We start from the raw sequence: 50,701 nt of genomic DNA on the forward strand, positions 1-50,701 counted from the left end.
TGCCAGTGCCAGTGCCAGTGCCAGTGCCAGTGCCAGTGCCAGTGCCAGTGCCAGTGCCAGTTAATTCATCTGGAATGAGTGGTTTTGGCTCTTGGGGAGGGACAAAGGCTGGGTTGTGAATACGTTGACTGCTTAAGTCGATGCTAAAATGCTGATTTTCCGAATGTTCAGCAAGTGAAATTTTCGCAGTTTTAAACTGACTTATATCCTGTGTCGCGGTATGCCCACCTCGAAACTGACCTGAGTGGTCTATGCCTGTTGTTTCAGTTGAACCGGTCTCTTTAACTAGCGCTTGTTGGGTTTTCACCGTTGAGTCAGAATTATTTTCAGCGGTTTCAGATGCTGCATTTAATGTGACTTGTTGTTCAAGATTGCTAATGCGTTCACTTGGTGCTGTGGGAGTAGTATTATCAGCTTTTGAGGCTATCTTTTCGCTTGTTGAAGGTTGAGTTTGATGGGCGGATAAACTATGCGACGTTTTGTCTGCCACTAAATCTTGATTCAAAGCTCCTTTAACCGGTGCCGTATCTCTCAATTCTTTGGCTTTTAGTTTCTGCGCTTGCGTATCAATTTTTTTTACTGCTTGTTTCGCTTTGTTATCCCGTTTTTTCTGCTCTGCAGCATTCACGTCAACGGTTTTATCATTCTCTTTTTGAATTTCATTATCAGAATGTATTTGGTCGGAGCCCGAAGATTGATGACCCTTATTATCCTTTGTCATGTTGGACTCCTACCTTTCGCCAAATGCTTCATTAATGTTGGTAAAAACCGGTTTCCATAAGTATTGGAAAACACTTTTTTCGCCTGTAACAATGTCTGCTTCACCTGTCATGCCAGGGATCAGTTCGTATTGTCCAGGGTTGTCGAGGAAGTAAGGTTTATCAATTGATAGTTGTACTTTATAAAATACGCCGCCTTTCTCGTCGGAGTCTGTACTAGGAGATATGCGCTTAACAATGCCATCGAGTGCGCCATAGCGGCTGTAATCAAAGGCATCAATTTTTATTCGAGCATTTTGACCAACATGAACAAAGCCAATGTCACGAGGTGAGAGTTTAATTTCCATTAGGCCTGTCTTAGTCATTGGAACAATGACGGCGACAGTCCCACCTGGTTGAATTACACTGCCAGTAGAACTAGTCGGGATGGATTGAATAATTCCGTCAACAGGCGCTGTTACTGTGTTTTGAGACACCAAAGAATCAGAAGATTTAAGCCTAGCAATAACACCTAACAATTCAGCTTGAGTATCGGTACGCTTTTCACCAACCTCTTTAAATAACGAGGCTTGTTTTTGCTTAAGTTGTCGTTCTAAATTAACTAAGTTTTTTGATAGAACCTGTTGCTTACTTTCCATCGATTTCAGTTCACGGATATAAGAATCCAGTTTCTGTTGCGACTCTAAAATGCGAAGTTTAGATACCGCTTGCTCTGCTGTGACAGATAACATCATATTTAGGGTTTGTTCTGCGGTTTGTATCTGATCGCTTAACGGAGGTATCTCAGCTTTTAGACCTTCAAGTTCCGCTTGAGTTTTATCAATATCAGATTCAGACAGTTGCTCCATTGCAAAGCGTTCTTCATTCATACGTTGCAATGATGATTTATGCAGCCTGAGGAGTTGAGGGTACTCAACTGCAAATTCGCTAAAGTTAGCTTCTCTTTGTTCGGTAAAGGCATCGTAGCGTTCTATTCTCATAATGAGGTTAGCCCGTTTGCTGGTGAGTTCTTCTTCAGCGGATAGACTATCGATAGACACAAAACTCGCTAGAATATCTCCCTTTTTAACAACGTCACCTTCCTCAACAACAACGGATGCAATCGTTCCTCCTGAACGACTTTGAATAACTTGGCGGTGGCCCAGAGGCACCACTTGACCTTTCGATTTAGAAATTTCTTCCACGCTGGTAAAAATTGACCATATCAGCATGATTAATATTGAACCTGTAATAATTAAAATAATATTACGAATGATTTTACGCTCTGCGGGCGCTTCTATTGCTTCAGCAAATTCGTGTTCTGGCCATACTCGGTTAGCTAGTTGACGATTATCCATTGGTTGGAGACTCCTGCATGGCGACGGTCGAAGGGGATTCAGTTGTATCTGATTTTTTTGATGCTTCAGTAGCCTTGTCTGGTATTGGGCCTGCATAAACCACAGCACCTTTATCTAGAACAATGACCTTGTCAGCGTGTTGGATTAACTCTTGATCGTGACTCGTAAACAGTACGGTGGATTTACCTTTAAGGTTTAATAATGTCTCTATCAACGTTGCTTTTGAAAGTGGGTTTCGGTGGGGCAGTGGTTCATCTAATAACATTAATGGTGATTGCTTTATTATGGCGCGTGCTAAGTTGATATAGCTGCCCTCTATTGCTGATAGCATGGCATTATTCTCACCTAGTAAGTCGACGCTAAGGTCATTATTAATGCTGTTAAAGAAGCTCTCACCTCCCGCTTTTATCAGTGCATCAATAATTTCTTTATCGCTGGCTTTGGGTTTTGCTATTCTGATATTTTCAGCTAATGTACCAGGGAAAATATCCGGCTGCGATGGACTATATGCAGCCCAATGACGAAAGATTTCAGTGTCATACTGCTTAAGGTTTTTACCATTCAATGTGACAAAGCCAGCTTGAGCTTCTAATACGCCTAATGCGCTCAGTAAAAGTGTCGATTTACCACAAGCATTTGGACCGATAATTGCCACTAATTCGCCAGGTTCTACATCAAATGTCACGCCAGACAATGCAGCCTCTCCCTCAGCTTTGTAGCGTAATGTAAGGTGTTGGAAAGCTAATGATGGCGCTTTGGTATTATCTGGCGTGTCTAGCCTTAATTCTGATTGTTCGGTGCTAGCTTGCATGAAACGATCAAATTGTTTGACCGCAATATCCATCATGGTGAATTTTTGTTTCGATGAGAAAGCTAACTGAGCTGGGCCTGTAATTCGCCATATCATCATCACACAAGCAATGAGTGCTCCTGGCGATATCGTTTGATCTAAGACTAAAAAAATACCGGTAAAAACAGTAATGAGTGCAGTAAATAAACTGAGGGAATGTGCAACAGCAGCGTTAAGACCATTACGCTTTGCATAGAGAAAATTTTGGCGACTGTTTTCACGGCTTTGACGAATAAACTTGGTTTGCCAAGCTTCGGTATCACCAGCAGCTTTTAATTGAAGTAAGTTTTTTGATAACTCACTCATCGCATTTTGATATTCACCGCTGATTGTGGGTGAAGCAGCTTGGACATATTTATTGAGTACTTGCATCACGAGGTAATAAAGCATCAACATACCAATTGGCACGAGGACTAACCAACCGCTTAAAAACATGATGGCGAACAAGGCTATGAGGGTAAAAGGCAAATCAACAAGCCCCCCACCGCCAGGGCCAGATAATAACATGCGAACTTTTTCCGCATTGCGCATTCGAGCGATATGATTTGAGATTCCTACCCTAGATAACACCATTAAAGGCATATGTAATAAGCGATAAAAAGTGATTTCAGAGAGATCTCTAGAAAAACGATTACTGGTTGTTGATAAGATTTGTGCGCGAGCAAGTCGAGTGCTAATCAATATTCCGACCGCTAATAAACCACCCAATGCAATGCTAGGCAAAATAGCAGGGCTTTGGCCTCCTATTACGCGATCGTATACAGCCATGGTAAAAAATGGCACTGCAAGTCCGGTGATACTTGAGAGTAAACTTAGCCAAAAAACCGGTCTGTACCATTTGGTTCTTTTACTCATATGAGCGGCAAACGCATTCACATTTTTTCTGGTGGTTGGTAACGACTCGATTAAGAAAATATAAGCCGTATCATTGAGTTGAGTTAAGTCGATTGATTGCCATTGGTTTCCTGTTAATGCTTCAAAAACATGGCCCTGCCTTCTGACAATAAACCCTGGTTCATTTTGCGGAATAACAAGGAAAGGGTGTATCGATAAATGCAGATTTTTTGCCGTATTATTTGTCACTGAAAAGCCTATTTGATGCTTTTTCAATAACCGTGATAACCCGAGTGTATTCAGATCAGTGTTATTATGATCGTTAGCAATATTACTGGCTTGTGTATACAGTCCAAGTTGCTGGAATAAGTCAACTACAAGTGGTTTTAGCTCCAATTCAGTCGTGCTCATGAGCTTACCTCCTGTGCCGCTTTCGTTGTTGTAGATTTGTCCATCTCGCGGTGCGCAACGCCATTTATTTCAATACATTCATCACTTAAACTTGCAAGCTCGGTAAAATGAGAGGCAGCAACTATTGTCATTTGTTGTTTTAATTGTTGCAGTAAGGCGAGTAAACGGCCTTGTGCATCAGCATCAAGCGATATCATTGGTTCATCTAGTAATAAAATTGAAGGTTTTTGCACAATTGCTCGCACAATCGCAATCAGCTTAATTGCGCCCTTATTCAACATTTGGCAGTCACTATCACCGACCATTGTTTGATAACCATTGGGTAGTTCAGCTATTTTACTTGTGAGTCCTAAACTGTCTGCAATAGCCATGGCTTGAGGTTCAAATTCGGCTCGAAACATCGTCATGTTTTCTAATAAACTGCCAGCAAACAATGTTGGCCAAGGTGCTACATAAGTGATTGACTGTCTGAACTCTTTAGAATCATGTTGGTGGATGGCAATATTATCAATCGTCACTTGACCAGCTGATACTTGTTGAAACCCTGCGATAATACTTAACAGATGGCTTGCATGACTTAATGGATTTGATTGCAACGTGACCAAACTATTCGCTTGAATGTGATGGCTGAAATGAGTGATAGCTGTGCCAAGGTTTTTACTGCTGATATTGTCGAAGTGGATAGGACCTAAAGGCAATTTTTGTTGATAGATTTTAGTTCCTTGAAAAGACTCCTCCGGAAGTTGGGTTAAGTCATTAACATGGGACATTGCCGTTTGCGCACTCACCAAGCGTGACCGTAAGCTAATAATCGCACTTAAAGGCGCAACCGCTCGACCCGCTAATATAGAGCAGGCGGCTAATCCACCTGTTGTCAAAGAGCCGTTGAGCACTTCAAGACAACCTAACATCACTAATATCAGCGTGGTCCCTTGTGCAGCACCTTGAATGACTTCTTGAAGCTTGGCCGAAAGCCAATCGACTTGCTGTTGATTCTCAAGCCGTTGGTGATTGATGTTGTTATAAATGCCAGATAAACGATCTTCTAAAGATAGTGCTTTAGCAGTCGTTAAGCCTGAAAGGACTAAAATCAACATTCTAGTTCGTTCTGCATCAGATAAAGCTAACGCGTGAGTCGCAGTTGCTAACTTTTTTCCAATATAGAAAACCAGTGCACCAACAACAAGCCAGACAGCAATCGGTATGAAGACTAACGGGCCGCCAATATAGGCAACTAATGCTAAAAAAATCAGTACAAAAGGAAAATCCATCAATGCGACAATGGCTTGGCCTGAATAGAGTTCTCGCATACTGGCGATACTAGCAAGCCCATTTGCTATTCGGCCTGTACCCATGGCCTCAACATGATTGTAGTCAGCTTTCATTAACTTGCTGACCACATCTGTGGTGGTTTCTAATTCAAAATTTGCAGCAGAAGCGGCTAACAGCCAACTTCGGCCATACCTTAAAACCAGTTCAAGCAATATGGCGATAGCAACCCCAGACACTAAGATAGTGGCGGTGCCATAACCTTGATTTGGCAAAATTCGGTCGTAAATCTGTAGCATGGTGAAAGGAAGCGCTAACGACAATAAATTGATAAAAGTCGAAGACAACAGTAACTCTGGAAATGCTTTATTTCTTGAAAATAATCGAAAGTTCTCTCGCATGCTACAGTCATCCTATTAGTTAACATGGCTAGTCAATGACTTAATAAAAAGCTTAGATTAAAGCGTAGACTATTTTTTAGTATGTTCATGGTTAACTTAAGGATGAACGCTCTTAATTTCAACAGTTTATTTTCTGTTCAGATGACTTGGTATTCCAATTGAAAGGTAGTCAGGTTGGTTGGGATAGCATTATTTTAATGAAGTAAAAAGAAGAACTTTTATTAGTAAGGGTATTCATTACTTGAATCGTTAACTCATCTTTCAAAATATCGTGCAGCTTTGAAAGTGAGCATAAAAAAACTGCCCGTTTTCTACAGGGCAGTTTTTATGAAGTAAAATTATTGATTATTCTTGGGTTGCCGCATGTTTTTTTATTGCTTTATTTTTCATTGGGTCGCCTTGGTAACCAAGTGCTTTCCAATCCATTCTTGTGCCTTTATTGTGGCAATCATTACAGTTTAAAGCTTGCTCGGTTGGCGCCACCATATGATTGATGCGCCACCACATTTCTGTTTCTGCAAAGCCATATTCACCACTGTATTTAATGCCTTTATCTAGCATGGCTTGATTAGCTTCCATACCCAGTTTAGCGGCTTTATCCCAGTCAAATGTTTTCCAGTAACCACCTTTACCAAAGACTTTAGCGGTAATGAAGATGTTTTGTTTACTGTCGTAAATTTGCTTACCAGTATGAACCTTAAATGGATATATCTTTGCCGCTGCATCATTAATATCACCTAAAGGATAAGTCAGCTTGGTGATGGCGTTAGGATCCATCTTATCACCAGCCATATAAGCATCGGCTTTGCCGTTATACCAAGCATATTGAGGTTTCACATTTTTTGCCCACACAAAACTGCCTTTCTTTTTCATGTAAGTATGTTTGCCATATTGATCTTTAGTTTGCTCAATGTCTTGTCCTGCGGTTGACCAATCCCAGCTCATTTTGGTGGGTTCATTTTTAGCAAACTCAGGAATATGGCAGGTTTGACAGGCAATACTGCTGCTGTGGGTATTAAGACGTTTATTGGTATGTGGTGCAGCTTCATGGCAGTTTTCACAGCCAATATCACTCATGCCACCAGGTGAAACGCCCATGGCATTGCCTGCTATCTGGTGACTCTCGGTTGTATGGCAGGTTTGGCATTGGAAATCATTACCGTCGGTGTCCATATGTACGTCAGTGACTTTGTCTGGATAAGACATTGAAGAGTCTAAATCGCCGTGTTTTACACCATCACCACCGCCACCATAGAAATGGCAACTGCCGCAATTATCTCGCACTGGCGCCCCTACATTTTGTGCCACTCGTTCTAGATTTACCTTAGCGAGAACTTCTCCTGCTCCAGCGGGATCTTTTACGTAAGTGCCTGTAGTGTCATGACAAATTAAACAGTCGACTTTGGTCATATCAGTAAAGTCAAAACTGTCGTCCTTCCAACCATAACCGGCATGGCAGCTGGTGCATCGTGGCTCGTTACCTGATACTGCGATACAAAAATTGTTAATAGCGTTTTTCTTTCCGCGGGTCACGGTGCGCTCAGGTAACTCTTGTTCAAGCTCCCATGTCCAATGAGATGATTTCATGACATCTTTAGCGTGATCTTCATGACATTCAATACACTGAGTAGTGACCTCGCTGCCTTGAGTAAAAGGGCCTTCAATAAACTCTTTGTGTGGATTCGCCGCGTTGGCAAATAAACTAAAGCAACATAATCCACCGGTCATTAAGCTGGCGATGAGTATTTTCATAATAAGACTCCTGCCCTCGGTAAAAACCGAGGGAAGTAATTAAGGTTAGAAATTAACAGTAAGCGATGCATTGATGTCATAAGCGGTATCAACTACAGGGAGCATTGAATAAGCTGTACCTGCGACAACATCATCGACTTTTTGTGGTTTACCAACCGGTGTTCCACTGCCTGTGTATTCAAAGTCGTAATAAAGTCCTGCGAGTTTAATGAACATTTTTGGATTAATATCAAACATATAATAGGCTTCAGCAACATGGCCTCTAGTAGCGAGTTTGCTGCCAATCGGGTCATCCTGAGCTTGAGTGAAAGGTGTCCAGTATTCAGAGCCATAGTTATATTCGAGGCCGACTTTTCCGTAAGGCGCTGGGATTTGAACGCCCACATAAATTCCGTAACCATCTTTAGCGCCACTGTCTTCAGCAGCTGAAGGCAACATGATAATTTCACTGGCATCAGCGTTAAGCTGCGCTTCAAAAACAGCATCAGATAACATGCCGCCAAACATACCTGCGTTGCCATTACCATCAGCTCGGGTCCAGCCTCCTGATAAGAACCATTTAACGTCGTTATCTTCTTCGCGGGCAAAACCAATACCACCTAAGAACATATCGCCAATCACATCACTTGGCTGAACGCGAGTGACAAAGTTGAAGTTTTCAAACTTTTGCATGTCTTGATACATAGTTGGTGCAAATATACCTGCAAGCTGAGTTGGAAAAGCCATGGTGCCTTTAAAGCCATCATTGACATCTTTAGCGCCGAATAAGGTAAATTGAAGGAAGTTTTTACCATCGTTTATCGCGTCGATATTAAAGCCGCCAAGGTGAGTATCTTTGGTGACGATATCACCAAACATTTCGCCGTTACCCCACTGTGATTCAAAGCCTTGTCCGTAACAGAAGCGAACAACTTGGCCTTCGACACCAGTAATATCACTGAGGTGATAACCCATAGTTGCGCCATCAAAGTTAAAGTTAACTAAATGGCCAGAAGGAGTGCCGCCACGTTTTTCATTTTCACGGTATTGGGTTGGTGGGCCGTAAGTTGATGGACGACGTCCAATAGATAAGTAAAGTGGTGAACCGTTAATATTTTTCCAGTCAAAATAAGCGCGTTCGACTCGTAACCAGTCGCCACTTGGATTACCGCTATTGGTGCCATCCATGGTAAATGAACGCCAAGAATCAAATACTTGCACGCCAGTTGAATCGCCCCAGTTTTTAAACATACTCAGGCGGCCTGCAAAGCTGACGTTATCCCACACTTTTGCTTTGAGGTTGAGTCTCAAACGTGTGGTGTAGTAAAGGTCATTATCAATATCTTGAGCAGTTTTAGGGGCTAATACATAAGGCATTACCCCTTGTAACTGACCGCTTTGAAATGCAGATGCTAGATTAGGGTTAGCGGCCATCATTTGGGCTAGTGGTGAGCTTGCATCGTCAGGCATACCAAATTCGCCGCCCATCGCTTTAGCGCCAAAATCATTAAAATCGACATTAATGGCAGGATTCCAAGTGACATCCTGATAATGAAGTGAATGGACTTTGGTTCTAAAGTCGCCAGTGATTTCTATTCTATCAAGTGCAGTATGACGTTCATTTTTATCAACTCGATCATTGATGTCATCAATTTCATCATTAATGTCGGCTAGCTGTTGTTTAAGGTCTGCCATTTTTTGAGCATCAGTTTTACTTAGACTATCTCGTTGAATATCAGCATCGTTTGCATAAACACTCGCTGATAATATCAACGCGTTTGCAACAAGCAGTGAAATAAGAGTACGCATAACATCTCTCCTTTCGAATCAGCAGGTTAATTTATATTTCTGCCTTCGATTGATGTTGGGAATCCTAGGGGGATTGCTGAATTTTGGTAGCATTAATCCCTGAGGCATTCCCCATATTTTTATTAATTAGGTGGTTTAAATGTGTTTTACAGTCGAGCCAGGTTAGTTAACCGCAAGTTTGTGGTTGATCTGAATCGGCTGCATGGTCATATAAGAATTGCTGAATATCTAATAAGTCTTGTTCACTTAAAGCTTCAAAGACTTCAGCTTTCGCTTTGTGCTTATTACGTCTAAAAAATCTATCCCACTGGCTCATGGTTTTACTCATTGGGGTAATCTCACCGCCTTCATCTCCCATGCTATGACAGGCTTTGCATTCTTTTTTATACAGGTGTTTACCTTTTTTAGGATTACCGCCATCAGCAGCTTGAACCTGAGCTCCTAAACAGAGTGCGAGAGATACGCATATAAATATCTTATTCATGGTTTTCATCATCAGTCCCTTACTTTAAATAATTTTTATTGTTAATGGTTTTTGTCTAAATGGGTGTTTCTTGTTACTTAATTTAACACTTGTGATAAAGGATATTGTTGAGGAGGATCAAGTAAATTATAAAAATCTAATTGAATAAAATATAATTGAAAAAAATCTAATGAATGTGTGAGGTTTTTCTTTAGCTGCTGATTTTTATGGTAATTAATGTTATTTCTAACTAGTAGCTATTATGTAAGGTGGTTTTTTAGTGATTTTGAAACAAGATTGAGATCACAATTTTGATATTTGACTATATCTAAAGTGATAGATGAAGGTTGCATAGGGGTAAATTGTTAGGGTGTGTTTAATATGCACTGCAGTAAATACAGTGCATATTGAGTGCGATGATGAAGTATCGCCTAAATCTAAATAACGTAGATGAGCTAATCGCCTATTATGGCTGTTGACGAGTTGGTGCTAACACAATTTCTCGCACACAAACATTTTGTGGCATTTCATAAGCAAAGACGGCTGTTTCTGCAATATGTTCAGCAGCTAATACACCGCCCATCACTTCTTTCCAGTCTGCGTAGCCATCTTTAATGTCTTGGCTAGTGGTATGGCTAAGCAATTCAGTTTCAACTGCGCCTGGTGCAATCGTCACCATACGCACATCGTCCATTGCCACTTCTTCACGGATGTTTTCAGTGAGGGCATGAACAGCGAATTTAGTCGCACAATAAGCTGCGTGATTAGGGAAAGTTTTACGACCCGCAACTGAGCTAACGTTAATGATAGTGCCTGTTTTGCGTGCCTTCATATCTGCAAGGACGCAGTGGATACCATTTAAAACACCCATTACGTTAACGTTGAGCATTTGGCTCCACTCTGCTGGATTGTGCACATCGGCTTGACCTAATAACATCACGCCAGCGTTATTAATCAAGCAACCTACAGGGCCATATTGTGCTTCTGCACTAGCAATAGCAGCCTTCATTGCTGTCGCATCGGTCACATCGGCACTGATGCTTAAGCTATTTTCAAGTTTAAGCGCTTTCATTTTTTCTACACGACGAGCAAGTAATAAAAGTGGGTGGCCTTTTGCGCTAAATGCTTTAGCCATCGCTGCGCCAATACCTGAAGATGCACCAGTAATTACGATAAGTTGTTTCATGATTTTGACCTCTGTTTGTAAGTTGTGAGAATTATAGAGAAAGACTTATTGGTGATATATAATCAACAAAGAACATAATTGTTTACATACGACCTCTAATGGAGGGTGGGTTGAATAGTGATATAAATTTAGTCGATATCCGCGCGTTTGTTGTTATTGCTGAGTTGGGTAACTTTACTCAAGCTGCTGAAGCCTTGGGCTGTTCTCGATCCCATATATCTAAGCAATTACTTAGTTTGGAGACGTTTTTAGGGGTGACCTTAATTGTCAGAACGACACGCACTCAACGTTTAACTGACCAAGGTGAGAGTTTTTTACTGCAATGTCAGCAAGCGTTACATCAAATAGAGCAAGCTGTCAGTATGACGGTGGATAGTGCTGAACGTCTCAAGGGGAATATTTATATTAACTGTGTGGGGGGCTTTTTAGGCGAAGAAATCGTTGTTGCATTAGTGAATGACTTTATTCAATTATATCCTGATATCACCATAGATTTAGATTTCAGCAGTCAGCGAGTCGATCTGATTGAAGATCATTTTGACGTGGTGTTTAGAATGGGGGAGTTGGCAGATTCTGGGCTTATTGCACGTAAGTTAATGGATATTAAAAATTGCACGTTAGCATCTCCGAATTATTTAGCTCAGCATGCGATACCTGCGCATCCTACCTTGCTTAATCGACATACTTGTATTGTGGGATCAATAAACCATTGGCGCTTCGCCCATAAAACCAATACTCACGAAAGTGCAGAAGTGGCGATAAAAGGAAGTTTCAGGTGTAAAAATGGTAGAGCAATGAAACTCAGTGCATTAGCTGGCAATGGCATAGTGAGGCTACCTTATTTGTATTGCGCTGAAGAAATAAGTCAGCACCAATTAGTCGAAGTATTTCAAGATTGGCATATTCCCGATACACCGTTTTATGTGCTCTATCATAAAGACAAATTTCAACCTGAGCGATTGAAAAAATTTATTCAATTCACCTTAGATAACTTTAAAAGTTATCTACCTGATTTATAGAAAAAACTTAAGAATAGCATGCCAAAATAGATTAACATTTTTGCATTATTTTTGATTGTTTAAACATTTATCTGCCGATTTCTACTATGTTTATTAAACAATAAGAATTGGGAATGATGGATGCAAAAAAGACTAGCGCTAGCTTTCTGTTTACTTGTGTTTGCCAGCAATGTGCAAGCCAGCGGGCTTTATTTTGAAGCGCGAAGTGACAGTATGGGCGGCACTGGTGTAGCTGCATCAAATCGTATTGGCGCAAGCTTTATTAATCCTGCTTTACTTTCCATTCTCACTCCCCATTCAAGTTATAGTGCTGCTGAGATAAAAAAAGCACAACAGTTCTCTTTACTGCTTCCTGTTGTGGGGGCTGAAGGCGCCGATAGCGATAACATGATTGATAAATTCGACTCTTTGCAGGACTCTTATGATGGGCTAGAGGCGGCAATTAACTCGGGTGATAGCAGTGATGTTGAAGGTTATCGAGATGACTTAGTTATTGACTTGGAATCATTAAAAGGCAATCGCGCCGAGTTTTCAGCTGGGATCGGCGCTGCGATTGTTATTCCTAACGAACGTATGCCAATGGCTGTGTTTTATAAGAGTTATCTCGATGCTGTAGGTATTGCTGATATAGCACAGTCGGATATCGATACCTTAAATACATTAGATCCTCTCAACCCTCCAGCTGATATTACTGATTTAGATTCTCAAGGTGTTGTACTTGCTGGTGGGGTGACAGATTTTGGTGTGGCGTTAAGTTTTCCGTTATCGATTGTGAACATGCCAGTAAGAGTGGGGATTTCACCTAAGTTTCAACGTATCGATACTTATCATTATTCAGTGAACGCCAATAATTTCGATGCCGATGATTTTGATGATGATAAGTACCGCAATAATGAGAACGTATTTAACCTTGATATCGGGGTCGCTTTTGAGCCTATGGATGAACTGACAATTGGTTTATCTGCACGAAACCTTTTCAGTAAAACGGTTAAAACCGTTGAGGCGCAAGGTCGTGAGTTCCATTATCAGGTTGAACCTTTAATTACAGCTGGCGTAGCATACGATTGGACATCAGTTACCTTAACAACAGACATAGACTTAATTGATCAAACACGCTTTAAAGAGTTTGATGCAGTGCAATATTGGCGAGTTGGCGGTGAGGTTAAAGCCACAGATTGGTTATCGTTACGCATGGGGTATCGCCACGATTTAAAAGATAATACTGTTGATATCTATTCATTTGGAACTGGGTTTGCGATTGGTCAGGCTTTTAAGCTTGATATGAGTGGTAGCTATGGTGAAGATGACGCCATTGGGGCAGTACTGCAAACCTCTTATCACTTTTAGGCTGGCTTGGTGTAGGCTCGCTTCGAAACTATCTATCCTATTTCTAGTGCATATCTAGTGCATATCTAGTGCATGCCTAGTGCATGCCTAATGAGTTACCTCTCAGCCACTTTTATCCTGCCGACAATTCAATTAATGACTTTATCGTCAACACTAAGGCACTTAAGCCGCACAATACCAATGTGGCTGTGCGCGTTTTTTGTTTATCCACTTTGTTGCTGAGTTTGCCCGCGACAAAACTGCCTAAAAATACTGATGGTAAGAGCATTAAAGACAACCAAACATGCTTCATTTCAACTAAGCCAACGATGAATAAAATGATCATTGCGATCATAGAGCTGAATACAAAGAAAATCGATAATGCCGCGCGAAATTGCGGTGCATCTTTTCCGGCTAATAAAATAGCCAACGGCGGGCCACCAATAGCGGCAATATTACCGAAAACCCCTGAAAGAATCCCAGCGATAAATAGCGTGAAGCGATTGACTGGTGCGGTGACTTTATAAAAACTTAGAATGACAGCACTGGCAACAATAAAGGCAATAGCCAGACCTAATATGGATTGCGGCGCAAAGACTAGTAACGCAGCCCCAAGAAAGCCGCCAGGTACACGACCAATGAGTGCATATTGAAGTCCGTTGAATTGCAGGGATGTGCGCTCACGTAATAAAGTAAGCAAAGCGATTGAAAAACCGCAAGCAATAACAGGGGCGGGTACAAGTTGGGGATCAATAATATACAGCAATGGGCTAGCAACAACAGCTAAGCCAAAACCAATAAGCCCTTGAGTGAGTGCACCGAGAAATATAATAGCCGATGCCAGCATCAAGGTTTGCGGATCGATAAATGCCATAGTGTTCTCTTTGAGTGCAAGTTTGACTCAAGTATTGTCATACTGCGAAGAGGAAGGGGAGCTTATCAAAGAAGGCTTACACCGTAATGTAAGCACAAAATTGATTTATTATCATATTTGCCAGTCAGCTTGAAAGCATACTGACAATAGACTTAGTCGTCTAAGTCTTCCCACTCAATACCCATTTGATCCATTAGTGCTTTTGCTTCACTTGGGATGCTATCAGGACCTTCTTTAGATAAGTCATCATCATTTGGTAGAGGCTGACCAGTGTACGCATGTAAAAAGGCTTCACACAAAAGTTCACTGTTGGTTGCATGACGCAAGTTATTTACCTGACGGCGAGTACGTTCATCGGTTAGCACTTTTAGTACTTTTAAAGGAATCGATACCGTGATTTTTTTAACTTGTTCATTTTTTTTGCCATGTTCGGCATATGGGCTGATATAGTCGCCATTCCATTCAGTCATTAACTCACCTTTATACGATAGATTCGTGGCAGATTTTAACTGCTTATTTATTACAGTCAAATTATTGCTGTTATTCTATAACGAATACAAATAGATTTCTTTATGTTTAGACGTCTAAACGTCTAATTTGTGTTGACGATCTGATTTAGCTTAGGTACATTTAGCCATCTAGACATCTCTGTGGTGTATTATTCATGAGTGTGTCAATCTTCAGGAGATTATTATGACCAAACATCGCGCTGCTACACTTGCCGTTCGCCAAGGTATCGAATCCGATACTCAATATGGCGCAGTAGTCCCGCCGATTTATCTTTCGACTAACTACTCGTTTGATGGACACACAAACCCAAGAGAATTCGACTACAGCCGCTCTGGTAACCCAACCCGTTGCGTTTTAGGTGAGGCAATAGCCAAACTTGAAAATGGTGCTACAGGTGTTGTGACATGTACCGGTATGGCAGCGATTACTTTAGTGACTAGCTTGCTTGGTCCTGAAGATTTATTAGTTGTACCACATGATTGTTATGGTGGCAGTTATCGACTGTTCACTAATCTTGCCAACAAAGGTCAATTTAAATTAATCGTAGTTGATCAAACTGATGATAAAGCACTGGCAGATGCGATTGCGCAAAAGCCTAAAATGGTTTGGTTAGAAACTCCGTCTAATCCGTTATTACGTGTTGTTGATATCAAAGCGATTGTGGCTGCGAGCCATAAAGTGGATGCTTTAGTTGTTGTTGATAACACCTTTCTTTCGCCTATCTTGCAACAACCGCTAGAGCTGGGCGCTGATATTGTGATGCACTCCACCACTAAATACATCAATGGTCATAGTGATGTGGTTGGCGGCGCTGTCGTGGCTAAAGATGCTGAACTTGGTGAGCTATTACATTGGTGGTCAAACACTTTAGGTCTGACAGGTTCAGCCTTTGATAGCTACCTAACTTTGCGCGGCATTCGTACATTGGCTGTACGTATTCGTGAGCATCAAACCAATGCACAACGAGTGATTGAAGTCCTTCAAGCCAGTGATGTTGTCGAAAAAGTATATTACCCAGGGTTAAAAGACCACCCAGGTCACGATATTGCCGCTAAACAGCAAAAAGGCTTTGGCGCTATGTTAAGTTTTGAACTTAAAGGTGGTGAAGCTGAAGTTGTTGCTTTCTTAGAAGCCTTATCAATATTCAGTGTTGCTGAAAGCTTAGGCGGAGTGGAAAGCTTAGTTGCCGTACCTGCGACAATGACACACAGAGCAATGGTGCCTGAAGCCCGTTATGAGGCTGGTATTAAAGATACATTGCTGAGATTATCAGTCGGTATTGAAGATGCTGAAGATTTGATTACTGATATCCAAGCTGGTTTAGCTGCAGTTGCTGAGCTTTAAGCTAATAAATTAGATTGTCATAAGTTAAGTCAGTAAGATTTTATTGTTGCCATATTCAGTACATATGGCAGCGCAAAAAGTGGTTTAAGGAGTTACAAATGACCCGCAGTCATTTACATAAGTTTGGTGGTTCAAGTTTAGCGGATGCTGATTGCTATCGCCGCGTCGCCCATATTTTGCTTACTCATGGAAACTGTGATGATTTAGTCGTTGTGTCTGCTGCGGGTAAGAGTACTAACTTTTTGTATAAGTTATTATCGCTTCGTGAAACAGGTGAATTGTGGCAAGAAGAGCTGCAAGTACTTGTGAGTTATCAACAAAACCTCATTGAACAACTTCTTTCAAATGAACAAGCTCGTGATTTACGTGAACGATTATCTACTGATAAGTCTCAACTTATCAGCTTACTATCCCTTGAGCAGCGAAATGAGTTCCAACTTAATCATGTCCTGAGTTTTGGTGAACGTTGGTCAGCTAGACTCATGGCTGCTTTGTTACGTGAATCTGGCGTGGCGGCAATTAATGTTGATGCGTGTTCTATTCTTGTGGCAGATGAAGGCGTAGTGCCAAATATTCGCATTGAAGAGTCACGTCAAAGAGTGCAAAAACTTCTTAAAGCACACCCTGATGAGCGTCTAGTGATCACAGGGTTTATTTGCGCGAATCAACATAACGAAACCTTATTACTGGGCCGTAATGGTTCTGACTACAGCGCGACGTTAATTGCCAGCTTAGCGGACATTGAACGCGTGACAATTTGGACTGATGTAGAAGGGGTGTTTAATGCCGACCCTAATAAAATCAGTGATGCAAAGTTACTTAATAGCATGTCGCTTGCTGAAGCTGACCGCCTTGCGCATTTAGGCTCCCCTGTGCTTCACAGTCGCACACTACAGCCTCTGTTTGATACAAATGTCAGCTTAGCAGTGCGCTCAAGCTATGCATCACATACCGACTTTACCTTAATCGCGCCACAAAGCTCATCGGCAAGTGCGCCAGTGGTGACTAATCTAAACGAAGTGGTTCTGTTTCGGATTAAGCAGCAGTCACCAACACAAGACCTAATTGATTTACTCGCCCAGGAGGGGATTGCTCCTCTAGCCTACTGGACATCGGCGCATCATAAGGTCGAGTTAGCTTTTACGCTTGAGAATCAAAAGCAAGTACATAGTTTAATTGAGTTACATGCCGAAACGCTGGCGATCACTGATATCTGTGTGAATAACGATTTAGGCCTAGTTGCTCTAGTAAGCGCCGATGCCGAACATTACCGTCGTAGTTTTGCGCGTTTATTAAGTCGTGATGCTAAACCTTTATATCAAGATGGATTAAGTCTTGTCACTTTAGTGCCTAAACCACAAGTGAATTTATTGACCCAAAAGGTCCACCGTCGCTGCGCAGGCCCGCGCATGCGAATTGGTGTTTTACTGTTAGGTGTCGGTAATATTGGTGAAGCATGGATCGATCTATTTCAACGCTCATCAGCATCATTAAACCGTGAACTAGAAGCGACAGTGCAACTAGTTGGTTTGTTGAGCTCGAAAGAGGCATTAATTTGTCCTCAAGGTATTGATATCAATAACTGGCAAGATGACTTTGATACCACAGCTAAAAAGTGGGATTACCCAAGTTTATTCGAACAGTTAGAACAGCTTGATTGCGATGAGTTAGTTGCATTAGATATTAGTGCTAGCGCGAGTTTAACACTGCAATACCCAGAGTTATTTGCACGCGGCATTCATATGGTGAGTGCAAACAAACTCGCCGGTTCTGGACCATTGCCGTTTTACCGTGAACTGAAACAACAGCTCAGTAATCGCCGCTTATTTTGGCGTTATAACGCCAGTTGTGGCGCAGGATTACCGATTCAACATGCATTAAATGACTTGCGTAATAGTGGTGACGCGATTGAAGCGGTTGGCGGTATATTCTCGGGTACATTATGTTGGCTGTTTGAACACTATGATGGGCAAAAATCATTTTCTGAATTAGTGATTGAAGCACGTGGATTAGGGATAACAGAGCCCGATCCTCGCGATGATCTTTCAGGTCGAGATATGCAGCGCAAGTTGTTAATTCTGGCACGTGAAATTGGTTTTGAAATTGAACTTGAAGATATTGTTCTAAACTCTTTAGTGCCAGAAACGCTAGCGGATTTATCTTTGGATGATTTCTTAGCACGCATCGGTGAGTTAGACCAAAGCATGTTGCAACAATTTACCGCGGCATCAGAGCAAAACAAAGTACTTCGCTATGTGGCATCACTCGATAAAGTTGATGGCAAGATGCACGCTGAAGTGGGCATTCAATGGGTTGATTCAAATCATCCTTATGCCAACTTAACCCCAGGCGACAATGTGTTTGTTATTCGCAGTGCATTTTATCAAGGCAACCCATTGATTATTCGAGGTCCAGGCGCGGGTAGAGAGGTCACTGCGGCAGCAGTGCAGTCTGACTTAGTACAGATCTGTAAGGACCTACTGCAAGAGTAAATCGTACTGTAGTTTAGTTTTATATTACTTATTAAAGGCTTATTCCTAAATGGGATAAGCCTTTTTTTCTAGCTAAATATTAGGGTTAGTCTATTAATTAGCATTCAATTAATTTGTACGAAAAACATTCTATTTAAGTGTGCCATTTTTGTTTATAGTGGTATTAAGTCGGAGATGGACTTCAACAAGAGGCTGATAAATGGATACAAAAAATCGTTTAAAAGATGACTGTTTGACGAGTGTAAATTCTGCCGTTTTGAGCAGTATCTTTTTCTGCAGTGTTATGAGTTTTAGTGTGATGGCTAATATTCCTGACGAATCACCAAAGGAGTTATTGCAAACAGTGCCAGCAGCAGCTCAAGTTTGTCTAAGCTGTCACGGCGTAAATGGTGAAGGGCTCGGTGTTGTAGGGCCTCGTTTAGCGGGGTTATCCAGCGAGTATATTGCAGCACAAGTGAGTCATTTTCAGACTGGTTCTCGTCAAAATCCAACAATGATGGCTATGGCGATGACAGTCCAAGGCGATAACATCAAAGTGGTATCGGACTTTTTTGCTGCTAAACCAGTGGCTGAGATCAAGCTTCAGTATCGTGGTGATAAAGTGGTCATCGACGACATTGGCGAGAAACTGGCATATCAAGGGGATTGGCAACGGGATATTCCAGCTTGTACCAGTTGTCATGGTCCGTCCGGTATTGGCGCGGGTCAGTTTCCTCGTCTTGCCGGACAAGAACCTACTTACCTTAAGAATCAATTGTTGGCATGGCAGTCAGGAACCCGTAAAGGTGATGTTGACAATATGATGGGCAGCATAGCTAAAAAGCTCACCGCTGCAGAAATTGATGCGTTAACTCAATATTTTTCGGCTCAGAAATAAGGACATACGATGAAGCGATATTATTTTTCAGCGGCGGGTGTGTTATTCAGCATGAGCATATCGGCAGCAGAGTTACCTGATAGACAAGCACAACTTCCCTCAGTGGCGAAAGAGGCAAATGCGCAATACCTTATGCCAAGTCCATTATCCACTATCCCTAAAGGCGAGTTCGGCGATAAAGTCAGAAAAGGCTATCAGTTATTTGTTAATAGTCAGCAAATGCGAGATACCTACGTTGGTAACGAACTAAACTGCGTGAATTGCCACATGAATGCGGGGAATAAAGCCAATGCATCACCATTGTGGGGCGCTTATATGGCGTATCCAGCTTATCGTAAGAAAAACGATAAAGTGAATAGCTTTGAAGAACGAATTCAGGGCTGTTTTACCTATTCAATGAACGGTAAAGCGCCTGAATCTGGGAGTGAGCCCTTGGTGGCGATTTCAGCTTATTCATATTGGTTAGTGATGAGTGGGTTGATGAATCAATTTGGCATTACTGGACCTGTGCCAGAAATGACTGATGTTGAGTTGCTTAAGGGTGGTAATAGAGAAGATTTCCCTTTACCTGAAACTGTCACTTCAAAGCTCGATCAAAAGGAGCTGACTATGCTCCCTGGGCGTGGCTTTCCAAAGCTCGCAGCACCAGAGTTAGCCTATTCAGCTGAGCGAGGTAAGCTTGTATATCAAGCTCATTGTCAGGCATGTCATAGCGATGATGGACAAGGTGTGAAAATGGCCGAAGTGAGTGCATTACCGCCTTTATGGGGGCCGCAAACCTACAATTGGGGCGCTGGTATGCATCGAGTGAATACAGCTGCTAATTTCATTTATGAAAATATGCCATTAGGCAAAAGCATTCAGCTTACAGTGCAACAAGCTTGGGATGTCGCGGCATTTGTTAATGCTCATGAGCGTCCTCAAGATCCGAGATATAAAGGTAATGTCGCTGAGACTCAGGCAAAATATCATCAGCATGAAGGTTTTTATGGAAAACCCAGTGCAGTAGATCCCTCAGTGATATTAGGTTCTAAATCTTATCCTATTTTTCCTGCGTCTAAATAAGAAACATGGCTAATGAAGCATGAGTAGGGAAACATCTAAGAAAGACTGAGTAAGGAAACATCCTTTAAAGCTTCAATCATCTACGGTGCTTCGGCACCGATTTTTTGTTTTATACTGTGCAGTTACTGGCAGAAAACGAAACAGTTAGCTTTAAACTTAACCCGTGGAAAATTAACTGAAGTCCTATTCACGTGAAGTTAGGGTAACAAGGTATTTATAAGAGATGACAAAGAAAGAAGTTGTGCAGGTATATCGCCATCTTGAGTCGGACAAAAAACAACAAGTGGCAGAGCCATTAACGTGCCCGGTATGCCTTAAAGAAAATAAATGTGCTGTGACAGCGGGTTTATCAATAGAAAGTTGCTGGTGCTTAACTCAATCTGGCAAAGCAAAATTAGATCCTGAGTTATTGGCAGGACTAAATGGTAAAGCCTGTATTTGCCAAAGCTGTTATCTAAAGTTAACCCAATAACTAAATGAGAGCTCATTTGAGTTGTGAGGCGAATTAGCATTGTTGAGGGCGAGTTTTACGCTGCGTTAATAATGATTGTTGATTTGTTGTTAGATTTACATGGTGATGTTGAAAGTGGTTGATATACTTAATTATCATCACATTAGGATCAATATCATGATAAAAAAAATACTCCTAGTTCTTGCTGTCATTATTGCTATTCCCTTCATTACCGCACTTTTCGTGAAACAAGACTACTTTGTCGAGCGAAGTATAGTGATTAATCAAGCTAATGAAACCGTATATGACTACGTTAAATACCTAAAAAATCAGAATGATTTTAGTAAGTGGGCACAGATGGACCCTAATATGGAAAAAACCTACAAGGGTAATGATGGCAGTGTAGGATTTGTGTCAGTGTGGGCCAGCAAAAAACCAGACGTGGGTGTTGGCGAGCAAGAAATTATTAAGATAATTCCCAATCAACGTATCGATTATGAGCTGCGATTTTTAAGTCCTTTCGAAGCCACATCGCCTGCATACATTAGCTTTAAACCCATTGATAGTAATCAAACTCAAGTTAATTGGGGGTTTAGTGGACATATGAATTACCCAATGAATTTAATGATGCTATTTATGGATTTTGAAACTGTGATTGGTAATGACTTACAACAAGGTTTGGATAATCTGAAAGTCATACTCGAAAACTAGTTAGATATTCTACTTCCCTCAAAGAACATGAGAAGGGAAATTATGTTATGACCCCCTAAAGGTGTAACACTCATTATAATGGTAAATATCTATGAATATGTGGGTGAACTGAATGAAAGCATAGTTCTTATAGGAACTGTCTTTTCTTTGCTGATTAAGATCGGGTAGGGGCGATATTGGTAAACTCATTTCTGCCCCAAGATTTGTTAGCAGCTTTAGTCAGCTAATGATTTCTAGGTTTGAATAAACATCTAAATCAACGTCGTGGCGCTTCGCCCACACCAGAGCACGAAGGGTGAAACTGCTCACCCCTCTTGCATCTCCCCTGCAGCCCCGGCGAAATTTTCTGAAAAGCGAAAGATTTCCAACGGGGGATTGATCCAGCTTTAAACTTCGTTTGTTGATAGCTTCGGTCTTATTCGAAAATGCTAACGCTTCCGATGGTGCATCCCTGCACCGCGAAAGCTAGCCTGACGTCCTGTCAGGCTCACGCTATTTTCTCTGCGTCCTCAATTCAAATGGAGTCTTTTAAATGCAAGATCTACTAGCTTTAGCTCTTTAAATTATCACAAATATAGTCAAATCGAAGAGACAATAAACCCAGTGTAGATGCGTTCAAGACCTTCGAAAACATGGATGTTTTCGCAGAGCCCACAGGGATGTGTTTACGGCGTGTCTTGGATGTATCTGCACATAAGCCTGCGGCAGGCAATGGATTAGATTGAAGTAATGGTCTTGAGTAACTAGCCCAATTTATATGAGGTATAAAATTGTTGCTCTTAAAACGTTTCTGTCCAGAAACGTGTTACATACCCATGTACGCATAAAAATCCTTTATAAATTATGAAGGCACTGCAATATTAGCAGTGCCTTTTTTATTAAATTAACCCAATCAATATGCTGATTTTATGAGGATATTGGTAAATTTTTAGATGATTATCGTGTTGGTGTTTCCAATTTATGTGTAATGAAGGTAATCTGAATCCTCTTCTATTTGTGTCTTGCCAATAGAAGCAATAGTTGCTGATAAACGCTTATGTGATGACAACAACTAAAAATAATGAAAATAACAATAAATACTTAACTCATTATGAGGTTTTCGATGGAACAAGTGACAGCGATTGTAAATACGATAAACGGCATAGTATGGGGCGTTCCCATGCTGGTGATGATTTTAGGAGTGGGATTATTTTTATCCATTGGATTGAAATTAATGCCAATCCTAAAATTAGGCACAGGCTTTAAATTATTATGGTCAGGACGTGATTCTTCTGATGATAAACATAAAGGTGAGATCAGCCCTTTTAATGCGTTAATGACCTCTCTTTCTGCCACAATTGGTACTGGTAATATTGCGGGTGTTGCGACCGCTATTTTCTTAGGTGGCCCTGGGGCACTGTTTTGGATGTGGTGTACTGCTTTAGTTGGGATGGCAACTAAGTTTGCTGAAGCTGTATTAGCGGTTAAGTTTCGCGAAAAAGACGGTAATGGTAATCATGTCGGTGGCCCGATGTATTACATTAAAAATGGTCTAGGCAGTAAGTGGGCTTGGTTAGGCACAGCATTCGCAGTATTAGGTTCTCTAGCAGGTTTTGGTATTGGTAATACAGTGCAGACCAACTCTGTTGCTGATGCTATGAGCAGTAACTTTGGCGTTCCTAATTGGGTTACTGGCGTAGTATTAATGGTATTAGTAGGTGCTGTATTGATGGGCGGTATTAAGCGTATTGCTGATGTTGCTGGAAAGCTGGTGCCGTTAATGACCTTATTTTATATCACTGCGGGTTTAGCGGTATTGGTGGTTTATGCTGACCAAGTTCCTGCAGCATTTCAATTGATTATCCACAGTGCATTTAACCCTGTTGCTGCACAAGGTGGCTTTGCCGGTGCTGCAGTATGGGCTGCCATTCGTTTTGGTGTGGCGCGTGGTGTGTTTTCAAATGAAGCGGGTTTAGGTAGTGCGCCGATAGCCCATGCGGCTGCGCAAACTAATGAGCCTGTAAAACAAGGCTTAGTGGCGATGTTAGGTACATTCATTGATACCATCATTGTGTGTTCTATTACTGGATTAGCAATTATTGTCTCTGGCGCTTGGACGTCAGGTGAAACGGGCGCTGCACTAACATCATTTGCTTTTTCACATGCGCTGCCAATGGGTAACTATATTGTCGCTGTTGCACTTGCGGTATTCGCATTTACCACCATTTTAGGTTGGAGTTTTTACAGTGAAAAATGCATGCAGTATTTATTTGGTGACAAAGTGGTTAAGCCATTTAGATTAGTTTGGACTTTGGTTGTACCAATCGGCGCGGTCAGTTCACTTGAGTTTATCTGGCTACTTGCTGATACATTAAATGCAATGATGGCAATTCCAAACTTGATTGCACTGGCTCTATTAAGTCCTGTGGTATTTGCATTAACCCGAGAGTACTTCGCGAAACAAAAGGCTAAGGCCTTAGAAAGCTAATTAGCGATTAGAATTATTCAACAAGGCATACACAGGGAGTGTATGCCTTTTTTATAAGGGAAATATTCACATGAACCTTTTAAACAGAATACTGCTATTAAGTCTATTTACTTTAGTTTCATTGGTTATTGCAGGCTGCAATGGGTTATCTTTTAGAACCAATGCTGATGAATATGTCACTTATCAAGCAACAGCGACAACGGTTGATATCTATCAGCCTAGTGAGCTGTATAATCATGACAATGAACCTCTAGGTGAGGTGATGACGACTTACTGCGGGGATATTCGTAAAGATATCGCAACTTCAGCTCCCAGTATTAACTCCCTACAAAAAGAGCTGAAGGTACAAACAAGAGAAAGAGGCGGAAATGCGCTCATCATTACTGAATGTGGCAAAGTGATTTATCCGGCTTGCTCTATTTATCTAGAGTGCAGTGGTCTTGCATACTTTTTAAAGTCTTAATATTAGGTTGGAGCTGAAGCCTGAAAAGAGTTAGCGCTGCAATAGTTTACTCAGGCTAGAATAATTCATCATCTAGGTTTTTACGTAATTCTGCTTGTTCTAAATAATCATCTAAACGACGTTTCACTTGTCTTTTCCGTTCAATAATCTCAGCTGAACGCTTATTTCTAGGCGTGACCATTGCTTCAATTTCTGTGTCATTGGGAATGGTTTCTGTAATATTGGCCATCGTTCTACCCTCTATATCATTCTTGACTAACGGTTTAGCGTGAGTCGTAACACCAGTGCTAAATGTAAAGGTAAACCTGCCCTGATTGTTCACAGGTTAGTTTGTGCCGGTAACGTCAATGTTGAATGGAACTGAAAATAGGACGGAAGAATGTCTGCGCTAACACCTCATCAGTCATATATTTTGAATGTAGCAGGTATTTAAATTTTTGCTTAATTGTAGAATCGAAAATTTTTTTATTGCCATTAAAAACGCCACTCTGAATGAGTGGCGCTTTTAGTGCTTAACATGCTGTAATCATACTTCCTCAATTGAGAAAGTAATGTTTAAGCCTTATAAACCGAAGCTATATGAGTAACCTAAAACAATTTTAGCGTCATCTTCATCTAAGTCAGTATCAGATGCAGTGAATGACACTGTACCGTAATCTGTATCAGCGCTCAGTGACACATTATATTCAGAGTAGCTATCAGTATCGAACCAGCTCATGATGACATCACCATCAGAGTAGCCGTAATGAACGCCCAGAGACAATTTTTCAGTCAATGGGAACGTTAAGTTAGCTTGTGCATACATCATGTCCGCAGAGTCTAATGGCTCAGCAGCAATATCGTCACCACCATTGACAGTGTGAGAGTATGAAACATCTAACCATTTCCATGCTAGACCTACTGTCACTTCACCAAAATCAACACTTCCTGGTGAATCTGGGTAAGCGTAGTACAGGTAGTTGATGTCATAGCTTAAGTCTTCAGTAATGTTACCACCGTAACCCGCATAGATATCTAGCTCGTAACTTGTGCCATCACCAAAATCGACATTTGAAGCCCAACCGCCGACATAAAAGCCAGAATCAGCAGCGTAATCAATGCCACCTTGCACAGCTGCGCCGTTATCAGTTTGGCTTACACCGCGCCAAAGGTAATTTGATGTCGCTCCGATGTTACCTGTTACTTCTGCTAAAGCAGAACCACTGAGTAATAAACCTGTTGATAGCGCAATAGCTTTATATATCGATGTTTTCATTTTCATTCCCTCAAGTTTTTCTTATCACTGAACTTGTTGCTTAGTAATCGGGCAGCAATGTTCAATGTTGATTTTATCTGTATGAGGTATTGCTAATGGTGTGCCATGTTTGAAATTGCTACATTTTCAGATATTTAGCTGTTTCTGCACCTACTTGTGGCAAAAATGTTGCATAGATGTGAAGCAGGGTTGCACTTTTAGTGTGCAAGATTTGTGCGCTATTCCTGCACTTTAAACCTAGTTCTGTAGAAAAAAGGCATAAAAAAACCTCCCATAGGGAGGTTTTATAATTCAAGCTGTTAATTTAATTAACGCTATCTTTCAGTGTTTTACCAGCTTTGAATTTTGGTACAGTCGCTTCAGCAATTTGGATTTCTTTGCCGGTTTGTGGGTTACGGCCAGTACGTGCTGCACGAACTGAGGTTTCAAAAGAACCAAAACCTACGATAGAAATCTTGTCACCACTTTTCATGGCTTCAGTAACAGCTTCTTCAAAAGACTTTAGTGCGCGACCAGCTTCAGCTTTAGTCAGCTCAGCATTTTCTGCAATTTTTGCAATTAATTCACTTTTGTTCATGTTGTATTCTCTGCTTTCCATAGATGTGTTTATTTAAAACTAGATTAACATGCCATAAGCCATGGGGGTTTAAAAGCCTTTTATCTGATTAATGTGTAGCGATAAGGCATTTTGGCGACATTTAAGGCGTAAAATAGCCAATTGGGCTATTTCATCAGTGAAAATGACTAGTGACGAAGAGCCAAAAGTCATTTACTTTTTGAGCAGGCTATTCTTCTAATAGTTGGTAAAGCAGTTGTTTGACGAGTTTAGGTTCGAAAGGTTTGTCACATAAGGCGTTAACACCGGCACTGGAAACGTTACTTAAATGAGTGTCGTTTGCTTCAGAGGAGACCATTAAAATCGGAATATGTGATTGCTGGCTTTGATTACGAATGTATTGAGTTAATGCTAATCCATCAACACTAGGCATATTGTAATCAGTGATGACCAAATCAAACATTTGATGTTGCATAAGCTCAATGGCTTTAGCGCCATCTTCGGCTTCACTGATAATTCTTATCCCTAAATTACCTATAGTGCGTTTAATGACGTTACGTGCCATTCGGCTATCATCGACAACTAAAGTTCGGATATCTTGGACATCGAAATGACTCAAATCTAATTCATCATTACTAATGAGGTCGATGGTTGAATTTAGCGCTGTAGCCAAATGGTCTGCATCAAAGGGTTTAGGTAAAATTGCCACGACACCAGATTGTCTGAATATTTCTAATTGCTCACGACGACATTCGCTAGAAACCAGCATGAATTGAATATCTTGATAGGCTGATTTTTGTTTAATAAAACTTAAGAGTTCTGTGGCCTCACCATCTTCAAAATGTAATGCACTAACAATTAAATCAGGTGTATGGCGGGCAATGATGTCTTTAGCTTCAGTAAGATTAGATGCTGTTTGAATGCTATCAACACCTTCTTGGTGTAATTTAGCAATGATGATTTTTCGTTGAACCTCTGAAGGCTCCAACAGTAAAATCGACAGTTCACTGGGTGATAAATGGCTCATGCTACTTCTTCTTTTTTTTGTAATTGAGTCTTATGCTGTGCATTTTAACCTAAGGTTAGCTTTGAATATACTTATAACACCTGAATGGTTAACAAGTTCGCTGCAAGTACTCTTTGGTTTTTTGACTAAATGCGACCCAATATTGAAAGCTGAGAATGAGCAGTACGGTTAAGGCGATTGCTGGAATGGGAAGCTCAGTACCTTGAAACTCTACTTTTACATCTTCAGGGGTGATTTGATAGGCAATGATGACGGTCGTGGTCAGTGCTAACGCGGCTAATGTTTGAATACCTAAATAAATTTTAAATACCATGCTAGCCCAATGGGTTCGCTTTATAAGGCCGAAAAGTACCGGGATCACGCCAATAGTAAACAAGTCTATCCCTTGGATGGAGTATGAACGCAATAATGCAAGAATGGATAACAAAACATAAAATGTCATCATAATAATGAGTCTGCGTGGTGGTTTGGTGCTGATAGGACTGAGTTTATTCATAGCGATTAGATATAGGCTGTAAGGTTTTAGATTTTATGTGGTGTAGAATACCGCGAGTAGAATCAATTTTGTGAGTTGTTTGCAAAAGAATTTAGGAAAAGTGAAATGACAGAAGCTGACTTTTGGTCACTGGTAACCCGAACTGAGCCGCAGCAATCTGAGCAGCAATGCCATGACGCATTAAAAGATAAACTGACGCCACTAGATGATGGATCATTAGCTGCATTCGATAAAATATTCGGTCAACAAATGCGACGCAGTTATAACTGGGATATTTGGGGCGCTGCTTACATCATCACTGGATGTGATTCAGATTATGCCTTTGCTGAATTTAGAGGCTTTATTTTGTCATTAGGTGAGCAGTGGTATAACAAGGTGATTGCTGACCCTGACTGCCTAGGTGATATTGAGTTGTGGCCCACAAAAGACGATTCGGCTTACCCGTTTATTGAAGATTATGATTTAATTGCTGGTCAACTGTATGAAGATAGAACGGGTGATGAGTTACCCTTTATTCCTTCAGGTCAACATACACCACAAGGTAAAAAGTTCAGCACCAAGAAGAAAGACTTAAGAAAGAATTATCCTAAGTTGAGTGCTCGTTTTCCGTTTTAAACTTACCTGTATTATAAAGCTGGACTCTTTTCAAATTCTTGAAGAAAAAATGCAGTCACTGCTTAATCAGTGACTGCATTTTTAGTTGTATACGGTAGATGGCTAATTATCCATCACATACTTCTGAGCGTGTATCGAAATCTAAACCACGTTGTTCGCATTTTTGGTCTAAAAATTTACTTTCAGCGGTCTTCATTTGCTTGTCGAAGTCTTGATTTAGCTCGGCAGAGTACTCTTGCTCTACAGAAGCCATATGTTGAACCATTAATTGACGATGTTCTTTAATCGCTTGCTCTCCTTGAGCATCAACATCAAATTGATAAGCGAAACTAGAAGATGAAACGACTAAAGCAATAAAGAAAGTTGCGGCTAAAGATAGTTTTTTAGTCATACCAGTCGTTGAGAAAGTCGTTTGAGTTGAGATGTTGTTCATATTATTACTCCAGTCATACACGTAGGTTTGTATTGGCGCTAATTCCTTGAGCGATAATTGCAGTGACGCTAACAGAGTTTTGTTTAACAGCTACCTTGTATTGGTACTGTGCGTTTGCTTGGAATGTATATTAGCGAAGCCTTGCTGAATGGAAACTGAACAGTATTCGATGTATTTTTGAGCGTTTAATTAATTGTCTAGTGTCTATATAGGCATATTTCCTACAGCAAAGTTAACTGCTTTACGTTAAGCTGATATACAGGTTAAGTTTTTATACTAGCGGCATAGATTAGGTTTTAGATAGATATAGCCAGGAGACGACAAATGAAAGTTAAACATCTACTTATTGCAGGCGCATTAATGTGTAATGTTGCTATTGCAGATGAAGAAGTGATTGCGAACCCAATGACAGAAGAAGGGGTTGTAAAAGTCGAATGGCAAGAGCCTAAGAAATATCGCGACTTAAAAACGGCTACTGAAGTCAAATCCCGTTTTCAACAACGCTTTTTTGATACGATTACCGAAAATTTGAACAAAGAAGCTGAGAAAGTGCTTAAACCAAATCAAAAGCTTGAAATGCAAGTTTCAGATGTGGATTTAGCGGGGGATTTACGTCCTACATTTGGCGCAACAACTGCCAATGAGCTTCGTATCGTGAAGGATTTATATCCGCCAAGAATGACTTTTACTTACAGCATCACTGAAGGTGATAAAGTGATTATGGCAGGTGACGAGAAACTTATTGATATGAACTTTATGTATGGCACTCATTCAAAACGCAATCAAAAGCCGTTTCAGTATGAATCCACCATGTTAAAAGACTGGCTTAATAAAACGGTTGCACCAAAGCTTTAGGGCTAACATTTAACCCATAGCCAAGTATGCAAACACACTACAAACAGCTTAATTGAATTAAGCTGTTTTTTGTTGGTTATGATTTGAGAAATAAAAGCCATTCTTGGCAAATTTAGCCTGCTTTTTAGCTTCTGCACTGAGCATAGATAATTCATGATCACTGGTTTGTATCGTCAAATTCGGTGATAACACCCCTACGCATAATGAGATTAACGGATGAAGTACTTTTTTATCTTGACGATCATTGGCGTATACGGTTTGCGCTTGCCAGTGTTCATTTGAGTAATAGGTCCGTTTACTTTTTTCAAATTGCGCAACGATCATTTGAAAATGAGTAATAGCCTCAGAGCAAGTGCTGATCATCACAAAATCATCGCCGCCAATATGGCCGACAAAGCTATGTTCGTTCTGGTAATGAGTGAGCAGATTAGCAACTTCCATAATGACTTCATCGCCACGTGAAAACCCGTAGATATCGTTATAAGGTTTAAAGTGACATAAGTCGAAATAGGCCAAGTAGAAGGCTTTCTTTTGGGAACGTAATCGTTTCAACTCTTCTTGTATGGGTACATTTCCCGGCAAATTGCTCAAGGGATTAGCGTGCCTTGCAACTTTTATTCGGTATTCTGTTATGCGTTGCAATAAATCTTTAGTGTGGCCAATACCGATAAGTTTACCCTGTCGAAGAATGATAAATTGCTGCGCTACTGTGGTGGAGTGCTCAGAAGTGAGTAATTGGCTGACCGTTGACAATGGCTCGCTGGCATCGATTTGAAAGACTTGCTTATCCATTACCGCACTTGCAGGGTGATTTTCATGTAAAGCTCTGCCATAGGGTGTGCTAAACAACTCTAAAATATGATTACGGCTAACAATCCCTTTGGCTTGTCCATTATCTGCGATAACAATTGCTTGAAGCGCAGGCTGGTTGATGAATTGCTCGCTGAGTTGTTTGAGTTTAGTCTCTGGAGTCGCGATATTAGCAGGTGCACATAGGCTTTCAGCTGTTTCGCAATAGCGATTTTGCGGCGCTAATGGAGCTGATACTAATTCCGAACTCATGAATGTATTGGGTTTGATATTAGGGCGCCCTAACAAATACCCCTGACAATATGTGACTCCCAGTTGTTTCAGCATGGTGAGCTCAGCAGGTGTTTCTATGCCTTCAGCAATCACTTTACAGGTTAGGTTTTGGCATAGTTCCACAATGGAGCGAACGAATTCTTGCTTAACTGGTGTGCTATCTATCTGATGAATAAAATGACGGTCAATTTTGACGTAGTCAGGGGCTAATTCTGACCATAAACGTAATCCAGAATATCCAGCGCCCAAATCATCAATTGCGGTTAAGAAACCTTGGTTACGATAGTGGTTCAAGCAGTCTTTGAGTAAATCGATATCATCAGCGGGATACTGCTCTGACAGTTCAATAACAACATCTTCAGGGCGCAGTCCCATTTGTTTAATGAGTTGTAAGGTTAAGCCTTTGGGATGATCAGGGTCGAGAAGGGCTTTAGGTGAGATATTGATGAATAACTTGCCTTTCAACTCGCAGGTTTTAAATGCATTAATTGAGATGCTGCGACATAAGGTTTCTAACTCGCTGAGTTTACCCATATGCTCAGCAGTTTTGAATAAAGGCACAGGAGAAAAAAGCGGACTATGTTCAGGGCCACGGCTCAATGCTTCAAAGCCATGTACTTTCTGGTTAGTGATATTAAAAATTGGCTGAAAAATGGCATTGATAGATTGTTTAGCAATTATCTTATTCAGTTCTTTTTCTAAATCTATAACGCTCATCTAATCAATTCCATAGCAAATTAATTCATCAGTCTATGGCAGGAAAATGACAGAAATATGTCGTTAACAGTGAAATAGAGTTTAAAACCAAAGTATTAAAAGTTATGTCATATATAGCTACTTTTGCATTGGTAGGTTGAGGAAGGGGCATGTAGAACAAATAAAAAAGCAGCCTAATGGCTGCTTTTTTATTTGGGGCTTAAACAACACTTATTTAGTGTTTTGTTTAAATAAATGGAGCGTTTTCAATAACGCTGCAATTTTTTGTACGTGAGCTTCAAGTGCTTCTGGTGGAATATGACTAAGGCCTTGTAGCTCTTCTAACTCATTTGCAAGTTCCTGAACATACGGCAAAAAACGATTACTTTTTTGCGTAAAACCTTGTTCTTCAGTAAAGATTGCCACAAACTTACCATGGCCAGCTTGACGTAATTCGTCGAGTCTTTTATCGGCATCAATGGCTTGACGGTATCCTGTTTGCAGACTTTCTTTTAATTGCTGGATAACTTGGGTATACGGCATGATAGCCTCATTCAACATCATAATATTAAGCTAAATTATAAGGGGCTGGCATGTTACTAACAAGTCAAACGAAGGGAAAAGTGCCAATGATGCAACGCTTTGGAGAAAATAAAAGGCTTAGCGGCATTATGATGCTGGTTTTCCTTTGCCTATCAAGCTTGGTTATCGCTGCAACAGCTTTTGCAGCTGAGTCAGATAAACCGCCATTTTTTAAGGCTACATATCAAGGTAAAACAGTATACGTATTAGGCTCTATCCACATTGGCAAGGCTGACTTTTATCCTTTACCGCTGCAAATTGAACAAGCATTCGTCGATTCAGATGCGCTTGTCATTGAAGCGGATGTGACTAAAGCCAATGTGCAGCAATTATTACAGCAATATGGTTTTGCTACTGCGAATAAACAAAGTGATTTAAACCAACGTTATCCTATGTTTTGTGCCAAAAACCAAACCATGTGTGATGGTCTTAAGCCTTTGGCTACCTGGCTTCAAGCAAACCAAATTGGAGTCGCTCGGTTTGCATCATTGGGTTTTAGCCCGGAAGCTGGTGTTGATGTCACGTTTGTTGCGAGAGATCTGAGTAAACCGCTACTTGAGCTTGAAAGTGTACAGTTTCAATTTGATTTGATTTCATCATTTTCTGATAAGACCCAACAACAGTTACTCGATGAAGCGATTAATGCGACTGACGAGGATATGTTGGCGTTGATTAATGCATGGCGCAGTGGCGATCATAAAGCGATAGCCGACATAATGGAGGATCAAGCGGAAGACTCGGATGAATTGCTCGATAAGTTGCTGTGGCAAAGAAACCACACTATGAGTAAACGTATTTTCGACATTCTCGCTGAATCCGATTACCAAACCTTATTCGTGGTGGTGGGCGCAGGTCATGTTGTTGGTCAGCAAACCGTTCCACAATTACTGCAACAAGCGGGTGCAACCGTTATCGATTGCTGGGATAAACAGTGTGACTAGAGTGTAAACAGAAATTATTTTATATGTTGGAATAACAGCCTAAAACGTATTTTTTTTACTGATGTATTACAAGTCGATGTATAATATCGATATTGAAACAATTGTGACGCAGTATTTAGTCAGTCTAAATACTGCGTTTCACTTAATACAGAAAGGGTGCTCTTTGAGTCACGATTACTCTATAGAACTAGCTTCGATGCCATCGTTGTTGTCACTATATCGAAAGATATTACTCACGCGTAAACCGGGTTGGGATCAGCAACCTTTGCCGAATGTTTATGTTCAGGCTAAAGGTATTAATGTTGCTGACAAAAAAGTCCGTCAATATGCAGATGTCTGTGAATTCGATTTTGATGGCAAGGTATTACCGCCAACGTTCTTGTACGTACTTGCCTTTAGATTGCATGCAACTGTTTTTACTCATAAAGCGATTACCTTCCCGCTTTTAGGGATGATCCACTTAAAAAATAGCATTAGCTTGTATCGTCCAATTAATGTTGATGAAACCTTTGATGTTCAGTGTGAGCTCACCTCAAGCAAAACCACTGACACAGGGCTAGAGTTTGAATTAGCCTCTAAAATTTATGTGGGCGAAGAGTTAGTGTGGGAAGCATTATCAACTTATCTTTATCGTATTGAGTCAAAAGGGCGCAGAGCAAGACCACCACGTGGCTCAGATATGGTTTGGGAAGATGCACTCACTTGGAAATTACCTGAAGACTTAGGCCGACAGTATGCCAAAGCATCAGGGGATTATAATCTGATTCATTTGCACCCCATTGTGTCCAAACGATTTGGTTTTGAAAGAGTGCTGGCACACGGAATGTGGTCTAAAGCGCGTTCTTTAGCGGCGTTAATGCAGTTTATTGGCGAGCGTCCATTTAAAGTCGATGTGGAATTTAAGTTACCCGTGTTTATGCCATCTGAAGTGACATTTGCTTTTGAGAGTATGGAAAATGGTAAGCGTTTTGAAATGCGTGATATCAAAGGTCGTCGCCCGCATCTACTAGGTAACATGACTTACCTCGATTAGACAAAAGCGAGCATCTGGCAAGAGTTGAACAGAATTAATCAAAAAGCCCGAGTGAATTCACTCGGGCTTTTTGTTGGAACCGTCTAAGTTTCTACACAGTTATAAAGAACTAGTCTGCTGCTTTCTCATGGTAAATATGCACATCGCGCTGTGGGAATGGAATACTCACGCCTTGTGCGTCAAACTGCATTTTTACTTCACGAGTTATGTCCCAATATACATCCCAATAATCAAGAGGGGCTGCCCATGGGCGTACAATGAAATCTACTGATGACTCACCTAGAGTATGCAGCTTAATCATAGGCTCTGGGAATTGTTTCACCTTAGGATGAGCCAATACAATATCTGCTAGAATTTTTTCAGCTTTAGGGATGTCATCGCTATAACCAATGCCAAAAGTCATATCAACGCGGCGTTCTTTCTCCACTGTGATGTTATTAATGGTATCACCCCAAATTTTATTGTTTGGAATGATTAGACGCTGATTATCGAACGTCATCACTGTTGTGGAAACTAAGCTCATGTTACTGACTTTACCTGTAACACCTGCTGCTTTAATTAAGTCACCTACATCAAATGGACGATAAATTAATATCATCATACCTGAGGCAAAGTTTGATAGTGTGTCTTGCAAAGCAAAACCAATAATCACACCAGCAATACCGAAACCTGCCAACAATGGCGCTAATTCAAACCCTAGTTGTGAAAGAGCAATCAGTAAACCTAGTGCATAAATGACGTTACCTGAAATAGAGATAAAGAAATCTTGTAGCAACACACTAAAATTAAGCTTTGACGAATTTACGGCTTTTCTGACGACTTTTCTGATTATTTTAGCGACTAAGCTTGCTAGGGAAATAATGATCAAGAAGATGACGATTTTAAACGTCACGCCAGCGCCATTTTCTAAAGCTTGATTTTTGGCAATGGTCATCCACTCTTCGATAAGACTTGAGGCGACATCGAAGTTAAGAACGTCTTGAGTAATATCGCCAGATACACTGAATAACGTCTGTTTAATTTGAGTGGTGTCTTGACCAAGAGCTTCGAGCATTACGACCGCAACATTCAAGCTTGAGGTATGCATTGCTAAGCGATCTTTGAGTAATGAAACCTTGCTTTTCTGTTCAGCACTGACATCAGCTCCAGCACTAGATGCATCGGCTACCGCTTTTTTTAGCTCTGCTTGGGTGTAAGTGACTAAGCTTTCAAAGTAATCAGCTCTCAGCAACACTTCTGCTGTTAAAGCTGCTTCAGCATTATCAACACTGATATTCAGCTGTTTGCCCCAAGCGATAGTTTCGAGTTCAGCCTGTAGGTAATGATCTCGGTCTTCTTCACGTTTGATAATTTGTTGCATAATGACTGCGTCATTATCTCCACCAAGCTCCAATTGGAGTTCAGTGGTTCTTTCATCAATGTATTGGCCGACTTTATCAAGAAAGATTAATTGCTTATTCACTTGCGGAACTAAGTAAGCTAAATCGGGTTCTGGCTGATTAACTAGCGTAGCGAGCTCTTGGCGTAATAAATTGGTTTTATGACGAATGCGATATTCACTGACATCTTTAAGCTCACCTTTAGCTGTTTTAAGCCAAGCGACATCAGTATCAATGGTGTTTTGTAATTGTTGAATTTTTTTGCTTGTTGCTGGTTCAACTTCAGCAGCAAAGCTATTACCAGAAAAGCTAATTAAGCTGATGAGACAGCAAATAACAAACAGAATTCTTGGCATGATTAACGTCCTGTAGAATGGTAGAACGCTAATGATAAGTTATTGGATGAAGTTTGACGATAATTTGCTAAACTTACGCACTTTTTATTTTTAGATAGGCTATCTATGGCTGCCTTACAGTGTGCACATTGCCACAAACCTATTTCGGTCAGTAAAGTTACTGGAACACGCGGCAAAGGGTTTTCGGCGCAAATACAATGTTATCATTGTCAGGCGTGGTTAGGACGTCATGGAATTCTAACGATACTAAAAGTGATTGGTTTTTATACTGCAGTAATCGCTGGTGTGACGGGGTATTTTGTCGAAGGGTTAGCCAATATTATCACCCCCGTTATTATGCTATCGCTAATACTGACGGGGGTAACGCATTTGATGGACCATCTGCTGGTTATTGAAGCGCCTGAAGAAGACGGCAAACCAACAGATGAAATCAAATAATTAGTCTACAACTTGAACTTGGTTTTCTAGTGCTGCTTCAACATAATAAATGCCACCAAGCACAACAACGCCAATGATGACCATTGTTAAAATAATACCGATGTTGTCTTTGAGTAAATTCATCATAGTTAAATCCTCTGTCTTGGCTGGCTAAGCTGCTATATATGGCTAATATTTTAGCGTTTTCAGCTTAAGCTAATCTTAAAATAGCATAACGATGAATGGCATAAGTTGCTATGGTACGTCACGTTTTTTTATTTAAAGTGATTTGTAACACTCTATTGGTTGCTTTTTTTTGTAATCTTTTTAAGATAGCACTGATTTTTTAATCCAAGGATGAGTTTGGTGCATAGATTTAGACCAATAAAACGCAGTGTTGTGGTATGGCTTTCAGCCATGCTAGTACTACTGTCGTTTGCGGCTTCTGCACATAACGTGATCCATGACCATGATTCATTAAGTACTAGCTGTACTTTATGTGTCCATCAACATCAGTTTAATGCTGCACTTCCCTCAACCGAATTAAGCATCGCCATTGTTCGTCAGCACTTCGAGACTGTCACATACAACTGTCGAACTTATAGCAGTGTTCACCAATCGCTTTACCATAGCCGCGCGCCCCCTTTTTTCTCTTAATCTAACAACGTTAACCTTAATTTTTTATTCGACTATCACAGATGATGGACGAAGACTTGTTGTATTTTGGAGATAAAATGTCTTATTTAAACAAACGCCTTTCTTTAGTTGCAGTTGCCTGCGCATTCGCTTCAACTCATGCTTTTGCTGAAGATTCTAGCTTAACAAACCCTAACATTAGTGCGGTTCTTGATGGTTTTTATCAGACTGGAGATCGTGGTTTAGGTGGGCGTGAAGAAGGCTTCGGTTTGGGCGAAACAGAGCTGGCGATTAGTGCAAACATTGATGACATGTTTTACGGAAAAGTGACCGCGATTTTAGAGTCACACGACGGTGAAACTGAAATTGAATTAGAAGAAGCGTTTATTCAAACTATGGGGCTTCCTGCTGGTTTAGGTATTCGTGCTGGTCGCTTCCTATCTGATGTTGGTTACTTAAATAATCAGCATTTACATACTGATTCATTTGTTGACCGTCCAGGTGCTTATCGTGCGTTCATGGGTAATCATTATTTTGATGATGGTGTGCGTCTAACTTATGTTGCCCCGACTGATCTATATTGGACTATGGGTGTTGAAGTCTTTAAAGGCGACAAAATGCGCGCTGCTGATATGTATGAAGAGCATGAAGAAGAAGGGCATGACGAGGAAGAACATGAAGAGCATGGACCACGAGAGTATGACACTGTAGGTGTGTATTCTGCTTTTACTAAATTCGGTGGTGACATTGGTCATTCAAGCTCTTGGCAGGTTGGCTTAAGCTACTTATATAATGCCAATGGTAAGGTAATGGTCGTAGAGGGTGAAGAGGAAGAAGGTCATGCTGATGAAGAACATGATCATAAAGGCCACACTCATAGCGCATCTTACACGGGTGAAAATACTTACATCGCAGATTTTGTTTATAAATGGGCGCCAAACGGTAACTACAAATACCAACATTTAACAGTGAGTGGTGAATACTTCCGAGTGACGGATACTTTTTCGTTTGAAGAAGGCGACCATGGCCATGAAGAGGAAGATCATGATCATGAAGAGTCTCATGGCGATGATTATTTTGAAGGTTGGTACTTAAGTGGTGTTTATCAGTTCTCTCCTCATTGGTCTGCAGGTGTTCGTTACGGTGAAGTTGATACCTATGAACTTCATGGCGACCATTTAGATCCGCAAAAACTGAAAGAAACTGAATTAAGTTTAGCTTGGCATCACAGTCATTTCTCTACTGTCCGTCTACAATATACTAATCAAAAAGGTACAAACTTTGATGGTTTTGAAGACGACAACATTGTCTCACTTCAGTATGTTATGACATTAGGAGCTCACGGTGCGCATCAATTCTAAAAAACTCATTGTGATGGGGGCGCTTTGTAGTGCCTTTTTGACAAGCGCGGCGAATGCCCAGTTAAATGTGTTTGCTTGTGAACCTGAATACGCTGCCTTAGCGCAAGAGATTGCGCCAGAAGCTAAAATTTATTCAGCGACAAGTGCAATGCAAGATCCGCATTTGGTTCAGGCAAGACCTAGTTTGATCGCTAAGATGCGTCAAGCGGATCTTGTTGTATGTGCGGGAGCTGACCTTGAAATTGGTTGGTTACCTATGCTGCAAATGAAAGCATCGAATAATAAAGTGCGTTCAACCGATAACGGTTTATTCTACGCAGCTGAGCATATTGATACCTTAGATAAACTTGAACATGTTGATCGTTCTATGGGTGATGTTCACGCAAAGGGTAATCCACATCTGCACTTTGATCCTCGTAGAATGTTACAGGTGGCTAATGCATTGTCAGAAAAAATGGCGGCATTAGACCCTGAAGGTGCTGCAGGTTATCAGGCAAAACTTACCGATTTCACTGACCGATGGCAACAAGCTATCCCTAAATGGGAAGAGCAAGCGGCGGGTTTGAAAGGTAAAAAGGTGATTGCGTACCATTCAAGCTTTCGTTACCTGTTTAACTGGCTAGGCATCGAACAAGTGGCAGACTTAGAACCTAAACCTGGCATTCCACCTAGTAGTAGCCATTTAGCAAAATTGGTTAATCGTAGCCAAGAAGGCGATGTGATGGCGATATTAGTGACATCTTATCAAGATGAACGCGGTGCTAATTGGCTTGGTGAACGTACGGACTTACCTGTGCTAATTCTGCCTATGTCAGTGGGTGGCAACAGTGATAGCACAGATTTGTTTAGCCTTTATGATAGCGTTATAACAATGCTTACAGAGGTTCAATAAACTTATGCTAGATCTCGATTTGCTACCTATTTTAATTCCTGCATTTGTTGCTGGCTTACTAGTACTGTCTACTCATGTTGTATTAGGTCGCCAAGTATTAAAACGTGGGATTATCTTTATTGATTTGGCCATTGCTCAAGTGGCTGCTTTAGGTGCAATCGTATCGCATATGGACCACAGTATTGAGGAACTCCCTTTTTCTCATGTGTGGATGCCTGCGTTATTTGCATTGGTGGGTGCAGGTTTTATTGCTTGGTTATCTAAAAGATTTGCTGATGAACTTGAAGCGATTATTGGTTGTTTTTATGTGCTGAGTGCGGTGGCAGCCATGTTGCTGCTATCGAATGATCCTCATGGTGCTGAGCTATTAAAACAGCTAATGTCGGGGCAAATATTATGGGTTAACTGGTCTCAGCTCGTCCTGCCAGCCATTGTTTCTGCCGCTATATTGGCGTTAATCGTGATGAAACCACAAGTGTTAGACGGTGCAGGTTTTTACTTCCTGTTTGCCATTGTCATAACACTTTCGGTTGAGTTGATTGGCGTCTACTTGGTCTTTAGTACCTTAATCCTTCCTGCCTTGGCACTGAATAAGTACCAAGGAAAAGGATTATTGGCACTTGCCTATGTGGTTGGATTTGTTGGATACATTGCAGGGCTTATACTTTCGGCCACTTATGATTTACCGAGTGGCGCCGCGATTGTAGCTGCGTTAGCTATGAGTGCGATTCTAATGCGAGTATTCCTGTCGATGAAGGCGTCAAAAACGGCTTCATCCCTAAGCAATTAAATACTCAAATCAGCAACACACTCAATAAAATCCGAGTCAAACTGTATAATTAATGATGCGTTAATGTTTAACGCATCATTAATTCATCTTGGCTGGTGTATAATCATTTAAGCTTACAATTGTAAACTGAAATCAAACAAATCATTGAGTCCAGCATCCGTGCTGGCTATACTGTCGCCACTTTCTTCGCAGGAGCCTGCTTGTGCTGTTAATTGCTCGTTCAATTATTCTTGCAGTGTTATTAACACTGGCGTTTTTTTTCGCAATCATCCTTTGTATTGTCAGACCAATGCATCGTGATAATGTCCATGTTATCGCTCGCATTTTTTCATCCGTTGCCCCAATCCTTGGCATTAAAGTCATTACTCGTCATGCAACAGAAGAAAACCCGAAAGAACCTAAAATCTATTTAGCGAATCATCAGAATAACTTTGATTTATTTACTCATACTTCAGCTGTTCCAAAAGCGACAGTGAGTTTAGGTAAGAAAAGTTTGGCGTGGATGCCGCTATTTGGGCAAATTTACTGGTTGTCAGGTAATATTCTGATTGACCGTAAAAACCGTCATAGTGCCTTTGATACCATGGCTAAAACAGTCGAGAAAATGAAAAACAAACTATTATCAGTTTGGATTTTCCCTGAAGGAACCCGTTCACGAGGGCGTGGTTTATTGCCATTTAAAGTAGGTGCATTCCACACCGCTATCGCAGCTAAAGCATCAATAGTCCCAGTACTGGCGTCATGTCAAAACCACATTAAATTGAACCGTTGGAATAACGGTGTGGTGATTGTGGAAATGATGGCACCGATGTCGACTGCAAATGTGGATAAAAGTGATGTTAAAAAGCTTTGTGCTAAGGTGCATGAGGCAATGTCAAAGCGTTTAGCTGAATTAAATCAAGAAGCATCGGCATTAATGGCTAAACCTCAGTAGATTTATCACGTATAATTAGCGATTAGCCGCATTATTTTGTTAACGGAGTTACTCCATGTCTATTGAAGGTCTTTTAAAAGAGCAGTTTGCTGAGAACCGTGAAATTATCCAAGCTTTGCTTGCTGATGGTTCGCAAGCCGATGCCGAATACACGATTGAGCATCACTTTTCATCGACTAATTTTGACCGTTTAGAAAAAGCAGCGGTTGATGCATTTAAACTTGGTTTTGAAGTGAATGATGCTGAAGAGATGGAGCTAGAAGATGGCTCAATCATTTTCTGTTTTGATGCAATTGCTAATCACGCACTTGAAGCTGACTTGCTAGATAAAGCTTGTGAGCAACTGATGCTTTTAGCGCAAAAGCAAAAAGTGGATTATGACGGTTGGGGAACCTTCTTTGTCGGTGACGAAGATGAGCTTGATTAAGAACAAGATGAAGAAGATGAGTTTTAATTAACTTGTTTCTGAAAAATCATAAAAAGCCCACTCAAATGAGTGGGCTTTTTATTGATAACTATGGAGATATTAGCTTCTACTTGGTTTTATAAACCGAAGTTTGGTTACGGCCATTTTCCTTTGAAAGGTATAAGGCCTTGTCTGCTCCTGATAACCAACTAGCACTATTTTTGGTGTCTTCTGATAAGGAATTGACCCCAATACTGATGGTGACTTTGATGATTTGGTTCTTATAAACCACTTGGGATGATTCGACTTTCTTACGCAAGCGTTCAGTGAAGTATTTCGACTCGTCAGCACTGGTATTCGTTAGCACCACTGCAAACTCTTCACCACCATAACGTCCTGCAAAGTCTGTTTCACGTAAAGATTGTTTTAAGATATGGGCTATATTCTGAATGACTTTATCGCCAGCAGGGTGACCATACTTATCGTTAATTTGTTTGAAATTATCGATATCAATCATAATCATGCTGCCGTTTTCACCATAACGCGCAAAGCGTTCATATTCTTTTTCAAAACACTCTTGCCAGTGACGACGGTTAAATAGTTGGGTTAAGCTGTCAGTCTGGCTGAGTTTTTCTAATTGCTCATTGGCCGCTTTGAGTTGTAGCTTATTAATCGCCACATCAGTCACGTCATAAACAATGATACTGATATGGGTTATGTTGCCGGTGAGCGAAGCCAAGGGCAGCAGGGTGATATTCTGATACATGTGATCAGCACGACCTGTGATTGGGCGATAGTTTTTAAACTCAAAGACGTATGGGCGTTGTTCCCAGCTAATAAACGAGCGGTTTTTAAGTAAAAAAACCGATTCCATTTTTTGAGTTAGCCATTCATTAGGCAAATCTGGAAAAGTTTCAAATAGGTTTTTGCCTTTAATGGCATTAGGCGATACGCCACTATGGTTTTCCATAAACCCATTCCACAACTGGATGTTGTAATTACGATCTAATACGACCAAGCCAACCTCTATGGTTTGCACCATATCAATAAGCCAGTGAAGTTCGTTCATTGCATTTTGATCAGTAGACATGAGTTAACATCCAACTTTCTTTATTATTTTAATTATTTGCGAATGTGTTATTCGCTAAATAGGTTGATTAATCGAGCAAATAACCCAGCTTAAAGTTAAGCGTTGGGATGGAGTCTTCGGTAAATAAAAGTAATAAATCGCACTGGACATTGTGATCTTCAATTTGGTAATTGATTTCCATTGCTAAGGTGCGTTGCCACTTTTCTGAATTGTCGTGGATTAGCTCATTCACCGTGCAGTGACGTCCTAAAACAACAGGATGTCCTTGGCTAAACTTCATATCTAATTGCTCAGAGATACCGTTAAGGAATGCACCAATAAGCACATTACCAGTGTCGATTAACACTTCGATCTCATTTGCAGTATCTTGTGGGTTTTTATGACCCATTAACTTGGCCATGTCTTCAAAGCTTGAATCATGAAATAACAGAAGGGCTTCACCAGCCACGCCTGCGCCAATAAAGCCTTGGCACAATGCTGATACTTTTGAACTTTCTTCAGTGGCTTTTAGTGCCATGGTCAGTTCACTGACTTCAAGGACATTTACGTTGGGGATAGGCAACATGACAAACACATCTAATAGGGTTGCCAATAAGTCTGCTGCACGACCCATAGCAACGTTGGCTATTTCTTGGCAAGCATCGCGTAAATCCACTTCAAACATCGGCGTGTCATTACCTGCATCTTTTAATGCTAAGGTCAGAATGCCGTATTCTTCGAGGATATTACTGATGGATTCGGCGTTGACAGGCTTTTGAATAAAATCTAATGCGCCTAGTGCTTTGACTCTTTCGTGAGCTTTGATTTGGATATCACCTGACACCACGATGACCAACGCAGGCAAATCTTCTTTTTGAATGGCTTCTAATACTTCATATCCATCCATTACAGGCATATTGAGATCGAGAAATACGATCTCACCTTTGCCTGCACGGATAACCTCGAGTCCTTCAGCACCATTAGTAGCATAACTGATATCAACGTCCCATTCCTTGGGCAAGGTTCGCGCCATTTGCTTTCTGGCTAATCCTGAGTCATCGCATATCAAAATAGGAATAGTCATAGAGACAGATGATCCTTTAACGGGTTTTATTATTATTGAGTGTAGTTGATGATTTAACGTTTTGGTTAATTGCATTAAGCAACAGTAAGTTAGCTGCTGAAAAGTCTAAAACGTTACACCCTACATTTATTAAACATTATTTTACAACTTATTGCTGATGATTAGCATTAAAATTCGACAGTTTTTTGGCACTTATCGCAAAATTGTATCTTATATGACGCTTTTTTATGTTGAATTTGATGCTTACGTATTCATTTGGTGTTTTTTGTGGGGTATTTCTGTTATTGCCGTGTGTCTATTGGGTTAACTACTCGACAAGTGGAGGATTTATGTTAACTTGCAATCTGGACTGACCAGTAAAGGATGAACCATGGATAATAAACTCGTTGAGTTAAGGGTAGAAAATGGCGTTGCCCATGTCACACTCAATAGGCCTGATAAATACAACGCACTCAACATCGAGCTATTTCAAGCTATTGATAAAACCATAAAAAAATTACACAAAAATAAAGCGGTTAGAGTGGTTATTTTATCGGGTGCAGAAGGAAACTTTAGTTCTGGCTTGGACGTGAAAAGTGTGTCGAAATCTGTGATGCCTGCGCTGAAATTATTGTTCAAGTGGCTACCTGGTAATGCTAATTTGGCACAGAGAGTCTCCCTTGGCTGGCAGCAATTACCCATTCCTGTTATCGCAGTTATTGAAGGTTTTTGTTATGGCGGTGGCGTGCAGATAGCGTTAGGCGCTGATTTTAGGTTTGCGAGTAAAGATGCGCAACTGTCGATAATGGAATCTAAATGGGGATTATTACCTGATATGGCAGGTCTTGCGGGCTTAAGACAAATTATGCCAAAAGATAAAGCGCTACAACTGACGTATACCGCTGACATTATCACTGCAGATAAAGCACTCGAGTACGGATTAGTCACTGAAGTGTATGACGACCCACATCAACAAGCGCAATTGTTCGCTGACAAGTTAATGCAACGCTCGCCAGATACGAATGCAGCAGTCAAATTGAGTATTAACAAAAACTGGTCTGGTACATTACGTAGTTTGCTAAGCCGAGAGTCTTTAAGCCAAATCCGTTTATTGGTCGGCAAAAACCGCAGTATTGCAGGCCATCGAGAAATTAAAAAATCAACAAAACCTTATCAGGACCGTCAATCCGGTTGGTAGTTTTAGGCTTTAGTCGTTCGGCTTTAAGAGATTGAGTTGGATAGTTTCTGATTTGTTAGTGTTGAGGCTAGTTACCATTGGCCGCATTAGCGGCCAACGATTTTACGGGCAAACCCTTCAATATGTTTTAACGCTTCCTCCCAACCACCTTGATGATTAAGGTCTAACTGCAATAAGTATTGACGATAGTGGTGGCTCGACTTGATTTGATTTTGCTGTTTGCGCACTTCAGCTTCTGTAATCGACACTCGATTCGCATTGGCTGACTGTAAATCTAATACGGGAATATCGAGCTCTTTTAGTTGCATTGCAATTGATAAGTCACGATTCTGCTCATCGATTAGCTGCTCAAATTCACGGTAAGGATTAATCACAACCAGTAAATCCGGTTTGGCTAATTTGTCTTGATGGAGCAAATTAATCACCATCCCTGCACTGTCATCAGCGGCAATGATAATTCGCTTTCCTGGAAATTGTTCTCCAATTGTCTCAAGTTGAGCCAAACATTCATTGATAACATTCTGTTGGAAATTTCTAAGTTCTAATAATTGGCTAGAGCTGTACTTTGGTGTTATTTGATAGGCATTAAGTTCAAGCTGTTTCTCACCCGCTTTGGTGACTTGGTCAGCTGAAGTGGCAAAATTAGGGCGATACAGGCCTTCAGTGGGTTTAATACTGATACTTGCCCAGCCTTTTGATGGAATTTGTTGGCGTAAATAACGAATAATGCCACGTCCGCTGGCGTGAGTGTCGGTTGGCCCCACAAGAAAAACAGCACCGTGCTGTTTCTTACCTTGCCATGGTTTAACCAATACTTCTATTGTTTGATCTTGAACGGTAATCTGTTGCTTTTCGGCGTCACTAATCGGTATGAATACGCTGTCAGATAACAAACTAGCACTTAACAGTGTGCTATTAAAAAGGTTGTTACTGAGCGCATTAAATGAAAACAAGCTCGTTAGCGCGAGTAAACTTGAGCAAAATATTGTGCGGTAGTGAGCGCGTCGGATTAATTTCATTACGATTACTTATACAGTTTTTTGAAAGGCATATACAAAAAAGCCCCGTACTAATAAGAAGTTCAGGGCTTTTAGCGTTATGTTAGCAGTGTATTATACGTGGCTAACTAATACCATTCTAATAGCATCTAGCTGGAATTGACTGTCATCAATGTAGCTATTGAGCTCAGCCATTTGATTACGGATATAGTCTAACTCAGAATCACGAATGTTAGGGTTAACCGCTTTAAGTGCTTCTAAACGTGTTAATTCACCGTTTAATTGCAGCGTCATCTTGTCACGAGCTTGTTCAACTAATTCAGCTAAAGCCGCTTGAGCTTGCTCTTCACCTTTGGCCAGTAATGGATGCAAAATTGGTTGAGATGCATTGACAAGCTTACTGGCAATATGACGATTAACCGCACTAAGCTGCTTATCAAAGCTTGCATAATCCACTTTGTCAGACAGGTTAAGACCATTTTTATCCAGCAACACGCGGATTGGTGTTGGCGGCATATAACGGTATAACTGCGATGATTTAGGGGCACTGACATCAGCCATGTAAATCAATTCTAAGAACAAGGTGCCAGCAGGTAAGGCTTTGTTTTTAAGCACTGCTACACTGGTGGTACCGGTTTCAGAGTCTGTGATTAAATCTAATGCCGTTTGTACTAGCGGATGCTCTTGCGAGATAAACGCAATATCATCACGAGACAATGCAGTTTCACGGTCAAACGTGACAGACACACCATCTTCAGGTAAGCCTGGGTAAGATGGGAACAGCATGTGTTCACTTGGGCGCAGTACGATAGAGTTCTCGCCGCGATCTTCTTGATCGACACCGATAATGTCCCATAAACGGATCACAGAGCCGATTAAATGAGTATCAGAGTCGCGTTCAGCTAAACGTTCAACGAGTTTCTTCGACTGCTCACCACCATGAGAGTTAATTTCTAATAACTTATCACGGCCTTGTTCCATCGCTTGCTTAAGCTCTTGGTAACGAGTTTGTGTGTGATTCAGTAATTGGGCCATTAACTCTGGGTCGGCATCGTTCAGCACCGCTGTTAATTCGTCAGCGAATTCAGAGTAAAGAATGTGGCCACTAGGACAGGTTAACTCGAACGAGTTAAGCCCTTGATGGTACCAATTCATTAAGCGCTCTTGCGCGGTATCTTGTAGGTACGGCAAGTGAATCTGAATATCGTTTTGTTGGCCAATACGATCTAATCGACCAATACGCTGTTCAAGTAAGTCAGGGTTTAGCGGCAAGTCAAACAACACAAGGTGACTTGCGAACTGGAAGTTACGTCCTTCTGAGCCAATTTCAGAACAAATCAGTGCCTGCGCACCGCCTTCTTCTTGAGCAAAGTAGGCGCCAGCTTTATCGCGCTCGATGATCGACATACCTTCATGGAATACCGTTGCTTGAATACCTTCGCGGGTACGTAATGCTTCTTCAAGGCTTAAAGCGGTTTCTGCTTGGCTCGCAATAATCAATATTTTTTTACTGCGGTGCTCTTTTAAAAAGTCGATTAACCAATCCACGCGGGGATCAAATTTCCACCAACTGGCACTTTCACTTTCAAAAGCTTGGTAAAGCTTTTCTGGGCTTAGGGACTGCTTGGCTTGATCTTGCGGTGATTTTTTAGAACCCATCATCGCATTCACACGCTCAGCAGTAACATATTCTTGCGGCATGGCTAATGGATGTGGATTAAAGAATCGTTTAGGGAAACCACTGACTGATGCGCGGCTATTACGATAAAGAATTCGGCCAGTACCATGGCGATCAAGTAGCTCTTGCAATAACTCATCACGAGCAGCTTGTTTAACGTCATCAGCCACATCTTCAGCCTGAATAACATTAATGCTAGGCATAATGTCTTTTTCGCTCAGCAGCTCAGTTAAGCTGTTAATGGCGCTGTCTGCAAGCTTGGTGTTGGCAGTGAGAGCTTCGGCGGCTTCTGCCACACTTTGGTAACTTTTTTCTTCTTCAAGAAAGGCTTCATAATCGTAGAAACGATCAGGGTCGAGTAAACGTAGACGCGCAAAATGGCTCTGATGACCAAGTTGATCAGGAGTTGCGGTAAGCAATAACACGCCTGGCACTTCTTCACTTAATGCTTCAACAATTTGATATGCACGGCTCGGCGCTGTTTCGCTCCACTCAAGGTGATGCGCTTCATCAACGACCATTAAATCCCAATCAGCATCAATAGCTTGTTCTAAGCGGCGTTTTTTACGCAATAGCTCAAGCGAACAAATGACTAATTGTTCAGTATAAAATGGATTGTCGTTATCAGCATAAGCCTCTACACAACGGTCTTCGTCGAAAATTGAGAACTTCAAATTAAAGCGACGCAGCATTTCGACTAACCACTGATGACGTAAAGTATCAGGTACGATAACCAAGATACGTTCAGCACGGCCAGTGAGCAGCTGTTGATGAATGATTAAACCTGCTTCAATGGTTTTACCTAAACCGACTTCATCAGCCAGTAATACGCGCGGCGCATAACGACGACCCACTTCATGGGCAATCCACTGTTGGTGTGGAATTAAGCCTACACGTGGACCTTGCTGACCAAGTAAGTCAGAGGTAGCCAATTTATGCCGCAATAGCTGACTTTGGTAACGAATACCAAAACGCTCTAAACGGTCAATTTGACCTGCAAATAAACGATCTTGAGGTTTGTTAAAACGAATATTGTGGTTCAGCAGAGTTTCACGTAAACGAACACTTTCATTCGTTTCACTGTGAATGCCGATGTAGGTCACTAAACCATCTTTTTCTTCGACTTCATTGACGGTAAGTTTCCAGCCTTCATGGCTTTCAATTGAGTCACCTGGATTAAAAATTACACGAGTTAATGGGGCTTCATCGCGTGAAAACAGACGGTTTTCATCGGCGGCAGCAAACAGTACAGTGACCATGCGTCCTTCGACGGCGACAACAGTACCTAAACCAAGTTCTGACTCGGTATCACTAATCCAGCGTTGACCTAAAGCAAACGGCATTTTTTACTCTCATTCGGGGCTGATTAAAACAAAGGGCGCGTATGTTATAACAAACGCTGCTAGATTTAAATTCTAGCAGCGATTTAAATATTCATGATCGACAATTTTATTTAGCTAAGTCTGAATTTGCCACATTATTGTCATCTAAATGACATCTTTATTCCCCTAAACTGACCTAGTAAACATCCGATTAACTATTGAGAGTTAATAGATTTGCTGGCATAGTTTAATTGTGCACTGATAGAGATTATCTATCGCTGTAAGTTTATTATATTTTTAATATCAGGAGTTTAAGTTGGATTAATCCCTTAGTTACCCCTTTGCATTGAGCACTCTGGAGGCGCCATGGAACATAACGACAGAAAGTTGTTTGTACTGGATACCAATGTGTTACTGCATGAACCTTTAGCGATATATTCGTTTAAGGAACATGATGTAATCATCCCAATGACAGTGTTAGAAGAGTTAGACAATATTAAGGACAGAAAGCACGACATCAGTCGTGATGCGCGAGTCGCCATTAGGGCATTAGAGGATATCCTCGGAGGAAAGACCTCACCAGAACAAATCCTTAACGGTGTATCACTCCCAGCTCGCGAAGGTCATTTAGACGTTTCAGGCAGTTTATCCATATTCCCAGACCATCAAATCGATTTTACAGCAGGCGATCTGCCCGGTGATAACAACGATAACCGCATCATTAATACCGCTCTGCATCTGCAAAAAACTCACTCACCCCGTCAAGTCGTGTTAGTCACCAAAGACATCAACATGCGCCTAAAAGCCAAGGGGGCGGGCATTGAAAGGGTTGAAGATTATCGAACCGATCAATTAATTGACGACATTCGCTTTCTTGCCAAAGGGTTTTATCAATTTGAAGGTGATTTCTGGGGCAATGTTGACAAGGTTTCTACAGATCGCGTCGCCGGAAAAACCGTTCACCAAGTGAATATTTCAGAAGTGGGTAACGAGCCATTTTATAAAAACCAATATTTAATTGATGAAGCCACTGAATTTTGCGGCAAGGTCGCAAGTCGCACTGAAACCCACCTTAATATTATTGATTATGGTCGTGACCGACTTGAGCATCTGCAGGCGTGGGGGATTAAACCAAAGAATATTTATCAAGGTATGGCGCTTAATGCCTTACTCGATCCTGAAATTGATTTAGTTATTCTTACAGGGCCCGCTGGTTGCGGTAAAACCTTAATTGCCATGGCTGCAGCACTTGAGTTAGTGGTTGAGAAAAAACAATACGAGAAGGTTATTGTCACTCGTAACACGCCTGAAATTGCCGAGTCTATTGGTTTTTTACCTGGCACAGAAGAAGAGAAAATGGCGCCGTGGCTGGCAGCGATTACCGATACCCTCGAAGTACTACACAAAAATGATGTTAACCCGACTGGCAGCATGAACTACATTATGGAAAAGGCCAACGTGCAGTTTAAGTCGATTAACTTTATGCGGGGCCGCTCGATTCAGGACTCAGTGGTCATTTTAGATGAATGTCAAAATCTGACGGCATCACAAATTAAAACCATGATCACCCGAATGGGCGAGGGCACTAAGTTAGTGTGCTGTGGTAATTTATCGCAAATTGACTCAACCTATTTGACTGCGGTGACTTCAGGGCTGACCTACATTGTGGAACGCTTTAAAGACTTTGATGGTAGTGCCAATATTTACCTAAATGGCGTGGTGCGCTCACGCTTGGCTGAATTTGCTGAGGAGCATTTATAGCAAGTAGCAAGTAGCAAGTAGCAAGTAGCATGTAGTAAGTGTGAATTGATGATAAAGGCATCAACTCACAAATCATTAAGCCATCGGTTTTCATCGATGGCTTTTTTGAACATTCGATTAGCATCAATTGACTTGTATTAACTGACTTGTGAGCTAATTTACAGGCATAAAAAAACACTGATGATCTAGGGTCTGTTGACCTTTCAAGGTTGTTTTTGCAGCGAGTTGTTGGCCATTTATACAAGGCAGAGACTTTGTAG

General features: G+C 41.0%; 47 protein-coding genes. 23 read left to right on the forward strand and 24 right to left on the reverse strand.

Annotation, left to right across the window (positions count from 1 at the left end):
- The 8 genes from LMH66_RS16160 to LMH66_RS16195 form a co-directional block, all read right to left on the reverse strand.
- Positions 1-721, reverse strand: a 721-nt coding sequence (locus LMH66_RS16160; protein WP_229371245.1) for a hypothetical protein, incomplete at its 3' end; no start/stop codon positions are given.
- Positions 722-730: 9 nt separating this feature from the next.
- The gene (locus tag LMH66_RS16165) at positions 731-2,056 is read right to left on the reverse strand and encodes an HlyD family type I secretion periplasmic adaptor subunit (RefSeq protein ID WP_229371247.1); all 1,326 of its coding nucleotides are present in this window, start codon (positions 2,054-2,056) and stop codon (positions 731-733) included.
- Positions 2,049-4,151, reverse strand: a complete 2,103-nt coding sequence (locus LMH66_RS16170; RefSeq protein ID WP_229371249.1) for a peptidase domain-containing ABC transporter — start codon at positions 4,149-4,151, stop codon at positions 2,049-2,051. Before LMH66_RS16170 ends, LMH66_RS16165 begins: the two co-directional genes overlap by 8 nt.
- Complete coding sequence (locus tag LMH66_RS16175) at positions 4,148-5,821, reverse strand: ABC transporter transmembrane domain-containing protein (RefSeq protein ID WP_229371251.1); 1,674 nt, start codon at positions 5,819-5,821, stop codon at positions 4,148-4,150. The genes LMH66_RS16170 and LMH66_RS16175 overlap by 4 nt, the downstream gene beginning before the upstream one ends.
- Positions 5,822-6,166: 345 nt before the next feature.
- Entirely contained in the window at positions 6,167-7,573 is a 1,407-nt protein-coding gene (locus tag LMH66_RS16180; protein ID WP_420709433.1) for a tetrathionate reductase family octaheme c-type cytochrome, read from the reverse strand.
- 45 nt (positions 7,574-7,618) lie between these two features.
- The gene (locus tag LMH66_RS16185) at positions 7,619-9,361 is read right to left on the reverse strand and encodes a DUF3373 domain-containing protein (RefSeq protein ID WP_229371253.1); all 1,743 of its coding nucleotides are present in this window, start codon (positions 9,359-9,361) and stop codon (positions 7,619-7,621) included.
- 166 nt (positions 9,362-9,527) lie between these two features.
- Positions 9,528-9,857, reverse strand: a complete 330-nt coding sequence (locus tag LMH66_RS16190) for a c-type cytochrome (protein ID WP_102528766.1) — start codon at positions 9,855-9,857, stop codon at positions 9,528-9,530.
- A 433-nt stretch (positions 9,858-10,290) separates the two neighbouring features.
- The gene (locus tag LMH66_RS16195; RefSeq protein WP_229371255.1) at positions 10,291-11,010 is read right to left on the reverse strand and encodes an SDR family oxidoreductase; all 720 of its coding nucleotides are present in this window, start codon (positions 11,008-11,010) and stop codon (positions 10,291-10,293) included.
- Positions 11,011-11,120: 110 nt separating this feature from the next.
- Here LMH66_RS16195 and LMH66_RS16200 point away from each other — a divergent pair, with 110 nt between their 5' ends.
- On the forward strand, positions 11,121-12,029 hold the full coding sequence (locus tag LMH66_RS16200; protein ID WP_229371257.1) for a LysR family transcriptional regulator: 909 nt from the start codon (positions 11,121-11,123) through the stop codon (positions 12,027-12,029).
- A 120-nt stretch (positions 12,030-12,149) separates the two neighbouring features.
- Positions 12,150-13,376, forward strand: coding sequence for a conjugal transfer protein TraF (locus LMH66_RS16205; protein WP_229371259.1), 1,227 nt, complete (start codon positions 12,150-12,152; stop codon positions 13,374-13,376).
- 112 nt (positions 13,377-13,488) lie between these two features.
- Here the strand turns inward: LMH66_RS16205 and LMH66_RS16210 are convergent, their stop codons facing one another.
- On the reverse strand, positions 13,489-14,229 hold the full coding sequence (locus LMH66_RS16210; RefSeq protein ID WP_229371261.1) for a sulfite exporter TauE/SafE family protein: 741 nt from the start codon (positions 14,227-14,229) through the stop codon (positions 13,489-13,491).
- Between the two features lie 152 nt (positions 14,230-14,381).
- On the reverse strand, positions 14,382-14,699 hold the full coding sequence (metJ, locus tag LMH66_RS16215) for a met regulon transcriptional regulator MetJ (RefSeq protein WP_102526657.1): 318 nt from the start codon (positions 14,697-14,699) through the stop codon (positions 14,382-14,384).
- A gap of 223 nt (positions 14,700-14,922) precedes the next feature.
- On the opposite strand from metJ, the gene metB reads away from it, so the two are divergent.
- From metB to LMH66_RS16255, 8 genes are all read left to right on the forward strand, one after another.
- Complete coding sequence (metB, locus tag LMH66_RS16220) at positions 14,923-16,083, forward strand: cystathionine gamma-synthase (protein ID WP_102526656.1); 1,161 nt, start codon at positions 14,923-14,925, stop codon at positions 16,081-16,083.
- A 98-nt stretch (positions 16,084-16,181) separates the two neighbouring features.
- Positions 16,182-18,575 (forward strand): bifunctional aspartate kinase/homoserine dehydrogenase II, encoded by a 2,394-nt coding sequence (locus tag LMH66_RS16225; RefSeq protein ID WP_229371263.1) that lies wholly within the window; start codon positions 16,182-16,184, stop codon positions 18,573-18,575.
- A 283-nt stretch (positions 18,576-18,858) separates the two neighbouring features.
- The gene (locus tag LMH66_RS16230) at positions 18,859-19,452 is read left to right on the forward strand and encodes a c-type cytochrome (RefSeq protein WP_229371312.1); all 594 of its coding nucleotides are present in this window, start codon (positions 18,859-18,861) and stop codon (positions 19,450-19,452) included.
- 9 nt (positions 19,453-19,461) lie between these two features.
- Positions 19,462-20,517 carry a c-type cytochrome gene (locus LMH66_RS16235; RefSeq protein WP_229371265.1) on the forward strand — a complete coding sequence of 352 codons (1,056 nt, stop codon included), beginning with the start codon at positions 19,462-19,464 and terminating at the stop codon, positions 20,515-20,517.
- A 223-nt stretch (positions 20,518-20,740) separates the two neighbouring features.
- The gene (locus LMH66_RS16240) at positions 20,741-20,989 is read left to right on the forward strand and encodes a cysteine-rich CWC family protein (RefSeq protein WP_229371268.1); all 249 of its coding nucleotides are present in this window, start codon (positions 20,741-20,743) and stop codon (positions 20,987-20,989) included.
- 156 nt (positions 20,990-21,145) lie between these two features.
- Entirely contained in the window at positions 21,146-21,679 is a 534-nt protein-coding gene (locus LMH66_RS16245; RefSeq protein WP_229371270.1) for an SRPBCC family protein, read from the forward strand.
- Positions 21,680-22,781: 1,102 nt separating this feature from the next.
- Positions 22,782-24,146 (forward strand): alanine/glycine:cation symporter family protein, encoded by a 1,365-nt coding sequence (locus tag LMH66_RS16250; protein WP_102526651.1) that lies wholly within the window; start codon positions 22,782-22,784, stop codon positions 24,144-24,146.
- Positions 24,147-24,216: 70 nt separating this feature from the next.
- Entirely contained in the window at positions 24,217-24,609 is a 393-nt protein-coding gene (locus tag LMH66_RS16255) for a hypothetical protein (RefSeq protein ID WP_229371272.1), read from the forward strand.
- A gap of 55 nt (positions 24,610-24,664) precedes the next feature.
- Here the strand turns inward: LMH66_RS16255 and LMH66_RS16260 are convergent, their stop codons facing one another.
- The 5 genes from LMH66_RS16260 to LMH66_RS16280 form a co-directional block, all read right to left on the reverse strand.
- Positions 24,665-24,838, reverse strand: coding sequence for a hypothetical protein (locus LMH66_RS16260; RefSeq protein ID WP_198589520.1), 174 nt, complete (start codon positions 24,836-24,838; stop codon positions 24,665-24,667).
- A gap of 333 nt (positions 24,839-25,171) precedes the next feature.
- Positions 25,172-25,864, reverse strand: a complete 693-nt coding sequence (locus tag LMH66_RS16265; RefSeq protein WP_102526649.1) for a TorF family putative porin — start codon at positions 25,862-25,864, stop codon at positions 25,172-25,174.
- Between the two features lie 304 nt (positions 25,865-26,168).
- Positions 26,169-26,441, reverse strand: coding sequence for an HU family DNA-binding protein (locus tag LMH66_RS16270; protein WP_102526648.1), 273 nt, complete (start codon positions 26,439-26,441; stop codon positions 26,169-26,171).
- 208 nt (positions 26,442-26,649) lie between these two features.
- Complete coding sequence (locus LMH66_RS16275) at positions 26,650-27,447, reverse strand: response regulator (RefSeq protein WP_229371274.1); 798 nt, start codon at positions 27,445-27,447, stop codon at positions 26,650-26,652.
- An 88-nt stretch (positions 27,448-27,535) separates the two neighbouring features.
- Positions 27,536-27,892: a hypothetical protein gene (locus tag LMH66_RS16280; RefSeq protein WP_229371276.1), complete on the reverse strand. Its 357-nt coding sequence runs from the start codon at positions 27,890-27,892 to the stop codon at positions 27,536-27,538.
- Between the two features lie 156 nt (positions 27,893-28,048).
- Between LMH66_RS16280 and LMH66_RS16285 the strand changes: the two genes are divergently transcribed.
- A complete protein-coding gene (locus LMH66_RS16285) occupies positions 28,049-28,558 on the forward strand; it encodes a DUF4240 domain-containing protein (protein WP_229371277.1) in 510 nt (169 codons plus the stop codon).
- Positions 28,559-28,664: 106 nt separating this feature from the next.
- Here LMH66_RS16285 and LMH66_RS16290 read toward each other — a convergent pair whose 3' ends face one another.
- The gene (locus tag LMH66_RS16290; RefSeq protein ID WP_229371279.1) at positions 28,665-28,991 is read right to left on the reverse strand and encodes a hypothetical protein; all 327 of its coding nucleotides are present in this window, start codon (positions 28,989-28,991) and stop codon (positions 28,665-28,667) included.
- Positions 28,992-29,315: 324 nt separating this feature from the next.
- Here LMH66_RS16290 and LMH66_RS16295 point away from each other — a divergent pair, with 324 nt between their 5' ends.
- Positions 29,316-29,846: a DUF3016 domain-containing protein gene (locus LMH66_RS16295; protein WP_229371281.1), complete on the forward strand. Its 531-nt coding sequence runs from the start codon at positions 29,316-29,318 to the stop codon at positions 29,844-29,846.
- A 57-nt stretch (positions 29,847-29,903) separates the two neighbouring features.
- On the opposite strand, the gene LMH66_RS16300 is transcribed toward LMH66_RS16295, so the two are convergent.
- Both LMH66_RS16300 and LMH66_RS16305 read right to left on the reverse strand, forming a co-directional pair.
- A complete protein-coding gene (locus LMH66_RS16300; protein ID WP_229371283.1) occupies positions 29,904-31,646 on the reverse strand; it encodes a GGDEF domain-containing protein in 1,743 nt (580 codons plus the stop codon).
- A gap of 210 nt (positions 31,647-31,856) precedes the next feature.
- Entirely contained in the window at positions 31,857-32,168 is a 312-nt protein-coding gene (locus LMH66_RS16305) for a prephenate dehydrogenase (RefSeq protein ID WP_229371285.1), read from the reverse strand.
- A gap of 50 nt (positions 32,169-32,218) precedes the next feature.
- Between LMH66_RS16305 and LMH66_RS16310 the strand changes: the two genes are divergently transcribed.
- Positions 32,219-33,148 (forward strand): TraB/GumN family protein, encoded by a 930-nt coding sequence (locus LMH66_RS16310; RefSeq protein WP_102526640.1) that lies wholly within the window; start codon positions 32,219-32,221, stop codon positions 33,146-33,148.
- Between the two features lie 163 nt (positions 33,149-33,311).
- Positions 33,312-34,181, forward strand: coding sequence for a MaoC family dehydratase (locus LMH66_RS16315; RefSeq protein WP_229371287.1), 870 nt, complete (start codon positions 33,312-33,314; stop codon positions 34,179-34,181).
- 109 nt (positions 34,182-34,290) lie between these two features.
- Here the strand turns inward: LMH66_RS16315 and LMH66_RS16320 are convergent, their stop codons facing one another.
- Positions 34,291-35,916, reverse strand: coding sequence for a mechanosensitive ion channel family protein (locus tag LMH66_RS16320; protein ID WP_229371289.1), 1,626 nt, complete (start codon positions 35,914-35,916; stop codon positions 34,291-34,293).
- 105 nt (positions 35,917-36,021) lie between these two features.
- On the opposite strand from LMH66_RS16320, the gene LMH66_RS16325 reads away from it, so the two are divergent.
- Entirely contained in the window at positions 36,022-36,354 is a 333-nt protein-coding gene (locus tag LMH66_RS16325) for a hypothetical protein (protein WP_229371291.1), read from the forward strand.
- Here LMH66_RS16325 and LMH66_RS20420 read toward each other — a convergent pair whose 3' ends face one another.
- Positions 36,355-36,480: a hypothetical protein gene (locus LMH66_RS20420; RefSeq protein ID WP_259651232.1), complete on the reverse strand. Its 126-nt coding sequence runs from the start codon at positions 36,478-36,480 to the stop codon at positions 36,355-36,357. It abuts the gene before it with no gap.
- 219 nt (positions 36,481-36,699) lie between these two features.
- Here LMH66_RS20420 and LMH66_RS16330 point away from each other — a divergent pair, with 219 nt between their 5' ends.
- The 6 genes from LMH66_RS16330 to rraB all read left to right on the forward strand — a co-directional run bounded on the left by LMH66_RS16330 (position 36,700) and on the right by rraB (position 41,373).
- Positions 36,700-36,990: an ABC-type zinc uptake system zinc chaperone gene (locus LMH66_RS16330; protein ID WP_229371293.1), complete on the forward strand. Its 291-nt coding sequence runs from the start codon at positions 36,700-36,702 to the stop codon at positions 36,988-36,990.
- Between the two features lie 77 nt (positions 36,991-37,067).
- A complete protein-coding gene (locus tag LMH66_RS16335) occupies positions 37,068-38,330 on the forward strand; it encodes a hypothetical protein (protein WP_229371295.1) in 1,263 nt (420 codons plus the stop codon).
- Positions 38,314-39,222: a metal ABC transporter solute-binding protein, Zn/Mn family gene (locus LMH66_RS16340; RefSeq protein WP_371996699.1), complete on the forward strand. Its 909-nt coding sequence runs from the start codon at positions 38,314-38,316 to the stop codon at positions 39,220-39,222. The genes LMH66_RS16335 and LMH66_RS16340 overlap by 17 nt, the downstream gene beginning before the upstream one ends.
- A gap of 4 nt (positions 39,223-39,226) precedes the next feature.
- Positions 39,227-40,012, forward strand: coding sequence for a metal ABC transporter permease (locus tag LMH66_RS16345; protein WP_102526635.1), 786 nt, complete (start codon positions 39,227-39,229; stop codon positions 40,010-40,012).
- Between the two features lie 202 nt (positions 40,013-40,214).
- Positions 40,215-40,946 carry a 1-acylglycerol-3-phosphate O-acyltransferase gene (locus LMH66_RS16350; protein ID WP_229371297.1) on the forward strand — a complete coding sequence of 244 codons (732 nt, stop codon included), beginning with the start codon at positions 40,215-40,217 and terminating at the stop codon, positions 40,944-40,946.
- Positions 40,947-41,001: 55 nt separating this feature from the next.
- A complete protein-coding gene (gene rraB / locus LMH66_RS16355) occupies positions 41,002-41,373 on the forward strand; it encodes a ribonuclease E inhibitor RraB (RefSeq protein WP_229371299.1) in 372 nt (123 codons plus the stop codon).
- Positions 41,374-41,479: 106 nt separating this feature from the next.
- On the opposite strand, the gene LMH66_RS16360 is transcribed toward rraB, so the two are convergent.
- Entirely contained in the window at positions 41,480-42,442 is a 963-nt protein-coding gene (locus LMH66_RS16360; protein ID WP_102526632.1) for a sensor domain-containing diguanylate cyclase, read from the reverse strand.
- Positions 42,443-42,509: 67 nt separating this feature from the next.
- Positions 42,510-43,505 carry a response regulator gene (locus LMH66_RS16365; protein WP_229371301.1) on the reverse strand — a complete coding sequence of 332 codons (996 nt, stop codon included), beginning with the start codon at positions 43,503-43,505 and terminating at the stop codon, positions 42,510-42,512.
- Positions 43,506-43,875: 370 nt separating this feature from the next.
- Here LMH66_RS16365 and LMH66_RS16370 point away from each other — a divergent pair, with 370 nt between their 5' ends.
- Positions 43,876-44,682, forward strand: coding sequence for a crotonase/enoyl-CoA hydratase family protein (locus LMH66_RS16370; protein WP_229371303.1), 807 nt, complete (start codon positions 43,876-43,878; stop codon positions 44,680-44,682).
- Positions 44,683-44,768: 86 nt separating this feature from the next.
- Here the strand turns inward: LMH66_RS16370 and LMH66_RS16375 are convergent, their stop codons facing one another.
- Positions 44,769-45,701 (reverse strand): DUF3530 family protein, encoded by a 933-nt coding sequence (locus tag LMH66_RS16375; protein ID WP_229371306.1) that lies wholly within the window; start codon positions 45,699-45,701, stop codon positions 44,769-44,771.
- 93 nt (positions 45,702-45,794) lie between these two features.
- Positions 45,795-48,701: an RNA polymerase-associated protein RapA gene (rapA, locus tag LMH66_RS16380; protein WP_229371308.1), complete on the reverse strand. Its 2,907-nt coding sequence runs from the start codon at positions 48,699-48,701 to the stop codon at positions 45,795-45,797.
- A 345-nt stretch (positions 48,702-49,046) separates the two neighbouring features.
- On the opposite strand from rapA, the gene LMH66_RS16385 reads away from it, so the two are divergent.
- A complete protein-coding gene (locus LMH66_RS16385) occupies positions 49,047-50,441 on the forward strand; it encodes a PhoH family protein (protein WP_102526627.1) in 1,395 nt (464 codons plus the stop codon).
- The last annotated feature ends 260 nt before the right edge of the window (positions 50,442-50,701 follow it).

This window comes from Shewanella sp. 10N.7, assembly GCF_020806285.1.
GTDB lineage: Bacteria > Pseudomonadota > Gammaproteobacteria > Enterobacterales > Shewanellaceae > Shewanella > Shewanella electrodiphila.

Excerpts from the sequence above, each read along its gene's own strand:
- LMH66_RS16225 (WP_229371263.1), top strand. The coding sequence starts at position 16,182 with ATGACCCGCAGTCATTTACATAAGTTTGGTGGTTCAAGTTTAGCGGAT.
- LMH66_RS16365 (WP_229371301.1), bottom strand. The coding sequence starts at position 43,505 with ATGACTATTCCTATTTTGATATGCGATGACTCAGGATTAGCCAGAAAG.
- LMH66_RS16360 (WP_102526632.1), bottom strand. The coding sequence starts at position 42,442 with ATGTCTACTGATCAAAATGCAATGAACGAACTTCACTGGCTTATTGAT.
- LMH66_RS20420 (WP_259651232.1), bottom strand. The coding sequence starts at position 36,480 with ATGATGAATTTACTCAAAGACAACATCGGTATTATTTTAACAATGGTC.
- LMH66_RS16205 (WP_229371259.1), top strand. The coding sequence starts at position 12,150 with ATGCAAAAAAGACTAGCGCTAGCTTTCTGTTTACTTGTGTTTGCCAGC.
- LMH66_RS16325 (WP_229371291.1), top strand. The coding sequence starts at position 36,022 with ATGGCTGCCTTACAGTGTGCACATTGCCACAAACCTATTTCGGTCAGT.
- LMH66_RS16290 (WP_229371279.1), bottom strand. The coding sequence starts at position 28,991 with ATGAACAACATCTCAACTCAAACGACTTTCTCAACGACTGGTATGACT.
- LMH66_RS16305 (WP_229371285.1), bottom strand. The coding sequence starts at position 32,168 with ATGCCGTATACCCAAGTTATCCAGCAATTAAAAGAAAGTCTGCAAACA.
- LMH66_RS16370 (WP_229371303.1), top strand. The coding sequence starts at position 43,876 with ATGGATAATAAACTCGTTGAGTTAAGGGTAGAAAATGGCGTTGCCCAT.
- LMH66_RS16250 (WP_102526651.1), top strand. The coding sequence starts at position 22,782 with ATGGAACAAGTGACAGCGATTGTAAATACGATAAACGGCATAGTATGG.
- LMH66_RS16175 (WP_229371251.1), bottom strand. The coding sequence starts at position 5,821 with ATGCGAGAGAACTTTCGATTATTTTCAAGAAATAAAGCATTTCCAGAG.
- LMH66_RS16255 (WP_229371272.1), top strand. The coding sequence starts at position 24,217 with ATGAACCTTTTAAACAGAATACTGCTATTAAGTCTATTTACTTTAGTT.
- LMH66_RS16320 (WP_229371289.1), bottom strand. The coding sequence starts at position 35,916 with ATGCCAAGAATTCTGTTTGTTATTTGCTGTCTCATCAGCTTAATTAGC.
- LMH66_RS16285 (WP_229371277.1), top strand. The coding sequence starts at position 28,049 with ATGACAGAAGCTGACTTTTGGTCACTGGTAACCCGAACTGAGCCGCAG.
- LMH66_RS16310 (WP_102526640.1), top strand. The coding sequence starts at position 32,219 with ATGTTACTAACAAGTCAAACGAAGGGAAAAGTGCCAATGATGCAACGC.
- LMH66_RS16270 (WP_102526648.1), bottom strand. The coding sequence starts at position 26,441 with ATGAACAAAAGTGAATTAATTGCAAAAATTGCAGAAAATGCTGAGCTG.
- metJ (WP_102526657.1), bottom strand. The coding sequence starts at position 14,699 with ATGACTGAATGGAATGGCGACTATATCAGCCCATATGCCGAACATGGC.
- LMH66_RS16235 (WP_229371265.1), top strand. The coding sequence starts at position 19,462 with ATGAAGCGATATTATTTTTCAGCGGCGGGTGTGTTATTCAGCATGAGC.
- metB (WP_102526656.1), top strand. The coding sequence starts at position 14,923 with ATGACCAAACATCGCGCTGCTACACTTGCCGTTCGCCAAGGTATCGAA.
- LMH66_RS16170 (WP_229371249.1), bottom strand. The coding sequence starts at position 4,151 with ATGAGCACGACTGAATTGGAGCTAAAACCACTTGTAGTTGACTTATTC.
- LMH66_RS16230 (WP_229371312.1), top strand. The coding sequence starts at position 18,859 with ATGAGTTTTAGTGTGATGGCTAATATTCCTGACGAATCACCAAAGGAG.
- LMH66_RS16385 (WP_102526627.1), top strand. The coding sequence starts at position 49,047 with ATGGAACATAACGACAGAAAGTTGTTTGTACTGGATACCAATGTGTTA.
- LMH66_RS16375 (WP_229371306.1), bottom strand. The coding sequence starts at position 45,701 with ATGAAATTAATCCGACGCGCTCACTACCGCACAATATTTTGCTCAAGT.
- LMH66_RS16335 (WP_229371295.1), top strand. The coding sequence starts at position 37,068 with ATGTCTTATTTAAACAAACGCCTTTCTTTAGTTGCAGTTGCCTGCGCA.
- LMH66_RS16195 (WP_229371255.1), bottom strand. The coding sequence starts at position 11,010 with ATGAAACAACTTATCGTAATTACTGGTGCATCTTCAGGTATTGGCGCA.
- LMH66_RS16165 (WP_229371247.1), bottom strand. The coding sequence starts at position 2,056 with ATGGATAATCGTCAACTAGCTAACCGAGTATGGCCAGAACACGAATTT.
- LMH66_RS16190 (WP_102528766.1), bottom strand. The coding sequence starts at position 9,857 with ATGATGAAAACCATGAATAAGATATTTATATGCGTATCTCTCGCACTC.
- LMH66_RS16300 (WP_229371283.1), bottom strand. The coding sequence starts at position 31,646 with ATGAGCGTTATAGATTTAGAAAAAGAACTGAATAAGATAATTGCTAAA.
- LMH66_RS16345 (WP_102526635.1), top strand. The coding sequence starts at position 39,227 with ATGCTAGATCTCGATTTGCTACCTATTTTAATTCCTGCATTTGTTGCT.
- LMH66_RS16185 (WP_229371253.1), bottom strand. The coding sequence starts at position 9,361 with ATGCGTACTCTTATTTCACTGCTTGTTGCAAACGCGTTGATATTATCA.
- LMH66_RS16295 (WP_229371281.1), top strand. The coding sequence starts at position 29,316 with ATGAAAGTTAAACATCTACTTATTGCAGGCGCATTAATGTGTAATGTT.
- LMH66_RS16240 (WP_229371268.1), top strand. The coding sequence starts at position 20,741 with ATGACAAAGAAAGAAGTTGTGCAGGTATATCGCCATCTTGAGTCGGAC.
- LMH66_RS16275 (WP_229371274.1), bottom strand. The coding sequence starts at position 27,447 with ATGAGCCATTTATCACCCAGTGAACTGTCGATTTTACTGTTGGAGCCT.
- LMH66_RS16180 (WP_420709433.1), bottom strand. The coding sequence starts at position 7,573 with ATGAAAATACTCATCGCCAGCTTAATGACCGGTGGATTATGTTGCTTT.
- LMH66_RS16265 (WP_102526649.1), bottom strand. The coding sequence starts at position 25,864 with ATGAAAACATCGATATATAAAGCTATTGCGCTATCAACAGGTTTATTA.
- LMH66_RS16260 (WP_198589520.1), bottom strand. The coding sequence starts at position 24,838 with ATGGCCAATATTACAGAAACCATTCCCAATGACACAGAAATTGAAGCA.
- rapA (WP_229371308.1), bottom strand. The coding sequence starts at position 48,701 with ATGCCGTTTGCTTTAGGTCAACGCTGGATTAGTGATACCGAGTCAGAA.
- rraB (WP_229371299.1), top strand. The coding sequence starts at position 41,002 with ATGTCTATTGAAGGTCTTTTAAAAGAGCAGTTTGCTGAGAACCGTGAA.
- LMH66_RS16210 (WP_229371261.1), bottom strand. The coding sequence starts at position 14,229 with ATGGCATTTATCGATCCGCAAACCTTGATGCTGGCATCGGCTATTATA.
- LMH66_RS16280 (WP_229371276.1), bottom strand. The coding sequence starts at position 27,892 with ATGATGACATTTTATGTTTTGTTATCCATTCTTGCATTATTGCGTTCA.
- LMH66_RS16245 (WP_229371270.1), top strand. The coding sequence starts at position 21,146 with ATGATAAAAAAAATACTCCTAGTTCTTGCTGTCATTATTGCTATTCCC.